General features: G+C 43.8%; 50 protein-coding genes, 3 pseudogenes and 1 riboswitch (1 of these 54 running past the window's edge). Of the genes and pseudogenes, 35 read left to right on the forward strand and 18 right to left on the reverse strand.

Annotated features, from left to right (window positions below; translation table 11 throughout):
• The 4 genes and pseudogenes from A0128_RS21000 to A0128_RS21015 all read right to left on the reverse strand — a co-directional run.
• Positions 1-87: pseudogene (locus A0128_RS21000) on the reverse strand (hypothetical protein); it reaches 1,294 nt to the left of the window's first position.
• Between the two features lie 15 nt (positions 88-102).
• Positions 103-699, reverse strand: a complete 597-nt coding sequence (locus tag A0128_RS21005; protein ID WP_069609713.1) for an LIC20162 family protein — start codon at positions 697-699, stop codon at positions 103-105.
• Positions 686-1,846, reverse strand: coding sequence for a glycosyltransferase family 4 protein (locus A0128_RS21010; protein WP_069609714.1), 1,161 nt, complete (start codon positions 1,844-1,846; stop codon positions 686-688). The genes A0128_RS21005 and A0128_RS21010 overlap by 14 nt, the downstream gene beginning before the upstream one ends.
• Before the next feature lie 17 nt (positions 1,847-1,863).
• Complete coding sequence (locus A0128_RS21015; protein WP_083244260.1) at positions 1,864-3,228, reverse strand: glycosyltransferase family 87 protein; 1,365 nt, start codon at positions 3,226-3,228, stop codon at positions 1,864-1,866.
• Positions 3,229-3,368: 140 nt separating this feature from the next.
• On the opposite strand from A0128_RS21015, the gene queA reads away from it, so the two are divergent.
• The 4 genes from queA (at position 3,369) to A0128_RS21040 (ending at position 8,189) form a co-directional block, all read left to right on the forward strand.
• Positions 3,369-4,406: a tRNA preQ1(34) S-adenosylmethionine ribosyltransferase-isomerase QueA gene (queA, locus tag A0128_RS21020; protein ID WP_069609716.1), complete on the forward strand. Its 1,038-nt coding sequence runs from the start codon at positions 3,369-3,371 to the stop codon at positions 4,404-4,406.
• A 43-nt stretch (positions 4,407-4,449) separates the two neighbouring features.
• Complete coding sequence (locus tag A0128_RS21025; RefSeq protein WP_069609717.1) at positions 4,450-6,072, forward strand: AAA family ATPase; 1,623 nt, start codon at positions 4,450-4,452, stop codon at positions 6,070-6,072.
• Between the two features lie 295 nt (positions 6,073-6,367).
• Entirely contained in the window at positions 6,368-7,756 is a 1,389-nt protein-coding gene (locus A0128_RS21035; protein ID WP_069609719.1) for a hypothetical protein, read from the forward strand.
• 124 nt (positions 7,757-7,880) lie between these two features.
• Positions 7,881-8,189 carry a YbaB/EbfC family nucleoid-associated protein gene (locus A0128_RS21040; protein ID WP_069609720.1) on the forward strand — a complete coding sequence of 103 codons (309 nt, stop codon included), beginning with the start codon at positions 7,881-7,883 and terminating at the stop codon, positions 8,187-8,189.
• Between the two features lie 220 nt (positions 8,190-8,409).
• Here A0128_RS21040 and A0128_RS21045 read toward each other — a convergent pair whose 3' ends face one another.
• Positions 8,410-9,954, reverse strand: coding sequence for a peptidase M30 (locus A0128_RS21045; protein ID WP_156781954.1), 1,545 nt, complete (start codon positions 9,952-9,954; stop codon positions 8,410-8,412).
• Between the two features lie 227 nt (positions 9,955-10,181).
• Here A0128_RS21045 and A0128_RS21050 point away from each other — a divergent pair, with 227 nt between their 5' ends.
• Positions 10,182-10,916, forward strand: coding sequence for a hypothetical protein (locus tag A0128_RS21050; protein WP_069609722.1), 735 nt, complete (start codon positions 10,182-10,184; stop codon positions 10,914-10,916).
• Positions 10,917-10,928: 12 nt separating this feature from the next.
• On the opposite strand, the gene A0128_RS21055 is transcribed toward A0128_RS21050, so the two are convergent.
• Complete coding sequence (locus A0128_RS21055; protein WP_083244261.1) at positions 10,929-11,666, reverse strand: leucine-rich repeat domain-containing protein; 738 nt, start codon at positions 11,664-11,666, stop codon at positions 10,929-10,931.
• A gap of 193 nt (positions 11,667-11,859) precedes the next feature.
• On the opposite strand from A0128_RS21055, the gene A0128_RS21060 reads away from it, so the two are divergent.
• From A0128_RS21060 to A0128_RS21070, 3 genes and pseudogenes are all read left to right on the forward strand, one after another.
• Positions 11,860-12,444, forward strand: a complete 585-nt coding sequence (locus A0128_RS21060) for an LIC20153 family lipoprotein (protein ID WP_069609723.1) — start codon at positions 11,860-11,862, stop codon at positions 12,442-12,444.
• A gap of 19 nt (positions 12,445-12,463) precedes the next feature.
• On the forward strand, positions 12,464-13,165 hold the full coding sequence (locus A0128_RS21065; protein WP_069609724.1) for an HmuY family protein: 702 nt from the start codon (positions 12,464-12,466) through the stop codon (positions 13,163-13,165).
• Positions 13,144-15,263 (forward strand): annotated as a pseudogene (locus A0128_RS21070) (TonB-dependent receptor plug domain-containing protein). The gene A0128_RS21065 and the pseudogene A0128_RS21070 overlap by 22 nt, the downstream one beginning before the upstream one ends.
• Positions 15,264-15,437: 174 nt before the next feature.
• On the opposite strand, the gene A0128_RS21075 reads toward A0128_RS21070, so the two are convergent.
• The gene (locus tag A0128_RS21075) at positions 15,438-16,664 is read right to left on the reverse strand and encodes an MFS transporter (protein WP_069609725.1); all 1,227 of its coding nucleotides are present in this window, start codon (positions 16,662-16,664) and stop codon (positions 15,438-15,440) included.
• Entirely contained in the window at positions 16,639-17,316 is a 678-nt protein-coding gene (locus tag A0128_RS21080) for a biliverdin-producing heme oxygenase (protein WP_069609726.1), read from the reverse strand. Before A0128_RS21080 ends, A0128_RS21075 begins: the two co-directional genes overlap by 26 nt.
• 229 nt (positions 17,317-17,545) lie before the next feature.
• Here A0128_RS21080 and A0128_RS21085 point away from each other — a divergent pair, with 229 nt between their 5' ends.
• The 3 genes from A0128_RS21085 to A0128_RS21095 are packed head-to-tail and all read left to right on the forward strand — an operon-like array spanning position 17,546 to position 20,735.
• Positions 17,546-17,947, forward strand: coding sequence for a Fur family transcriptional regulator (locus tag A0128_RS21085; protein WP_069609727.1), 402 nt, complete (start codon positions 17,546-17,548; stop codon positions 17,945-17,947).
• Positions 17,944-19,491: a hypothetical protein gene (locus A0128_RS21090; RefSeq protein ID WP_069609728.1), complete on the forward strand. Its 1,548-nt coding sequence runs from the start codon at positions 17,944-17,946 to the stop codon at positions 19,489-19,491. Before A0128_RS21085 ends, A0128_RS21090 begins: the two co-directional genes overlap by 4 nt.
• 20 nt (positions 19,492-19,511) lie before the next feature.
• A complete protein-coding gene (locus tag A0128_RS21095) occupies positions 19,512-20,735 on the forward strand; it encodes an AZOBR_p60025 family cell surface glycopolymer formation protein (protein ID WP_427854359.1) in 1,224 nt (407 codons plus the stop codon).
• 239 nt (positions 20,736-20,974) lie between these two features.
• Here A0128_RS21095 and A0128_RS21100 read toward each other — a convergent pair.
• From A0128_RS21100 to A0128_RS22505, 8 genes and pseudogenes are all read right to left on the reverse strand, one after another.
• A pseudogene (locus A0128_RS21100) lies at positions 20,975-22,375 on the reverse strand (PDZ domain-containing protein); the annotation flags it as partial.
• A 175-nt stretch (positions 22,376-22,550) separates the two neighbouring features.
• Positions 22,551-23,999, reverse strand: a complete 1,449-nt coding sequence (locus A0128_RS21105; protein ID WP_427854360.1) for a S1C family serine protease — start codon at positions 23,997-23,999, stop codon at positions 22,551-22,553.
• A gap of 107 nt (positions 24,000-24,106) precedes the next feature.
• Positions 24,107-24,640, reverse strand: a complete 534-nt coding sequence (locus A0128_RS21110; protein ID WP_069609732.1) for an adenine phosphoribosyltransferase — start codon at positions 24,638-24,640, stop codon at positions 24,107-24,109.
• 139 nt (positions 24,641-24,779) lie between these two features.
• Positions 24,780-25,670: a protease HtpX gene (gene htpX / locus A0128_RS21115; protein ID WP_069609733.1), complete on the reverse strand. Its 891-nt coding sequence runs from the start codon at positions 25,668-25,670 to the stop codon at positions 24,780-24,782.
• Between the two features lie 401 nt (positions 25,671-26,071).
• Complete coding sequence (locus tag A0128_RS21120; protein ID WP_069609734.1) at positions 26,072-27,682, reverse strand: permease; 1,611 nt, start codon at positions 27,680-27,682, stop codon at positions 26,072-26,074.
• Positions 27,679-28,155, reverse strand: a complete 477-nt coding sequence (locus A0128_RS21125) for a ClpXP protease specificity-enhancing factor SspB (protein ID WP_069609735.1) — start codon at positions 28,153-28,155, stop codon at positions 27,679-27,681. Before A0128_RS21125 ends, A0128_RS21120 begins: the two co-directional genes overlap by 4 nt.
• Positions 28,148-30,046, reverse strand: coding sequence for a polysaccharide biosynthesis protein (locus A0128_RS21130; protein WP_083244251.1), 1,899 nt, complete (start codon positions 30,044-30,046; stop codon positions 28,148-28,150). Before A0128_RS21130 ends, A0128_RS21125 begins: the two co-directional genes overlap by 8 nt.
• Positions 29,971-30,162 carry a hypothetical protein gene (locus tag A0128_RS22505; protein ID WP_083244263.1) on the reverse strand — a complete coding sequence of 64 codons (192 nt, stop codon included), beginning with the start codon at positions 30,160-30,162 and terminating at the stop codon, positions 29,971-29,973. The genes A0128_RS21130 and A0128_RS22505 overlap by 76 nt, the downstream gene beginning before the upstream one ends.
• Before the next feature lie 32 nt (positions 30,163-30,194).
• Between A0128_RS22505 and A0128_RS21135 the strand changes: the two genes are divergently transcribed.
• Positions 30,195-30,665 (forward strand): STAS domain-containing protein, encoded by a 471-nt coding sequence (locus tag A0128_RS21135; protein WP_069609737.1) that lies wholly within the window; start codon positions 30,195-30,197, stop codon positions 30,663-30,665.
• 5 nt (positions 30,666-30,670) lie between these two features.
• Here the strand turns inward: A0128_RS21135 and A0128_RS21140 are convergent, their stop codons facing one another.
• Positions 30,671-32,800: a hypothetical protein gene (locus A0128_RS21140; RefSeq protein ID WP_069609738.1), complete on the reverse strand. Its 2,130-nt coding sequence runs from the start codon at positions 32,798-32,800 to the stop codon at positions 30,671-30,673.
• A gap of 295 nt (positions 32,801-33,095) precedes the next feature.
• A riboswitch (cobalamin riboswitch) is annotated at positions 33,096-33,276 on the forward strand.
• Between the two features lie 138 nt (positions 33,277-33,414).
• Here A0128_RS21140 and A0128_RS21145 point away from each other — a divergent pair.
• The 22 genes from A0128_RS21145 (at position 33,415) to A0128_RS21250 (ending at position 55,140) form a co-directional block, all read left to right on the forward strand.
• Positions 33,415-33,597 carry a CbtB domain-containing protein gene (locus A0128_RS21145; RefSeq protein WP_069609739.1) on the forward strand — a complete coding sequence of 61 codons (183 nt, stop codon included), beginning with the start codon at positions 33,415-33,417 and terminating at the stop codon, positions 33,595-33,597.
• 1 nt (position 33,598) lies between these two features.
• Positions 33,599-34,387, forward strand: coding sequence for a CbtA family protein (locus A0128_RS21150; protein WP_069609740.1), 789 nt, complete (start codon positions 33,599-33,601; stop codon positions 34,385-34,387).
• Positions 34,388-35,575, forward strand: coding sequence for a CbiX/SirB N-terminal domain-containing protein (locus tag A0128_RS21155; RefSeq protein ID WP_069609741.1), 1,188 nt, complete (start codon positions 34,388-34,390; stop codon positions 35,573-35,575).
• 14 nt (positions 35,576-35,589) lie between these two features.
• Positions 35,590-35,964 (forward strand): DUF3209 family protein, encoded by a 375-nt coding sequence (locus A0128_RS21160; RefSeq protein ID WP_069609742.1) that lies wholly within the window; start codon positions 35,590-35,592, stop codon positions 35,962-35,964.
• 9 nt (positions 35,965-35,973) lie between these two features.
• Positions 35,974-36,723 (forward strand): FAD-dependent oxidoreductase, encoded by a 750-nt coding sequence (locus A0128_RS21165; RefSeq protein WP_069609743.1) that lies wholly within the window; start codon positions 35,974-35,976, stop codon positions 36,721-36,723.
• A 16-nt stretch (positions 36,724-36,739) separates the two neighbouring features.
• Complete coding sequence (locus A0128_RS21170; RefSeq protein WP_069609744.1) at positions 36,740-37,861, forward strand: cobalt-precorrin-5B (C(1))-methyltransferase; 1,122 nt, start codon at positions 36,740-36,742, stop codon at positions 37,859-37,861.
• Positions 37,854-38,525, forward strand: coding sequence for a precorrin-8X methylmutase (locus A0128_RS21175; RefSeq protein WP_069609745.1), 672 nt, complete (start codon positions 37,854-37,856; stop codon positions 38,523-38,525). The genes A0128_RS21170 and A0128_RS21175 overlap by 8 nt, the downstream gene beginning before the upstream one ends.
• Entirely contained in the window at positions 38,522-39,763 is a 1,242-nt protein-coding gene (locus tag A0128_RS21180; protein WP_069609746.1) for a bifunctional cobalt-precorrin-7 (C(5))-methyltransferase/cobalt-precorrin-6B (C(15))-methyltransferase, read from the forward strand. The genes A0128_RS21175 and A0128_RS21180 overlap by 4 nt, the downstream gene beginning before the upstream one ends.
• Positions 39,760-40,524 carry a precorrin-2 C(20)-methyltransferase gene (gene cobI, locus A0128_RS21185; RefSeq protein ID WP_069609747.1) on the forward strand — a complete coding sequence of 255 codons (765 nt, stop codon included), beginning with the start codon at positions 39,760-39,762 and terminating at the stop codon, positions 40,522-40,524. The genes A0128_RS21180 and cobI overlap by 4 nt, the downstream gene beginning before the upstream one ends.
• Positions 40,511-41,668 carry a cobalt-precorrin 5A hydrolase gene (locus tag A0128_RS21190; protein ID WP_069609748.1) on the forward strand — a complete coding sequence of 386 codons (1,158 nt, stop codon included), beginning with the start codon at positions 40,511-40,513 and terminating at the stop codon, positions 41,666-41,668. Before cobI ends, A0128_RS21190 begins: the two co-directional genes overlap by 14 nt.
• Positions 41,665-43,149 (forward strand): precorrin-3B C(17)-methyltransferase, encoded by a 1,485-nt coding sequence (gene cobJ / locus A0128_RS21195; protein WP_069609749.1) that lies wholly within the window; start codon positions 41,665-41,667, stop codon positions 43,147-43,149. Before A0128_RS21190 ends, cobJ begins: the two co-directional genes overlap by 4 nt.
• Before the next feature lie 13 nt (positions 43,150-43,162).
• Positions 43,163-43,927: a precorrin-4 C(11)-methyltransferase gene (cobM, locus tag A0128_RS21200; protein ID WP_069609750.1), complete on the forward strand. Its 765-nt coding sequence runs from the start codon at positions 43,163-43,165 to the stop codon at positions 43,925-43,927.
• The gene (locus A0128_RS21205; RefSeq protein ID WP_069609751.1) at positions 43,924-44,730 is read left to right on the forward strand and encodes a uroporphyrinogen-III synthase; all 807 of its coding nucleotides are present in this window, start codon (positions 43,924-43,926) and stop codon (positions 44,728-44,730) included. The genes cobM and A0128_RS21205 overlap by 4 nt, the downstream gene beginning before the upstream one ends.
• Positions 44,727-45,260, forward strand: a complete 534-nt coding sequence (gene cobO, locus A0128_RS21210; protein ID WP_069609752.1) for a cob(I)yrinic acid a,c-diamide adenosyltransferase — start codon at positions 44,727-44,729, stop codon at positions 45,258-45,260. Before A0128_RS21205 ends, cobO begins: the two co-directional genes overlap by 4 nt.
• Positions 45,260-46,648 carry a cobyrinic acid a,c-diamide synthase CobB gene (locus tag A0128_RS21215; protein ID WP_069609753.1) on the forward strand — a complete coding sequence of 463 codons (1,389 nt, stop codon included), beginning with the start codon at positions 45,260-45,262 and terminating at the stop codon, positions 46,646-46,648. Before cobO ends, A0128_RS21215 begins: the two co-directional genes overlap by 1 nt.
• The gene (locus A0128_RS21220) at positions 46,645-47,331 is read left to right on the forward strand and encodes an adenosylcobinamide amidohydrolase (protein WP_069609754.1); all 687 of its coding nucleotides are present in this window, start codon (positions 46,645-46,647) and stop codon (positions 47,329-47,331) included. Before A0128_RS21215 ends, A0128_RS21220 begins: the two co-directional genes overlap by 4 nt.
• The gene (locus A0128_RS21225; protein WP_069609755.1) at positions 47,328-47,963 is read left to right on the forward strand and encodes a histidine phosphatase family protein; all 636 of its coding nucleotides are present in this window, start codon (positions 47,328-47,330) and stop codon (positions 47,961-47,963) included. Before A0128_RS21220 ends, A0128_RS21225 begins: the two co-directional genes overlap by 4 nt.
• Positions 47,951-48,523 carry a bifunctional adenosylcobinamide kinase/adenosylcobinamide-phosphate guanylyltransferase gene (gene cobU / locus A0128_RS21230; protein WP_069609756.1) on the forward strand — a complete coding sequence of 191 codons (573 nt, stop codon included), beginning with the start codon at positions 47,951-47,953 and terminating at the stop codon, positions 48,521-48,523. Before A0128_RS21225 ends, cobU begins: the two co-directional genes overlap by 13 nt.
• A complete protein-coding gene (locus A0128_RS21235) occupies positions 48,523-51,114 on the forward strand; it encodes a cobyric acid synthase (RefSeq protein ID WP_069609757.1) in 2,592 nt (863 codons plus the stop codon). Before cobU ends, A0128_RS21235 begins: the two co-directional genes overlap by 1 nt.
• A 5-nt stretch (positions 51,115-51,119) precedes the next feature.
• Positions 51,120-52,076: an adenosylcobinamide-phosphate synthase CbiB gene (gene cbiB, locus A0128_RS21240; RefSeq protein WP_069609758.1), complete on the forward strand. Its 957-nt coding sequence runs from the start codon at positions 51,120-51,122 to the stop codon at positions 52,074-52,076.
• 8 nt (positions 52,077-52,084) lie between these two features.
• A complete protein-coding gene (locus A0128_RS21245; protein ID WP_069609759.1) occupies positions 52,085-52,693 on the forward strand; it encodes a histidine phosphatase family protein in 609 nt (202 codons plus the stop codon).
• Between the two features lie 347 nt (positions 52,694-53,040).
• A complete protein-coding gene (locus tag A0128_RS21250) occupies positions 53,041-55,140 on the forward strand; it encodes a TonB-dependent receptor (RefSeq protein ID WP_083244252.1) in 2,100 nt (699 codons plus the stop codon).
• Positions 55,141-55,146: 6 nt separating this feature from the next.
• On the opposite strand, the gene A0128_RS21255 is transcribed toward A0128_RS21250, so the two are convergent.
• A complete protein-coding gene (locus A0128_RS21255) occupies positions 55,147-55,986 on the reverse strand; it encodes an SDR family oxidoreductase (protein ID WP_069609760.1) in 840 nt (279 codons plus the stop codon).
• A 306-nt stretch (positions 55,987-56,292) separates the two neighbouring features.
• On the opposite strand from A0128_RS21255, the gene A0128_RS21260 reads away from it, so the two are divergent.
• Positions 56,293-57,231: a glutathione S-transferase family protein gene (locus A0128_RS21260; RefSeq protein WP_069609761.1), complete on the forward strand. Its 939-nt coding sequence runs from the start codon at positions 56,293-56,295 to the stop codon at positions 57,229-57,231.
• Positions 57,232-57,671: the final 440 nt, after the last annotated feature.

A 57,671-nucleotide genomic window follows, 5' to 3' on the forward strand; every position in this document is an offset into this window, starting at 1 on the left:
CAAAAACACGGAAAAGATAAAAAGAATCAGGAAGGAAAAAAAGATTCGATTCTGAAGAGCGTTTTTAGTTCCGGAGAAAAAATACATTCTACAATTCTAATATTAAAATAAAGAAGAAATAAAATTACGATTTTGACCGCGGAAAAAATACGGAGAAAGAATTCCTGACTGCGACGCGACACTTTCCGATCTCAAATCGGGGGTTACGATCCAGATTCTTTCCAAACCCAGAAGTTTTCGCAAAACACCCGTTTTGTGAACGATCTGAACTCCGCTCTGTTTGCGATTCCACTGAAACACGTCCTTTCCAAAAAAACTTCTTGTTTCCACGGACAAAAGATCACCTTTGAGCCCAACGCGCGTAAAACAAGTCCGATTGATAAAACGAATCCAATCCAGAACAAAGGCGAGACCGATATATCCGAACGTAAGATATCCTACACTTTGATACAACAGAGGGTTTTGTAGGATCGGAAGATTCAAAACCTTCGGGATCAACAAAAAATCCGTGAACTTCTGAAGATACAAGGCGGACAAACCGCCAAGCAGATAACAACCGTAGAGAATGGCACCGACGAGCAGAGTTATCAAGGTGGGGGGAATCGGATTGATTCTTAAATAGACCGGAACTCCGAAGGACGTGTCGTTTGCGTTCAAAGAATCCCATCCGGAATAAATTCGTTTCTCATTTTGTTTCATATTTTTGATGATGCAAATCCTTTCTGTGTTTCCAAAGATCGATCAAACCGTCTTCGATTTTTTTTGCGGTCTGATCCCAAGTCCATTCGGAAGCGTTCCAAACTTCCGGTCTTTCCAACTTTCTCTTTTTGAGTTCGGATAAAGCAAGAACCCAAGAATTTACGCTGAGAGGTTCCGCAAACAAGTCCACCTTTCGATCTAAAATTTCATGAAAGACGGGAATATCGGATGCCACGCAGAGTTTGCCTTCTCGAAGCGCTTCCAAAAGCGGAAGACCAAATCCTTCGTGAATCGAAGGGAACAAAAAGGAAACGCAGTTTCGATACAACCAAGCGAGCACTTCATCAGCCGGATTTTCTACGAAATAAATTCCTTCCGATTCCAAGGTTCCTTCTTTTAATAACTCGGTTAGACCTTCGGACTTCCATCCTAAACGACCCGCGATCACGAGCGGATAAGGAAACGAAGGATCTTCTTTTTTAAGAGCACGATACGCGGAGACAAGAGTCCCCAGATTCTTACGAGGTTCGAGGGTTCCAATAGTAAATAAAAAATTTCCAGGAAGTTTTCGCAGAGGTTCTCGAAGAACCGGAAAGGAATCCACTCCCGGATAAACCACCTTCAACTTTGGATCCAATGCTGGTTTGAATTTGAGAATATCGTTGCGCGTATTTTCAGAAAGACAAAACACAAGATCCGCTTTTTTTAAAGTTCTGGGAGAAAGAATCCGGTGTTGCCAGTAGTTCGCGGTCGTCATCGTCTCCGGAGCGGAACGAAAATTCAAATCGTGATAGTTGACCGCGGTCAACGCACCTCCGCAGGAGAGAGGCAACAATTGAAGAGTTCCCCAAAAAAGATCGAGACGATCTTTTTTGATTCTTCTTGGAATCGTCCAATTCAACCAAGCGATACCCGGAAGTTTTCCCGTTAGAAAAAATCTCGAGTTTTGGTTTGAAAGAATATCATAAAATACTGTATGAATCGGTTTGTTAGAATAGAGATAGTATTCCAAGGGAGATTCGTTCGTGATCAACCTTCTCAAAACCTCAGCGAGATATCTTGAATTTCCGGTGATCCCGTAGGCGAGGGGACGCACGTCCACACCCACCCTAGGTTTGTATTTGAGTTCGTTCGTTCGGATCGTCATCTTTGTAAGAATTCTTTTTATTTTTCCGTTTGTGATTCTTTGTCTTGAGTAAACAAAAGAAGAACATACTGAAAGATCGCAAAGTAAAGAAGATAAGAAGCCATCATCAATTTTTCTTCAGTTCCTCCGCCGATCACGGACCGATTGCACAGAAGAATTCCGATCGATCCGATCAAAAAGACAAAACTCACTTTATCATTCGTATACAAGATTTTGATCGAGACTAAACATTTCTTCCAGAAAGAATCCGATACGGTTTTCCAAACGGGCAACACTTTCACTTCTACAAAAGACCAAAGTCGGTTGAGAAGAATCGCGGAAGGATATAAAAGAAAAACAAACGCGTGCACCCAAGAAATTCCGCTAAAGATGATCGAAAAGACGAACAAACAACCGAGAGTCAATTCCTCCTTTCGTTTCGCAAAAATTTTCCAGAAAAAAGGAATCACAAGACCCAAGGAAAGAATATAATAAATTCCTTTTACAGCTTTTTCGGGAAGTTCCGCAAGAGGATATCCGAGTTGGGATTGATTGAGAACATCCGCGTAGTTGAGAAAATATTTTGCGAGAGTCGCGTTCAAACTCTGATTATTCTTCCAAGCGCGAAAGAGAGGAGACTTGAGATAATTGTCTAAGATCAACTGTTTCCAAGTCAAGGTCATCTCGATCGTAAAACTCGGAGCATAAATACAAGGAAGAAGAATCCAGAAAACCGAAAATACAAACGTATAAAAAACGGCCCAGTAACGTCTTTGCATCAAAAAGAAAAGCACAAAGGCTCCCGGAGTCAACTTGATCACGATCGCAAGTCCGAGCAATAAACCGGACAACCAATCCTTCTTTGTATGTATGGAAGCCAAAATCAAAAACATCAAAAGAAAACCGACTTGATTGTTGTTCTGATGATTTTCTAAAAAGCGAAGATTGAGAAGACAAAGAACGACGATAAAAATCAAATTTCCTTTGATGGGAAGACGGATCGAAAGGATGTATAAAAAACCCAGAAGCGCCAAAAAGTTCAGGCTCAAAAAAATCGCCGAGGCGACTTGGTAAGGAAGAAAAGAAATCGGAATCAACAAAAACGCAAACGTAGGCGGATAGATATAAGAACCCAAACCTTCCATCATGTCTTTGAGTTGCATAAAAACTTTAGGAGTAAACGCTTCTTCGACTTTGATTTCTCCCGTTTGAAGTTTTCCGAGGATCTCATCGATCTGTTCTAGATTGTATAAGTTATTTCCTTCGGTAAAACGGACGGAAGCGTTGTAGTAGTCTCTGAAATCGGAACGGTTTCCGGATTTGGAAATCCCATTGATGAAGAGGAGGGAGAAAAACAAAATCGTTCCCAAAAGGATCCAGGTTTTTCGGTCTCTCAATTGCATTCTGAAACACTTTTTGATCGCACTCGAAAAGCCAACCAATAAAATTCTCCTACATTCCCGCGACGATTCTCAAAAGGAATCGTTCTCTTGTTAGAAAAAAGATTCACCCGGAAACAATCTCCAAATCCACTGCAATTAGAATGTTGTTTTCCGATCTTGAAGAATTTGAATTTGAACTCCCCGAGGATAGAATCGCTCGTTATCCGGCAAAGAATCGAGACGAGAGTCGACTCATGGTGGTCAAGGTTGGGTCCGGAGAAATCCACACCGAAAACACATTCAAAAATATCATCGCTTATCTGAGAGAAGGCGACGTGTTGATCGGGAATCATACGAAAGTAAGTAAGCGCCGCGTTTATCTCAAAAACCAACTTCGAACCCACGAAGCGATGTTCTTGGAAACCAAGGACGGACTTTGGAGATGTAAGATTCGAAATTCTCGAAAACTAAAAACGGGAGATCGGCTTCAAGACGTTAAGACAGGACTTCGGCTTTTTCAAGTGGAAGGAAAAGAAGACGAATTTGTTTTTTTAAAATCGGAGAAAGAACTAAAAGAAGAAGACTTTCAAGAGATCGGTGAAATTCCGATTCCTCCGTATTTAAAAAGAGACGCGGATGCGGAAGATGAAATTCGTTATCAGACTCTTTTTGCAAAAACTCCCGGATCTGTTGCAGCTCCTACAGCGGGTCTTCATTTTTCGGAATCTCTTTTTGAAATTCTAAAAGAAAAAAAAATTCGGATCTGCACCTTAGAACTCACCGTAGGTTACGGAACCTTTCAACCTCTCACGGAAGAAAATTTTCAAAATAAAAAATTACATCGTGAAGAATTCTTTCTGGAAGAATCGAGCGCTTCCATTCTTAACCTCGCGAAAAAAGAAGGAAGAAGAATTCTTTCCATCGGAACCACGACGCTTCGAGCCTTGGAATCCACATACGATCCTCTTACAAAAACGTTTCGCTCCGGCCACGGCGCGACCGAACTTTTTTTACAACCGGAAGATAAACTTCAGAGTTGCGAAGGTCTGATCACAAATTTTCATCTTCCGGGTTCGAGTCTTCTTTTGCTCGTGTCCGCGTTCGCAGGGAAAGAACTGATCTTACGCTCGTATCAAAAAGCGATCCAAGAAGAATTTAGATTCTATTCTTACGGAGACGCGATGCTGATCCTCTCTTAGATTATGATTGATAGCCGAAGGGAAGTAGGGAACAATCGTCTCAGTGATAAAAAGAATAACCGCCGCTCAGGCAGAAATCAAACTTCACGCGGGAAAACAAAGACCCAAAAACGGGCTCCCCGATTTTTTGGCGTTTCACAGAGAAGAACTGAATTCCTTACCGAAGGCTCTGGAAAATCCGGGCATCCTCTCCAACATTCTTATAACCGGTCCGGCATTAGAATCGAATCTTACCTTACTCCAAGAATATATCTCCAATCTTAAAAAAGGAATCAAAGTGGTCTGCGATCCCCATCCGGGATTCTTAACACTCGCGGGTTTTCCCGGAAACTCGGAATACCGCGCGGGCAAAATGGTGGAGGCCGACGGCGGTTATTTACTTTTACCGATGAGAGCCCTCACGGAAGATCCGAACTTATACTTTCTCGTAAAAGGAGTTCTGCAGACCGGAAGTATCGACTTCTTAACTCTTCCGGAAATGACCGGCTCCAAAGAGATGAATCGTTTTCATCCTTCGATCAACACTCGTTTTCGTCTGATTCTCGCGGGGGAAGAAGGGGAAGTGGATTTTATCTCCGGAGTTGATCCGGACTTCTATGAAAGTTTTTCTTTTAAGATTCATCTTCCCTACGAAGCGGTGATGAAGAGTAAGAAGAATCTTCAGCTCTTCGGTGGACTCATACATTCCTGGGAAAAACCCGGTTATCCTAGTTTCGATTCTTCCGCGGTCGACGCGTTACTCGAAATCGGACTTCGTTGGAACGACAGCAGGGCGAGGCTTTCTCTTTCGTTCGCGGAACTTCGAACCTTCGTAGGAGAACTCCTGGTTCTTTTCAAAAAGGAAAAAAAGACGATCACTCGCGCCCAAGTGGAATCCGCCATTCCTACGATCGAAAAAAGAATCGCGGTTCACAAAAGAAGATATCAAGAAAGCGTTCGAGAAGGTCTGACTTCGATCCAACTCAAAGGCAAAAAGACGGGAAGAATCAACGGCTTATCAGTCATCTTACTCCATTCTTCTTTATCCGATTTTGGTCAGGTCAACCAAGTTTCGGCTCGTGTCGCTTTAGGTTCCGGGAATTTTATCAACATCGAAAGAGAAGTCAATCTTTCCGGCGACTTACACGATAAGGGAGTTTTTATATTACAATCTTATATTAAAGGAATGTTCTCTCATATCCAATCCTTTGGTCTCGACGCTTCCATTTTGTTTGAACAAAACTATTCTCCGATCGACGGAGATTCCGCGAGTTGTGCGGAGTTACTCGCGATTCTTTCGGCGCTTTCCGGTTTAGAAATCCCTTGTAACATCGCGGTCACGGGAGCTCTCTCTCAGTACGGAGAAATTCTTCCGGTCGGTTCGGTGAATACGAAGATCGCAGCTTGGTATGACATGATCCAACTCGTCGGAAATTCTAAGGACAAATACAGGGTTTACATTCCTACGTTTAACGTTCGAGACTTGAATCTTCCCGTTCATATCCGAAAAGCGATCGATAAGGGAAAATTTCAAATTTATACCTGCTCTCACGTAGAAGAACTGATTCCCGAAGTTTTTGGAATTCCCGCGGGAAAATTTGGCAAAAACGGAAAATATCCTCCGGGAAGTCTGTTCCACATGATAGAGGAAAGAATCGATCGGAAAAAAGAAGAAGAACACGAATAGAAATATGCCTTGAGTGTTGATGGGACAGAATTCGGTAAAAAATTTCTTTCCTGCAACCCCCTCGGTTTTGAAACTGGATGGAAGGAATCAAACTCGTTTTTTTTGAATTATTTTTGCTCTGTCTTCTCCACTAAAGACACTTTCAAACTTTGGAAAACTCAAATGGGAACCAAACATTCTGGAAAAAAAGAATCCGCCTTTCATCGGATTCTTTAGAAACAATTCGTCTTATACCAGACTTGCATTTGTAGGTGATCCTTCGATTCTGATTACCGATATAAATAAAGATACGAAAATGAGACTCATCGGGGCGATCAATATTCAATCCTCCTTGCTGGTCAGCGGTTTGTCCGCTCTGGGACTTGGAGTTCTCATATCCATTGCTCAGGTAAAAGCGCCCGATAACCTCCCAAAAATCGATTCCTTGCCGATGGAGGAAAACGAAACTCCTTCCAAATCGGAACCGACTCTCAAAGATAAAGAAGAAAAACCGAAGGACATCCAGGTTTTCCGTATCTTGGGTTCTCGAAAAATCGGAGTTCTCGAAGAAATGGAAAGATCCTACGAAATCCAAGAAGACCGAGGATCTAATTTTGCAAAACTCGGAAACGGCTGGAGTCCATTTCCTTCCAAGGATACTCTCGCTTGGAATCAACCGGATTCTTTATTCAGCGATCAAAATACAAACTGGACCGGAGCTCGCTTTTTCGGCGGAAAACAGGGAAAGGTTCAGCTGAATTCGTCGATTCGCCCTTCGTCTCCTTTTTCGGAATTGGCTCCTTCTCTTCGCGGAAGAAAGTCGGATCCGTTTGGAAACGGAGATAAAACCGGGGTCAATCAATCCACGTTAGACAACTTTGAACTGAGTTACTCCGTCGCCCCCGGAGTGGACGCGATTCTCAAAACCGGAAATTCTCTGCCTTATACCGCGGATCAAAAAGATCAAGGTTATTCGATGGCCGGTTTTTCGTTTAAACCGAACGACTACATCAATACCAAGATCGTATCCGGAAGTTCCTTCGGAAACTCAAGCATGGCTTCCAGTCGTTTTCTTTATTCTTCTCCCGGATCCAATTCTCAAGCGCTCAACTCCGATCCGAATATGGGAAACAATCCGGTTCTTAGAAATCAGGCTCTGGGAAACACCAGCGGTCGCGTAATCGAATGGCAAGCAAACATCCAACCGATTCGACGTCTTTCATTTCAGACTTCGGTTTTGAATAAGGAAAAAGACAAAGGTCTTTACAATCCGGAAGCCGCGCGCTTTTCGATGTTCATCGATTTTACAAAGATCATTCTCAACATCCGTTATAGTTATTCCGCCGATCCTACGACCAAGAACAACGGTCTTTATATGACTCCGGAATCGGACGCCACGACCTTGGGCTTTACGATGCTCTTGGATCCGGCGGGAAGATATTCTCTCTTTCTCGGAAACAACTACTACAATCTCGTCTCGCAGAGAAACGCGGGAATCAACACGCAGACAGACGAACCTCTTCGTTCCTTCTCTGCGGGTTTTCGAGGAAAGACCAGCTTTCAAAACGCGATCTTCTTTATGAACTTTCGAAACAATCTCTCTAAGGGTGTGATCTACACCGACGTCGGGCCGTTCCGTCTTCCGGCTTACTCGCAGTATTATTCCGAGTATTTCACTTCTTTGGGAATGGAGCTATCCTTCTAATTTTCTTTTCTGGTTGCTCGTTTTTCAGCGTTCGGAAATTTGATTGGAGAGGGCTCCTACACGAAAAAAATCCGTGTGATCGAATTCTTCTTAAAAATAAAATAGGTTCAAAGGGAATCAAAGAATGTTTGGAAACAAGTTAGAATCCATGAAGCAGATGAATCAGATGCGCGTGAGAATGAAAAAAGTGGAAAAGGATCTCATGGCTCTCTCCTTCGAAGCAAAGTCAAAAAACGATCTTGTAACTTGTATCTCCGACGGAAAGTTGAACATCAAAGACATTCTCATCGAAGACGAACTCCTTTCTAAAAACGATAAAAAACTTTTACAAAAAAGTATCAAACAAGCCGTCACTCGTTCTCTGGAACTCGCGCAAAAAGCCGCGGAAGAAAGAATGGCTGAATTTCGCGGTATGATTCCTGGAATGGAATGATTCTTTTCTTTTGAAAAGAGATCTTTTCCGAAAATTTTATCTCATACGGACTTCAAGTCCGATTGCAAGAATTTTTTAGAGAAATACTTTGTCGGAACAAAGGTTTCAAATGAAATGAATTTTTAAATTGTAAGAGCTCCTACAAAAATCGTATATTTCGTTCTTCTAAACTTTTTGAAAGATGGTTCAGTCGATTGAAAACGAAGGAGTTCCCACAGTTTTAATTTGTTCGATTTCTTTCGGAAGAATGAAAGTATTCGAGAGGGCAGATGATTTCCGGGCCGTCGGTTTCCGGGAGAAGAAAAGGTTCTCCTTCGTCATTCGTTCTCGTCACGGATTGAGAGACCTGACCTAAACGATACGGATCCGCGTTTACTTGCAGAATTTTTAAACTAGGAACCGTCTTTTTTAAAAGGACTACCGCCGGTTGTGTTCCCGTGTTGCTCCGATTCTGATCGATAAAATGAAACTGCCCCGGCTTGAGATTGGAAAGAGGAAGAATAAAAGGAAGAGGTTGTGTGTCATACAACTTTCTCAGTTCTCCTCCGTCTTGATTCGCGAGCGGAAAGGGAAGGGCGGATAGAACGGATTCCATTCCGGTTTTAAAACCCGCGGCTCCCGCAGAATCCACTCCCAACTGCGCTTCCGAAAGAGTCGTCTCACCCGTCGACAACCAGAGAAAAGCCGCAAACAAACGTATAAAAGAAGTTTCACCGGAAACACCGAGATCATTTTTCTGAGACGCGGAAAGCGAAGCCACAGCGGAAGAAGTCAAAAAGATCTCAGCCAAACTCTGAGCGTCCTTCGCTCGCAAAGAAGGGCCTGCGACGGTCTTTTTAAAAAAAGAATTTCTTTCCTGAACGCTTGCTCCGGAAACCGTGTAAAGATATTTCATAAAAGCATACGCAAAAGAATAGTCCACGATCGACGAAAAGTTTGCCGATCCGAAGATGGTGGAACCGTTCACTCCTCTTGCGCAGACTCCCGCGACGTTCCCTCGATAACACTGGATCCGATTCAACTGAGGAGAATAACCCGCTATATCGCTCGCGACCTCGCTTGTACCTTCGTTCAGCCAGGTTTCATCGCGCACCTTTTGGGAAAGATAGTCGGGAAGTTCGAATTGAAATCGAATGAGGTGCTGAAACTCATGGGCGATCGTGGAAAGCATTGTGTCCGATTTTCCCGCCGCGAGATCCTTTTCGGCCAATTCTTTCAACTGCACCGAATCAATATAAAGAATCTCTTTTGCGTTGGAGCGTACGCTCGATCGGGGATCGTCCGAAAGAAAATCAAAAGGATCAAAAAAACCCGCTACAAAAGAACCGCCCGGTTTACTTCCGTCTCGAATATCCAAAAAGAGAATGTGGACCTTTCCGCTCTGGTCCATATCGGAAGGAGGTCCGAAGGCAGCGCTGAGTTTCGGAAAAATTTTCTGATCGAATTCCCGAACGATACTTTTGTAATCCAGATTCTTCTCTTGCCCGTATTCCGCGTAGATGGAAACGGTATCTCCTTCTCCTACGAGACTTGCCTGTAGACAATAAGATGCATTTTTTGTAATGTCCCTTACCCAGAATTTTCCAGGACCGCTACAACTGATCGCGGTAAGAATCAAGGCCTGAACATACTGAGCGCCTAACTTCTGTTTTTCGGTCGGGAAGAGAGAAGGGAAAACGCCTTCTAAGGAACAGGCGTTGAGAAAAAAAAGGCAAAGTAGAATCCCCGAAAAAAACCCATCATTGTCTCGAGAATTCCCTCTCATCAAGATTCTTAGACGAAAAAAGACATACAATCTAGAACGTTGACTCGGAGTGGAGCGTCCGCAGAATGTAAAAAAGGGTCCCGACATACTTTTTTATAGCGGAGGAAAGAGCGGAAACTTGATTGAGATTCTCTCTTGCCCCCGTAACTTGCCAGGATCGTGCCCCCTCAAATCAGGAGCAATCAACATTGGATAAAATATTTCCTATCTATTACTTTATAAAATGCATGAAACGCTCGATTCCTTTAGGAATTTGTATGCTCACGATTCTATTTTGTTCCTCAAGTGAGGAAAGAATGGAACCCGATCCAACCCCATTCTTGAAAATCGCCTCCGGGGAATACTATTCCAAGATTCAGAAATTAGAAGAGGGTTATTTTGTCAGACAGTTGTTTTTGGACGTAACCTCTGCCCGAAAGAATCCAAAATTTATTTTTACACAACTGAGCGTAACCCTCAGTAAAAATCGGGAAGAAACCAGAATCGAAGGAATTGCAAAACCGACAAGGAATGGATTTCAACTCGTTCCCGAATCCTGCCGAATTTTTACAAATAGGGAATCCGGAAATCGTTGGGCGCTCGTGCGCGCCTACGACTGCGATCATCTCGTTTTCGAATTGGAATCGAAAAAATCAAACTTCATCTTGATCCGACCCGATTTTATTCCCAACACTCCTCCCTCCGGAGAATATAGAAAAGCGATCTCTTCCGATATAAATCGAATTAGCGCTCTTGTTTTGGAAAGCGGTGGAAAAACCCTCGAGGTCTGGGGTCTTCGTTTGTCCCGAGTTCGTAAAAACGCTTCCATCGTTTTGGAAAAAGAAAACGGAAAACGTTATCCGGTAAGAGCCTTAGAAACGATCGAAACTTCGGGGCAGGTCACGGCGGAAGGTGTTCCCGTGGACAAAGGGGATATTCTTCTTTATACAAATCCGGGAGAATCAAGTCCCCTCTCTTATTAATTTTTAAGAATATTATAAATTACTGGAATAGATCGGAACCAATTTTAAATAAGGAAGTTGTATCCGGATCCAGTCCAATTCTTCTCTGGAAATATTCAAACCGGACCATTCTAGATATCGAAGGTCTTTCATCTCATAGATATATTTGATCTCGTTGATCTTTGTGTTTCCGATTCTCAGCTCGAGAAGATTTTTACAACCCGCGATCGGTTCCAAAGAAGCGACTTCCGTTCCTCGGATATCCAACTGTCTCAATTTGCATTCGGGACCGATAAAGGAAAGATCCTTGATCTTGGTTTTGTACAAACCCAGTTTTGTAAGAGATCCTACGTTCGGATAACGGGCGAGATCCTTTTCGTCTACGAAAGTCTGATTCAAATAGAGGCTGTGGAGAAGGGGAAGTTTAGAAAGGGGACTTAAATTTTTTACCTTGGTCCCGTTGACGTTCAAAAAACCGACCGTCTTGAGTGCGCTCAATTCTTCCAAGTTTTGAAAGTCCGGATGGAGAATTTCCAAAGAAACCAAATTCCTAAAATCGCTTAACCTCGCCGTGTCTGGAAATTCATTCTCGCCAAAACCGATCCAACGCACCTGATACGGATAGTATCTAAGAATCTTTCCTTCCTTGGAAAAAACGGGAATCGCTCCGGAAATCGGGTCTTTTTCTAAGATCGCGCAGGAAGAAAAACAAAAGAGAAGAATCGAAAACCAAATGATTGAATTGGGGAAAAGCGAATCTCTCAGAATCATTCTAAGAACGACTGAAAACCGAGTTCCAAGAAATAGAAACCAAATTCTAAAACTCTCCCGAAATGTAAAAGATCCTACCCGAATATTCTCAAAATTCTTCGCAATTGGCCCATTCGCTAACCCTACATCGATTTTGAGTTTGACTCTCATCTTCATAATTCCAAAGTGGTTTCAAAAGACGGAAGGAGAATTCATGAAAACGATTCAAAAGATTGCAAAAACAACCCTTATTTTCGGCCTCATCCTAGGCTCTCTCATTCACTGTAAAAAAGACGACAAGGAAGACGTAGATCCGGTCACTCTTCTTTTGTTGGGGCTTACCGCCAATAGCTACAATTGCTCCGCGACCGTAGGAGGAAGAGTGGCGGGTCTTCCGGCCATGACCGCGACCACTTCCGTACAAACCCTCGTCTACGGAAAGGTTCCCTTTGTAAACCACTCGATCGCGGCTGTAAAATTTTCCAACGTAAAGGCCGGAGATCAGATCACCTTCCGAGGAAGAAACGTAGCGGACTTTGACGAAGGGACCGCCGGAAATACAAATGCGCCCCTCGTTTACAATACCGCTTCTTGCCCGTTATTGGATTCCGCTTACGATTCCACGAGAGCTTCTTACACAACTCCGAGTGAAGGTCAATACGGCGCTGCGGCAACGGATGGTCCTTACGTTTACACTCTGAACGCTACAAAAGGCGGAGACTACTACTTCGTTTTTTACTTAGCAAGCAGAACCGCGGAACCTCCTACGACTACGTTTCAAATTACTCTAAAAAACTAAGTTCTCCTTGGTATTTGTAATGAAACAAATCTCGGGCTTCAAACTTCTTAGGAAACAAATTTGTTTGGGGTTCGGGATCTTACTATTTTTATCCTGCGCGAGACAACATCCATCCGTGGATGAGACTGAACTCGCTCTCAGACAATCCTTGCTCGCTCTTCAAAAACAATTGGAAGAGGCAGCGAGTTCTAAAATTCTTTCCACCGAATCCAACGGAGACGGTTCCTACACTACAAAAGTAAGAGCGATTTCGTACGACGTTTGGGTTAAATTCAATTTTTCTAATTTAGTACAAGCCGTTGTTCCGGACACAGCCGGGGGTTGGGACGTAGGATTTCAGAGATTTAAGCTTCAGACAAACAGCGGGATTACAAATCCTTCCGGAAGCGGAGGAGCTTGTATGACGAACCCCGTGGTTACGGATTTTAACGCGGCTTCGGGAAGTTCTTCGACTGCATTGGGTTGTACCAACTCCAATTTTTTCGCGGACACAAACGTTTCCGAACTCGCGAGCGGAGGAGTTCAGACCAATTACGTAGGAAGCGACGTCCTCAACAAATGGTTTAATTACAGTCTCGCCTTTTTGCAACCTAATTATAAGATTTTTGTAATACGATCGAATACCGGCAACGCATACTATCTTTTTCAAGTCACCGGTTATTATAGTTCCGAAGGAACCTCGGCTTATCCAACCGTTAGATGGAAACAAATCCCTTACTAACTTCATGTTCTTAATTCATAAACTCCTCAAACACAAAGGAATTTCGATTTTCTTTCTGATTCTTTTTCTCTCGCCCTTACAAGCGCAAGACGACAAAACAAAAAAAGATTTTTCTCCTCCCGAAAAGGAATCACCTAACACGACCACTGTGAAACAGGACGCGGGCGTCCCGGAAACTCAGAAAGAAAACTCACAAGACGATTCTCAGATCGTAGTAACGGGTTCTCGCGGAGAAAGAAGACTCAAAGATTCCACAGTCGCGACGGAAGTGATCTCAAGAAAGAAGATCGAGGCGAGCGGCGCAAGAAATGCCGCCGAAGTTTTGGAAACTCAACTTGGAATCGACGTTGTGCCTTTTTTCGGAGGATCTCGGGTTCGAATGTTGGGTATGGATTCTCAGTATGTCCTGATTCTTATCGACGGAGAAAGAATTTCGGGAAGACTGAACAACGCTGTAGACCTAAGCCGTTTTAAAGTTCAAAACTTGGAAAGAATCGAAATCGTAAAAGGGGCTTCTTCCGCGTTGTATGGAGCCGACGCGATCGGAGGCGTGATCAATTTGATCTCCCGAGACGCGGATAAAAAACTCAGCTATGAGATGAGAACCACATACGGAAACGGAAATCGAAAAAACTTCAACACCGAAGGCGAGTTCAATACGACTGCGAATCTGGGTTTTCGAAACGAACTCGTAAGCGGAAATGTTTCCGCGGGATACAATAAAAATCCTGGTTATCGTTTGGTTCCGGATTCTCAAGCGACGACCGGAAACGCATATCAGGATTTAAACACGGGGATGAATCTTACGTTCAATCCCGATGGAAAATTTAAAGCAAAGACAAGAATTCTCTATCAACACAGGGATCAAAACGGAGTCGACGTCACTCAGTCCAAGGCGGTCTTTGATCGAAACAATAAGACCCACGACTTTCTCGCAACGGGCGCGTTAGAATACGGATTTGGAAGAAAGAATCTGATCTCCTTTCGAGGAAACATTTCGAAATGGGAAAACAAATACACTAACGATCAAAGGGGTTCCAATGAGTTGGACGTTAAACAACTCAACGCGGAATTGACTTCGCAAGGAACCGTTCAACTCGACTGGGAAGCCGCAGAAAAACATTTTATAACCGCAGGAGTTGAATCCTTTGCAAACGAATTGGAATCCGATCGTTTACAAAATCGTTTTGTCTATCGCACGAGGAGGGCCGCATTTTTTCAAGACGAATGGACTCTCTCTCGTTCTCCCCGAATTCGGATCGTACCCGGAGTTCGATACGACGACGATTCTCAATTCGGAAATCAGACTACCCCGAAGTTAGCGGCACGTTATGACATTCTTCAAAACTTAGTCTGGAGAACGAGTTATGGAAGAGGGTTTCGTCCTCCGAGCTTTCAAGAACTATATCTTCGTTTTGAAAATCCAGCGGTCGGTTACGTTGTGGAAGGAAATCCGAATTTAAAACCTGAGAAGTCGATCACCGTCAATTCCGATCTCGAATACAGTCCTTTTAATTTTCTTACTCTTTCCTTGAGTTTGTATCGAAACGATATCATCAACTTGATCCAATACAAATTCGATTCCAATCAAGGAAGAGAGTTTTCTCAATTTCAATTGCAGAACATCGCAAGGGCTTACACGCGAGGAGGAGAACTCGGGGTTCAATATCGTTTTCTAAAACACTATACTTTGGAACTCGGCTACAATCAAACCGATACAAGAGATCTTACAACGGATCGCCCCTTGGAAGGAAGAGCGCTCCATCAAATCTCCGCTAATTTTATATACAATTCTCCGGGCGGATTTCAATTCAATCTTCGAGGAAAACACTTAGACAAAAGACCGTTTTACAGTTCGACAAACAGTCTTTCTGCGGCGGGACAAGATTACATTCCGACCGAAGTCAAGTTAAACGAAAATCCTCCGGTAACATACGGGAAACCGTTTACAATCATCAATATAAGAATGGAACAGAAGTTTTTTGAAAAACACTTCGCCTTGTTTGTCGGTGTGGATAACGTTCTCAATGAATACGAGCTGGCTTACAATCCGACGAGACCGAGATTCTTCTACGGCGGTTTTTCGGCTCAGTTCTAAGATTTGTTTACGAGATTCGATTCGAAATCACTAAAATTTTTTCTTTGTCAAAATTCTTTAATCGTTAGACGTTTTTGGGTTTTATTTTTAAATCGACTCTGTTAGAGTTCCAACAAAACTATAAATTCCTTTCCCGCAGCCAATTGCCTGGAATACGTAATATTTTAATATTTTCTAATATTCTTTTTTGTTCAAATATTTATAAAAGGGAATGCTTACAAGAACAAGAAGAATCTGCGCCAGCCCGAAAACGACCGCAGTAAGGGAAGAACTTCGAAACAAAGAAATCGAATCGGAAATTCGATCGAGTCCAACGGAAGAAATCGGGCCTAGGAAAAAACCGAGAGAACCGATTCCGGTCAAAGCGGACATTACAATTCCATTGTTCTCTCGATTACAAAGAGAAGAGGCCAAGCGCAAAGAAGTTGCGAACATAAGCCCCGCCCCCAATCCGCAGAAAAGAAGGGAAATCGTGATCCAACCGATGGAATGAAACGTCCCGGAAAGAGTCAACGCGACTCCATAGATCAAAGAACCGATTGCGACCGGAAAATACTTTCCCGTTTTTTTTGTAAGACGAATCGCGGGATAAGATAAAAGAGCCATCGGAAGAAAGACTAGAGAAAGTAGACGGCCCGTCTCCGAAGGATTGAGTAAAAATTCTTCCCGAAGACGAAGATTGAGAGAACTCATAAAATAACCGGACGTAAATCGATCTAAGAATTGAAATGCCATCGGAAACAAAAGAAGTGGGTGAGAAAGAAATAGGATCCCGGATTCTTTCCAAGAAGAATGTTTTTTAGAAGTTAGGTTTTCCACTTCCGGAACAAAACGATATACGATGAATGCGAGAAACAAAAGAATCGCCGAACCAGCGTAAAAAGGAAGATAAGGGTTCTCTTTTCCTAAAAATCCGAGTGAAATTCCAACGGCGCCGCCCAAAGAAAGGAGCATTCCGGAAAAACCCATCAAGGCTCCTCCTTTGAGTTGTAATTGAGATTCTCCGTGTTCAAAGTCGGCGACCGAAGCCAAAAGCAAACCGATCACAAAAACGTGAGCTCCTCCTTCTAAAAAGCGAAGGCTCAAAAGTACGGGAAGACTTTCCGCATAAGGAAGAAGACTTAAGACGAGTGCGTCCAAGAAACAAAAAAGAATGATGATTTTTTTTCTAGTTCCAAAACGATCCGAAAGAAAACCGGCGATCGGAGAAAAGAAAAAAGATCCGAGCATCGCGACGCTCAAAAACCAGGCAACCTCGCTGTTGCCCGATTGAAATCTGTCCTTTACGATTTCCTTAAATACGGGAACGATCATCGTCACCGGAAGCATCGCTAAAAAGATCGCTCCCGGTAAAAAATAGACCGAACCTTTTCTTTTATCCTTTGGAGAGGACTGAGTCATAAGTTTCCTTACCGATGGCCGCGATGAGATCTTTTTCCAATTCGGAAAAGATTCCTTGGTTCAAAAGAAAGACTTGTTTTGATTCGGAAAGAATATTCTGTTTTTCGGAATCTTCAATCGCAAGAGCGTCTAACGCAGCTCTGTAATTTTGTTTGAAAGCGTTGATGTCCGTAACCTGCGGAAACTCGTAAAAAGAAATTCCTTCTCCTTCCGGAAGGGCGAGCGCTCGAGCCGCTACTTTTTTTAGAATCTGACCTCCGGAAAGATCACCCAAATAACGCACGTAAGAATGCGCGACGAGAAGAGTCGGTTGGGTTTCGGAAATTTTTCGGATTCTTTCTACGTAAACCTGAGTTGCCGGCGTCGGTTTGTGTTCCTCCGCTTTCCAAGATCCGAAGAAAAACTGAAGATCCTCTAGGATTGCGTCTCTGCGATTGAGTTCGGGAAAATAGATCGATCCGAGGACCGGATTTTTGGAATGGCGCTCCAATTCTTTTTCTAAAGCTTCGTAAACAAAGTAAAAGGCTTCCAGATGTCTCGAATAAGTTCCTTTTTCCAAAATGCCTTTCATAAAACAGCGTATGAAGGCGGAACTTTCGGCGGATCTGTGTTCCTCCGAGGTTCCTTCTCGAAGTAATGTGGCTAAGTTCATTGCGTATCTCCTGACAATACTGTGACAATTCTTTTTATTTGATACTGAGAATCAAACTTATTTTCAAAAAAATTGGATTCTTCTGAAAATTGAAATTGTAGGATCTCACACAAAATCTCCGATCCAGTGTAGGATTCCCTTAGGACGGGCTTTTTAAATGAGGTTGACAGACCAGAGGATGAGATCTGAGAATTAGAAGAGGAACGCACCGGTCCTCGGACCTTTTTGGATGAAAGCAGAATTAGGAAAAGCCGCCCTTAGAAACACAAAACAGAAAGGGGAGATCTTAAAGGTTCTCGAAGCCGCAAAAGGACCTCTCTCGATCAAAGAGATTTTCGAACTCTCTCGAAAGAATCTCGACAATCTCGGAATCGCCACCGTCTACAGAGCCGTAAATCATCTGATGGAAACCGGAGCGATCAATGAGATTCATCTTCCGGGAGAATCTTCCCGCTTTGAAGCGAGCCATCTCCATCATCACCACCACTTTCATTGCAAACAATGCGATCGGGTCTTTGACATTGAAATCTGCCCGTTTCCTCTCGACAAAAGCCCCAAAGGTTTTACCGTGGACACCCATGAGATCATTCTCTATGGAACCTGTTCCGACTGTAATTCCAAGGTAAAATGAATTCTGAATCACAAATAAAGTTTAAAACTTTTTGGATCTCCCTCCTTCTCCTTTTTGGATTCGTATTTTTAGATCGAGTGATCTTTCCGATCGCACTTTTCGAATTTCCAAACGAACTCGAGTGGGACACTTCTCCTTGGTACAACTTTCTTCACAAAAGAAGAGACATCCATTTTGAAAAAGACGAAAAGGGAATTCTGATCGCAGGAAGCAGCGTAGCCCTCTATTCTTCTTATCCAAATCAGATCGCGGAAAAACTCAATTCTTCATCTGCAAAAAACGCTTCGACCTTTCACGCCGAATTCTATTCTCATCCCGCGATGTCTCCTACGGATCTTTATTACTACTCGGACGATATTCTCTCCAAAAATCCGGAAGTTGTTGTCTACGTTTTTAATCCGGCTGATTTACAATTAGATTATATTCAAAAAAATGAATCTGGTTTTGTAAGCTTTGACGAAGCCGCGAGGATCAAGGATTATAAAGTCCGACATCAGAATCGTTTCATCTTTCCCGGAGAATTTTTGGCGGATCATTGGAGAGAATATTCTAAGGGAGATTTTTTCGCACAACTCGCCAAAACCGGGATTCTTCTCAATCGTTATAGAAGCTTTTTATACGATCCCTGGATGGAATACATAGAACACCATACAAGGACGATGCGTTCGTATCACTATTATACCGGCGTAATGCCGAAGGAAGGAATTTTCCTTCGCGGTTGGACCCCGCCTCAGTTTACGATCGAATGCGAACTCAAAGACGGAAAACTTTCGGAAGACATCTTCACGCAAAAGCCGGGCGTACACGTTCAAATCCAAAGACAAAAAGATAAGAATTCCTTTCCTCTCTTAGATCAAACCTATCCGAAATCGGGCTGGAAGCCGCTTCTTCTTTCCTTTGAAGATAAACCGCAATCGGTAACATTACAATTTTCTGTATCACCGACTACCAGTTCGAACGAAGTCGACGCGAGAATTTTTGGAATCCCCGCGACCTATGGAATCCGACTTCCGCAAAACTTTTGCAGAAGAGAAATCAGAACCGGAATTTCCTATGAAAGAATTCACGGTCTGGACGACGATCGAGTCGAGAATATGTCCGACGAAGAGTATTTTAAAGACTACGAAAAACGTCTCTACTACAATCCCGAAAACGAAGGCGCGTTGAATCGTCTAAAAAAAGTTCAGAAGAACAAAGAGATCCTTGGAGCTTCCGAATTTTTTATCTGGTCCGAGTTTAGATTTTTGGAAAAGACGATCGCAAAGTTCAAAGCAAAAGGTAAAAAACTCGTAGTAATCAATTCTCCCGAAAATCCGATCGAAAGTAAATATTATAAAAATGGAAACTGGTATCGAGGTTATCTGAATTTTTTTGAATCTCAAAAAGATTCCAACTTCGGCTTTTATGATCTCAAAGATTCCATGCCGGATAAAAAATCCTTTTTGGATCCTCATCATTTGACGTTCAACGCCGCGAGAAAGAGTTCGGAGTTGTATGGCGATGCGATCTTAGAATTCGTTCAATCCTCCGAACGGAAAAAGTAGTGGCTTCCGATCGGAATTTAATTCTCCTACGAATTCGATCCTGGTTTGAAAATCCTTCTTTTGTTCTTCCTCTATTTCTAATCGTCTATCTTCTTTCTTCTCTTTTTATTTGGAAAAAATACGACTGGAATCCGAGTTCTCAGATCAACTTCGGAATGCAGTTCGTAGTTCAAAACCCGGAACAGACGCCGAAAGGCGCCGTAGTCTTTCAAAGCCAACCGGGCGATCTCGGCGCAGGTTACGACGGACAGATTTTTTATTTTTACTCCAGAATGTTAAGCGAATTCAGTCTCGAATGGCCGAAAGGTTTCGAGGCCAACATTCGCGCTCCAAGAATCGGTTATCCTCTTTTGATTTCTCCCTTCGGCTGGTTTGGTCCCTGGGGAACCGTAACGGGAATGTTTTTCGTAAATTTGATCCTGATTTTGTTCTCTTGGTTTTTGCTCCGAGATCTCTGCGGAGAGAAACATCGGATCCATTCGAGTTTGTATTTGTTTTCTCCCTTTCTTTTGGGAAGTTATGCGCTCTTGGTAAGCGACGCTGCCTTGACGAGTCTATTGGTGACGGTTTATTGGCTTTATAAAAAAGAAAAATGGGTTTTGTTCTCTTTGATAGGCGCGTTTGCGATCCTTACAAAAGAACAGGCTTTATTCTTACTTTTTCCCTTGGGCATCCAATCCTTGTTGGAGAGAAAATGGAAAACTTCCTTTTGGATCGCTTCCACACTCGCGTTCCCGATCCTCTGGGCCGTCTTTTTAAGAATTCAAATTCCGGAATGGACTCCCGCACGTTTTACCGATTTTTTTTCACCGTTAGACGGCTTTATAGGTTATTGGAAAGAAATCAACGATCCTTCTCTTTTTTCCTTTTTACAAGCGCCCGACTTTGAAACCAAACTGACTTTGTTTGCCAAAAAGTTTTCGAGAGTCCCTCTATTTCTTTTGTTTCTCTCGGGACTTTTCGTTCTTTTCGGCGGCGATTGGAAGAAGGCTTTGGGAAATCGGCTTTCTTTTTTCTTGGTGATGTTTTCTATTTTTTCGGCGGGTTATATTCTCTATTGGTCTTCTTACGAAAACGTTTCGAGGATGTTTACGGTTTCGATCGCCTTTTTAATTTTTTGGAAACTCGAAGACGAGACGATCTCCGATCGGATTTACTGGCTCGTAACCGGAAGTATTCTGTTTTTGTTTCTCTTCAAATTGGTTTTTATTTCGAGAACTCTCAATTACGAAATCTGGAAATGAATCCGCAAACTCCGAAGAAATGTTTCTTCGAAAATTTCTGAGCGGCGAGAAAGACAAAACCTTCTTAGAAAAAAGAGTTGTTCCACAAAGAAATACCTTTGCGAAAAAGACTTGAAAACGGACTTAAGTCCGCATCAAAGATAATTACGGAAAAATCTATATTCTCCGCAGCGTAGTTTTACAAAGAAGAATTTATTTTGTAGGATCTCACACAACAAAACTTTACGGTAATTGAAACTTCAATTCTCCGAAATTCGAATCTTATAACTTTTATAGATTCTATCGTTGATTTCTTTGAGTTTACTTCTTTCCAGGGCGATCTCGGTTCCGTCGTCCAGAGAAATCAGGGCAAAACTTCCTTTTCCTTCTCTTAGATTTTGTTTTAACTCGCTCACGGACTTCACGTCTTTACCGTCCAATTTCTCCACGATCTTAAAACTCAGATCATGAAAACCGTTGTTGGATTCGTCGGGGAGAACCTGAGAAAGAAGTACGATCTTTCCAACGTCTCCTTCCTTCTCGTGAAACTTGGAGTAGTCGAAGAGATACAGAAGTTTTCGGTCCACCCTCGATCTCCAATCCTTTCCCCATTCTTCCAAGAGGGCCTCGGAGAGTTCAAGAAAAACGAATCCGCCTTCCACGGCAAAGTCGTTTGTCATCGGAGTATTCTTAAATGGGATTCTTACTGCCTCGTGCGGGAAAGGTTTCAACTTCATGTTCAGAGAGATCTTTTTCTTATCTCTCAAGATAAGAATCGGGATTTCCTTTCCTAAAGAATAACCGAACGAATCACCCGCGTGCGCCAGAAAGGAAAGAACTTGTTTCCCGTATAACGGGTGTTCGATGTAACCCTTGGAATCCACTTTTTTTCCGCCGAATTCCAGGATGATATCCTCGAGTTTTAAAACCCCGCTCGCCGAAGAACCGGGAATTACGTCGGCGACCAAAATCCCGGAATCGGATTCTTCCATTCCGTAGTATTTCTTAACCGTGGTATCGGTGATCGGACGAAATCGAAAACCTTTGTGCGCGAAAAGATTGGTTCCGGGAGTATTTAAGAATTTTTGAATGATAAAAGAAGGAATGATTCTTCCTGAATTTTTGCCGGTCGTAAAATCATAAAGAAGCCCGACAACCCTTCCGGATTCGATCACGATTTCACCAAAACCGTTTAGGCCTTCGCTTGAACTGATATCGACAACGGGAAGTTCAATTTGTCCGAGCGGCATCTGATCCATATCCATGCTCAAAAGAGTTGCGGCTGTGGATTGAATCGAGCCGGAATTGTCCAATTGATAGATGTTTGCTTGTTTCGGGAAAACCACGATCGGAGAAAGTGGAAGAGGGGATAGATCGTCGAAGAAGTTTTTCTTCTCCACTCTCAAAAGCGCAAGATTGGATTCCGGATCTTTTCGAAATACGACGGCCTTGATTTCGGAATAAGAAGAATACTTTTTGACTTCGATCAGAGTTGCGTCCGGAAGCAACGTATAAGGAATCAGAATCCGATTTCCTTCCGTCACCAAACCCACGCCTCTTCTGACTCTCGGGCTTTTTTTCTTCCAAGGCTGATGATATTCCGGTTCCTGAAAGGTTACTTTGATTTGTATTATACTTTTCTGATATTCTTCCGAGGTTCCTTTGGAAATAGGAGGAGGAATCATCGGATTCGAAGTTTCTTTTTTGGAAACGTTCTTGGTTGTAGAACGATTCTTTTTTACGGAAAAAAAATCACCATTCTTACCGGAAGAAGTTTCGGCTAAAATCCCGAACGAAAGAAAAAGAATTACAGAGGAGACCGCGAATTTGAACATTCTATTTTCCATTTTCTGATTCCAGTCCGTAGGTCTTACGGATCTTTTCGTCGGCCTTCTCCGCTTCTTCTCGATTGAGAATCAACGGCACTTGAACGTCTAAAAATTTCAGACGAAGGTATTTGTCTTTCGAATCGTTTAAGATTTTTTTGAGATCATCCAACTGAGTCACGGGAACTCCGTTTACGGATTCCAAAACCAAATTTACAAAGTAATCGGAAGAAGAATTGACCGGGTGCGATAACTTTCGATAGAGAACTACGTCCGTCTTTTTGGTTCTGTTGAGTCCGTCTTCGATAAAATAAAAAAATCGGTATAAGAGTTGGCTTCCTCCGGAAGTGTTTCCGCCTCGGCTCCAACTCGTGATCAGATCTCGTGACATCTCTTGAAAGAGAAGTCCTCCGATCATCGCGAAATCATACGGTTTATCGTATTGGTTCCGCATAAAGTCGAAGTCCGGCATTCGAATCGCCGGAAAGGACACAGACATTTCTTTTCCGTTTCTATAGAGTTTAAAAGTGATCTTGTCTCCAGCGTGTTTGTTATCCACGATCTCGACGAAGTCCACTCGCGCGTCCCGGTCCTGCATCACGGTTCCGTTTTTACCGATCGGATTTCCGTCGATCTCCACGAGAAAGTCTCCTTCTTTCAGATACTTTTCAGCGGATCCGTTTTTCAAAACCTTGGAAACAAAAACACCTTCTAAAGAATCCGGAATTCCTTTTGCCTTTCGCAAAGAAACGTTAAACGAATTGAGAGTTCGAACTCCGAGTTCCACATAACCGTCGTATTTTCCGTCTTCGATATCGGTGAGGAAATGGCGTATAACGTTGGTGGGAATGAGATAACCGATATTTTCACCCTTGGTCGCGACTTGAAACGCGATCCCAACAACTTTGTCGTCTTGGATTGCAGGTCCTCCGGAGTTTCCCGGATTGATCGCCGCGTCCACTTGCAGGACCAAATGGCTATCCACTGCGGAATGAGAATAAACGGATTGATCCTTTCTTGAAACGATTCCTCTCGTTACGGAAACCTTGTTTCCACCGATCGGATAACCGACCACGATCAAAGGAGAATTGAGTTCGGGGATTTCTCCGAGTTGAAGATCTCTCGAGTCTTTGTAGAATTCGGGGCTTTCGGCTTCGAGAACGGCCAGGTCACAGTCGTGAGCGATATGGAGAATTTTGACTCCATACCATTCGGTTTGATTGTATCTCTGAACCTGAACGAACTTCGCGTTCGAAATGACGTGGGCGTTTGTGATGATTCTTTTATTCCCGATCAAAAAACCGGTTCCGGAACTCGCACGAACTGGGTCCGTCGTCCAAGGTGAAAACGGATTCACAGCTTGGGAATAAACTCGAATTTGAACGACTCCTTTTCGAAGTTCGTCAAAAGGAAGAGGACCCTCCACCGCATTGGTTTTTGTTTGGAAAAACAAAATCACCGAAACAAGAAGAAGTTGGCGACTTCTCTTGACCCCAATTCTTAAAAAACCGGATAGATTAGCCGTCAATGGGCCCTCCAAAGAGAATATTCAATTTTTAGAATTTTCTAATGTCCTTCGAACTCGCAGATCGCAAATACGGGAACTTGCAATTCTTCTTTGAGTTTTTTGCCCCCGCCCAGATCCGGAAGATCGATGATCACTCCGGCTTCGTAGACTTCGGCTCCCAGTTTTCGCAGAAGTTTTACCGCCGCGATCATGGTTCCACCGGTTGCGATCAAATCGTCCATCACGAGAATTCTATCTCCCGGTTGAACCGCGTCTCTATGAATTTCGATAACGTCCTTTCCGTATTCCAAATCGTATTCTTCCGAAACGGTTTCCGAAGGAAGTTTTCCTTTTTTACGAATGGGAATAAAACCAACTCCAAGTTGAAAAGCAACGGGAGCTCCGGTGAGAAAACCTCTGGCTTCGATACCGGCGACTTTTGTGATTCCCTTACCTTGGTATCTGTTTACAAAGGTTCCGATCGTTAAGGCAAGTCCTTCCGGATCGAGAAGGAGTGAAGTAATATCGCGAAACAAGATTCCCGGTTTTGGATAGTCAGGTATGGTTCTGATTTTGGATTTAACAATAGACATCTAGGTTTTACATCCCAGGATTTTTAATTTACGGGTTCTATTCAAAAAACCGGAGACATTTCAAACAATTCTTTTTTATTTCCAAGAAAGAAAAGCCCGGCAAAACCGGGCTGGACTTTGGACTTCAAAAAAATTCCGATCAATATCCGGAATTCTTAAGAGCTGCGATTCTCGCTTCTAACGGAGGGTGAGTGGAAAAAAGAGCAAACCACTTACTGTGTCCCGAAATCTTCATCGTCGCAAGGGCTTCTCCGCCTCTTGGATCTTCCGGAGCTTCGAAAGTACGTTTTAACTTTTCAAGAGCCGCAACCATATTCTGACGTCCTGCGATTTTTGCTCCGCCCGCGTCCGCACGGTATTCTCTCGTTCTGGAAAAATACGCGACCACGATCGATCCGAGAATACTAAAAAGAATACTGAGTACGATATTTCCAACCCAACGTACGGTATATTGTGCGTCTTCGTCTTTTACGAGAGTGCTCAACGCGTAACTTACGATTCTTGAGAAGAATATTACAAAAGCGTTAATTACGCCTTGTATAAGAGTCATGGTGACCATGTCTCCGTTCGCCACGTGCGCGAGTTCGTGTGCGAGAACTCCTTCGACTTCTCCGTTGTCCATCACGTGTAAAAGTCCGCTGGAAACGGCTACGAGAGAACTGGACTTGGAAGGTCCGGTTGCAAACGCGTTGACTTCGGGAGAATTATAAATCCCAACTTCCGGCATAGGAATGTTCGCGGTTCTCGCGAGCCTTTCCACCTTGGAATACAATTCTCTCTCCACTCCGGACGCCGATTTTGGATCGATGATCTTTACGCCCATCATCATCTTCGCCATAAACTTGGAGAGAAGGAGGGAAATAAAAGATCCGCCCATACCCCAAAGGAGGGCAAATACCATCAAGGATCCGTAATTAAGTCCGTTTGCGTTGAGATACGGCCCGATTCCAAGCACGCTCGTTACGATCGAAATCGTAACTACGACCAAGATATTGGTCAGCAAAAACAACCCAATTCGTTTAAACCACATTTTGGTTTCTCCTATTCATCATCTTTTTATATACTACCAGTAAGACTAAGATCTACTTCTATTTTTTCGAGTTTCGAAAGACGCGTTTTTAAGATTGGATATTTCAGTCCAATTGTCTTTTTTAAGATTCGAAATCTTTCGACCCTCATTTGTTACAAAATCGCGGACTTGATCAAATACAAATCCACGATTCTTTATTTAGACCTTTCCAACGCGACTTTCGATCCCTGGAAGAAGGCTTTGACAAAGCCGCGTTTCGTTTTTTAAGAAAAAAACCGCAAATCACAAACACCTTTTTTCCGAGCTTCGCAATTTGTTTTTAGCAAATCGCAAAATTCTTCTTTCCCTTGCGATTCTTCCGAGCGAACAATCGTTAGACACAAAGCTCGGAGAATTTTTGCTTAAACTTTTCTCGGTTCCTTTCTAAAAAACGAAGCGAGTAAGAATAAAAATCCAAGAAGAATATAAGCGGTAACGAAAGAATTAAATCCCGGTTCGAACTGAGCGAGAATATCATTTCCTCTCAATGAGAATCCGTGGATAAATCCGGTCGCGGCCAGAACCGACGCGATCAGACACGTGATCAATGCCTTCTTAAAATCACGATCGATCACAAAGACGGCGATGGAAGCCCAGATCATCGAGGAAATTAGAAACCCCTGAGAAAGACTCAAAAGTCCTCCGAGTGGATACGGAAGAAAGGGCAGCCCTAAAGGAACATCCGACATCCAGAGATGTGCGGTTTCTTTTATACCAGCGTTTTCTAATATTCCCGCGATCGATCTGTCGGCGTAGTTGAACGTGGATTGAACTAAAAGTACTCCCCAACCTGCTAGCGCCGGAAGAATTCCGATCACAACCGCAGGCGCGTGTCTGCTCGGAGTCGCTTCGAAGGCTTGCGAACCGATCACGATTCCGATCCAAAGAACGATCGCCATTCCCGCTTCTACGGGAATCAGAGCTTGGATAAATGCAAGAAGTCCAAAGAGCGCGACGACCGTCATAAAAATTCCGTTGAGAGTGGAGTAACCGGCTCTCGCACCGAGCGCCTTCCAACCGGGATGCCCGATATAGATCGTAGTAGGAAACGGGGAACCAAAGAAAGAACCGATTACGGTTCCGACTCCGTTCGCCAGAAGAGAATCCCTCGTATTAAAAGAATCTCCGGAGGCTTCCGCGGATTCTATGTTTTGCAAAGATCCGATCACGTTAAAAATTCCCATCGGAATGATAACCGCTAGATATTCTCGGATATCCGCGAGTTGAAACGCGGAAAACAAATCGCCGATCGATAAAACCGGTAAGTAGAATCCGATCTGATTCGTGGACGCCTTCAGAAGTGCGCCGTCCATGATCGGATTTCCCCAGGCACCTTGCGACCAAGCAAGCGCGGTTCCTAAAATTACGGAGACGAGTCCTCCCGGAAGACGGAACGGAAATACGACCCTTGCAAAGTATTGCAGAAGAATGATTCCAAAAGGAAGAAACGCTATCAGTGGATTCTGAAACGTACGAACCAAAAAGTCCATTGAAATAAAGGTGATCGCAATTCCGGCAAGAGAAGAAAGAAGTGCGGCCCTCGGAGTCACCTTTCGGATTCTTTCCGCAATAAAGGATCCGAACATTTCGATAAGACCGGAAAGAAGACTTGCTACGAGCCCGACCTGCCACGCGATCTTGTAATCGCCGGTTTTCTTATATACGGGAAGTATAATAAAGAAAACGAATGCAAAGAGCGATACGGTATTGATCCCGTATGGAAGAGCGGTTACGTCGTTTCTATTTTCTTTCTGGGCGAGACGATGCGCCTGCCAAGAATAGAAAAGATTTCCGAGCAAAAGAGAAATTGCCGTTCCCGGAAGAATGACCTTATATACAAAGTCCCCCGGCACGCCGCAAAGCGTAGTCAGCAAAAAAGAAAGAACAAGAATCTGAATCAGATTGTCGATCATCAGACCGAAAAATCCGTCCAAGTCCCCAAGTACAAACCATTTGAATTTATTCTGGCTCATTGTTTCGATTTACTCCCAAAGTCCACTTGAATTACGTTGGACTTGTCGTCCTTCGTATCACCCTCTTTTTTCTCTGTTAAAACCGTCTTCTCGGTCAGGGAAGATTGTTTGAGATCTTCAGTTTCCGTCGTAAAGACTTTCATATTTGTAAGCGTTGCCTGAGTTTTATCAAAATAGCGGAGGACACAATCCCAGGGAATAAACACTTCTTCCCAGTTGTATCCGAATTGAAGTTCGGCGTAGATCCATTCTTCTCCGGCGTCGAGATTACGTACTCCGCCTTTGGGACTAAAAACGAGAACGATCCCGGATTCTTTTTCGTCTCCGACTAATCCTCGTTTGCCGATGACGAGTTTGGGATGAGGAAGCGCGTGCAGAAAGAAAGTGCCGAACCCGTCCCAGTAAAGATCAAAGAGTTGTCGCTTGAACTTTCTAAGACTCAGAATTTCTTCTTTCAGATTTCCCTTATCCATTCTTAAAGTTGCGGTCCGGACCTTCCACGTTCGATTCGCTGAGATAATCGCCATGAATTTTGTATTCCGGAACCAGAGCCTTAAAGGCGAGGAAAATTTCCTTGTCCTTATTGGTTCTTCCAGCGGTGAGAAGTTCGTTGAATCTGGCTAAGAAGGTAGTAGGTTCTTGATTCTCCAGAGGAGATGCGATCTTGATTTTAGGATGATGTGTTTTTTTAATCCCTTCGAGATCCAAGAGAAGCTCTTCAAATAATTTTTCTCCCGGTCTGAGTCCGGTGAATTGAATCGGAATATCTACGTGAGGTCTGAGTCCGCAGAGACGAATCATCTCTTCCGCGAGGTTGAGAATTTTTACGGGCTCGCCCATTTCTAAGATAAAGATCTCTCCGCATTCTCCCATACTTCCGGCTTGGAGTACAAGTTGGGTCGCTTCCGGAATCGTCATAAAATAACGGATCACATCGGGGTGGGTTACGGTCACTGGTCCGCCGTTTGCGATCTGTTCTCTGAATCTTGGAATCACGGAACCGTTGGATCCGAGCACGTTTCCAAATCGAACCGTGATAAACTTGGTTCTTGTCTCGCGAGAAACGTGTTGAAGATAGAGTTCGGCCGCGCGTTTGGAAGCTCCCATGATGTTCACTGGATTGACCGCCTTGTCCGTCGAGATCAAAACAAAACGTTCCACACCGGAAAGGCGAGAAATATCCGCGATGTTTTTTGTACCGAGGATATTGTTCATCACGGCTTCGGTCGGATTGACTTCCATCATCGGAACGTGTTTGTAAGCCGCCGAGTGAAAAACAACTTGGGGAGAATGTCTTTCAAAGATGGAACTCACACGAGAAAGATTTTTGATATCAGCTACGATCGGAACGAGTTCGATGTTCTGACTTTGCAATTTTTTCTTGAGTTCGTATTCGATTTCGTATAACGGAGTTTCTGCGGAATCCAAAAGAAGAATTCGAGAAGGTTCGAACACCGCGACTTGTCTGCAGAGTTCGCTTCCGATCGATCCGCCGGCTCCGGTGATAAGAATGGATTTGCCTCTTAGATAAGAACGAATGGATTCGATTTCGAGATCGACAACCGGACGACCCAAAAGGTCTTCCACCTGAACTTCCCGGAGTTGATTCAACTTAGGAGAATCAAAAAACAAAGAACCCAAAGAAGGAAGAATTTTGAATTTCACGTCCGAATTCTCAAAAGAACGAATCAGACGGCTGATCAACTTCCCATCCGGATTGGAAATGGCAATGATGACTTGTTTGACTCCGAATTGGCTGATCATCTGTTCGGCTTGTTCTATCTTCGCAAGAATCGGAACCCCTTGAATATGAGCCCCGATCTTTTGGACGTTATCATCCAAAAAGCCGACCGGATTGAGTTTGAGTTCGTTGTGTCTTCTGATCTCGGAAAGGAGAGTAGCTCCTACTTTTCCGGCTCCCAGGATCAGAGTAGGAACTCCTTCTTCCTTGGATTTTTTAAGAATGTACTGATCTCGAAACACTCTCCAAGAAAAACTCCGAATACACAAAAAACTGAGTAAGAGTAACGTGTCCAGAACGGGAACCATTCTCGAAAGTTGTTCGAAACGATTGTAAAAAAGAAGCGCGGTCGTCGAGATCAAGGAAGAGAGAAGTGTAACCTTGATGATCTCCACCAGATCGTGAATCGAAGCGTAAGCCCAGATCGATCTGTAGATATCCGAAAGAATAAAAACCCCGGCGCGAACCAGAATCACGATGATAAGAGAAGTTAAAAATCTTTCCGGAGGGATCAAAAAAACAAAGGATTCAAATCGGATCCAATGCGCTAAAAAGAAAGAAATTCCCATGAAAAAAAGATCCAAAGGGAAAATCCACATCCTCCGATTCCATTGACCGAGCATGTAGGAAATAAAATCCTCTTGTTCTTAAAAGTCCAATCTTTTTGAAATAACGGACGCCGAATTTTGGCCGATTGGAAAAATGTGTTGCAGAAATTCTTTTCTTGCCCGACTCCAATAGGAGAATAAATCGGTTTTAGATCGGGACACTTTGAAAGAAATTATCATCAACCTGCAAGGCGATTTGGACTTTAAGCTGGGAGAAGCTCTATTCTCCAAATTGGAAGAACTTTCCGAGGCTCCGCGACGAATTCTCTTGGACGCTTCCGGTTTGAATTCCGCGACGCTCGAAGGCGCGTCGATTTTAAACCGACTTCCCGAACGTTTTCCGGAATCCAAGTTCGCACTCTGTACGGTGCAGGAAGGAATCGATCTTTCTTCGGAAGGTAACACTTCCATTCCTGTTTTCCAAGACAGGGAATCGGCCAAATCCCATTTAACCGCGTCCGACGGCCCAGCGGACAAAAGTTTTTCGGAAGGATCCCCGATATTAGTCAATTGTCCGATTTGTTTTCATCTTTTGAAAGTGCAAAGTTCGGGGAATTACGGATGTCCGGCCTGTGGCTCTAAATTCTTCGTAAACAAGGATTTTAGAACCTCAGCCTTTGAAAGATTATTATAATATTCTTACATTTCTTCGAATAATCGAATCGTTTCCTGAACTTCCGCGGGAACGTTGCCCGCCTGAAAGTAGGGGTTGTATCTTTTTTTGATTCCGGAAACAAGTCTCCGCTTTCTCGCTTCGAAAGAATCCATGGATTCCTTAAGAATCGGATCCTTTCGAAGAGCGGTTCTGATTTCAGGGGCAAAGGGCACATAACGGTTCAGAATGTCTCTGCAAACCCGGTTGAGTCTCAATTTTCCGGTGGATTCAAATAAAATCCAATAAGAATAATCCGAGCCGAAGATATCCTTCAGATTCTTTTTGTATTTCATCAATTGTTGATCGATTCCCTTCTTTGCGTCGGGAGTCAGAGCCGGGGACTTACGATAATTCTCCAGATAAAGATAATACTCGGATGTCAAAGACGGAGGAGAAGAATCCTTCCACTTTCTTCCGCGAACGGTTCTTTCAATTTCCCACCGAAATTCTCCCAAGGTTCTTGTGATCGCCAAAGTCATGTTCTCATTGAGAATCTGAGGAAACACAAGTCTTCCTCTCGAACTCACTCCGGAAGTAACTTCCTGCCAGAGAACGCCTCTGTTTCCAAAGACGGGAAGAATGATACAATCCGGAAAAATTTCCTTCATAGCAAGCTCGGGTTTTCCCGGAGTCTGCTCGGGTTCGAAAGTGATCTGTCTATGAAAGAGATGTTTGTCTATCTTATGAACGTGATCGACTACTGCTTTTAGTTTTTCGGAGGTCATAAGAAACGCATCCGTCTCTCCATACATCTGATCTTCGGAAAGAATCGGATAAGCGAGATTCGGATTGGAAGAAACTCCGATGAGTCCGTTGTATAAAAGATTACTCAATTCCCAATCGAGGAGATGTAGGAGGTCCTCGACCCCGCTCTGATTTGCGGAGTCGTCCTTTCCCGTTTTACGAACGAGAGAGGCTTTTACTTGTTCGTAGGATTGTGCGAGATGATTTCGAGAAGGAGTTTTTTTTCCGGAAAGAATCAAACCCAGCCATTCCGGCAAAAGATAGATCGCAATACTGTGGTTAGACGGATAGGGTTCTTCCGAACGACTTCTCAATTTTTCCAACGTGGAAAAGAGTTGAACGATCCTTGAGGGAGAAAGCAGATTCTCATCCAAAAAGAAAAAATGAAGAAACAACAACACCGGTTTTGGAATCGGAGAAATATCCGAACGATACTTCGCATAACAAGAAGCGTAGAGTTGAAGGAAAATCTGAATGTCTTCTGGCTTGTGGTCCTTTCGAACCAGACCCGGATGTTCCTTAAACGCGTTCACCCTTTTTTGAATGTCAGCCGTCGCCGATGCGCCTATTCCCGAGTATCTTAGAATCTGATGAAGGCTATCTCTGAATTCGTCGGGAAGAGGTTGATCGTCTTGACCGATTGCACCGGCCATGTGAACCCCGCCCCAGGTTCTCGATTTCTCCGCGTCTTTCTCCGGAAGCGTCTGGATTTGGATTCCGATATCGTTTCCTTTGAAATTTAAGATCGTCGCGTCAAATCGTGTCCACTCTCGATCTTCACTTGAAAAGAGAACGTGAATTTTTTCTCCCGCTCCGATTGGAAACGAATGATATAGTTTTTTTGCAAAGACCTTTGCGTGAAAAGATTTTTGAACCGACTCGGGTCCGATCGGACCGGAAAATAACAATCCCGGAAAAGCTTCTTCACCATCGGTTAAGAATACTACCGGAATGATTTTTTTTGGATGAGGGCCCAGATCGTGAACGAGATGTTGGAGCCTCTTGAAGATCAAAACGTCTCTCCAAGCCGGAAGTTCTCCCAAATGTGCAAGATATGTCGCGAGCTCGGGAAGCAGAACTTCCTGAAACCAAGAAGGGGACTCTACAATTCTTCTGAGAACCCCCACACTCGCCTGATCCAAAAAGGTATGGATGTGTATAACGTCTCTTCCGTTGAGATAGGTAAGAGGAAGTTTTTTGAGAATTTTCGCTCGATAGAGAGAGCGGAGTTCGGTCGAACGACGAAATCTTTTTTCGAGCCAATATCCTGCAAGTATCAGCAAAGCAACAAAGATAGTTCCGTTGATGACCGGGACCCAAGAGAATTCAGGCCAGACTAAAACGGGACGGGCTTGTGCGAGAAGAAACATGCGGAATGTATAAACTTCTTATAGTCAGGGTCAAGCAGGATTCTTAATAACGACGGGCATCTTAGAATCCCGAACAAACGAATTCCAAATCTTCAAACCATTCTTACCCGATGTCGCTTAAACAATTTTTTATCTTTTCGAACCGCGACTTCATCGTAAGCTTTCGGTTTTTTCAAACCAACTTGTATCTTAGAATACAAATCGTTTGGTTTCAACTCTAAAAAATGACTTACGCTTTTTAGAATTCGAATAAAAAATATTCTTTTCAAAAGAATCCATCGGATCCCTGGTGGACTTACAGTCCATTTTCATTGGAACGCAGGTGTCACACATCTGTGGGAAGACGGTTAGAATCCGTCACGGTATCCGCCGCTGTAAGAGGGACGAAAGGCATATTAAGTCACTGGGGTAACCTGGGAAGGCATGCTGAGTAGGATGATCTCAAGTCAGAATACGTTCAATGAAGATCCTGAAGATACGTTTTGCCTCGGAGTAAAGGTAACTCGTAGCTTAAATAGAAAATTACCATAGAACACGTGTTAGGTCCTATCCGTAGGAATCTCATGTGTTCCATAATCGTTTTGTCTACGTTCACTCTTTAGGAGGAGTAACCTATGCATACCGTCTCTACGTCCACGCGGAAGAGCCATACCGTCCTTTCTTTGGATCCGGTTTTGACTCTATCACTGATTCTGATTTCTTTTTTTGTGATCTATATCGTTGGTTTGGAACCAATGCCGACCTTACACGCATCCTTTCACGATATACGACACGCGACCGGATTTCCTTGTCATTAAAATGAAAGAAATTTTTCTCAAACGATTGGTCTTAGGATGTAAGGCGGGTTTGATCGCCGGGTTGGGTTACGGGATTTTACTCCAAGTTTTAGTAACTCCTCTGATCCTAAAGGCCGAAAGTTTTGAAACAAAGTCGAGTGAGAATTCGGGCCATGTCCATTCTCACGAACATGGAACCAAAGAACATCCTCGCTCCGCAAATCCATCAGAAGAATCGAATACGTTTTCTCCGAAACGTTTTGTCTGGACCTGGGTAGGCGCGATTCTTCTGGGACTTGCTTTCGGATCCTTAGCGACGATCGGTTTTAGTTTATTAGAATTTTCTCAATTACTTTCTCCGGAGTTTTTGAGAACGCGCTGGAAATCCTCGTTTACCATTTCTATTCTGGGGTTTTTGATTTTTTTTGGAATTCCGTCCTTAGGGCTTCCGCCTCAGTTGCCGGGGATTGTAGGATCGGAAGAAGATTTCGGGTTAAGGCAAAACTGGTGGTTTGGGGCAGTGCTCGGATCCACGACAACTCTGATTGGAATATTCACTTTTTTTAAATTACTTAATAAAAGTCCGATCGCAGCAAATGTCCTTTCTTTGCTTCTGCTCATCCTTTTTCTTTTTTATCTTTTTGTAATACCAGGAATTCCGGAACACTCTACGAAGAGCCTCGCACCCGAGTCGCTTCGTTTGCAATTCATCCTTACGAGCCTGGCAACGAACATTCTGCTTTGGTTGGGCATCGGTTTTTTGGTTTCCCATTTCATCCTAAATCAAAAGACCGAACCGGAAACGATATAGATGAACTCCTTCGGAATTCTCATCGTAGGACACGGAAGCAGAGAGAATGCTTCCAACTTGGAATTTGAAGAATTTGTCGAAGGTTATCGAAACTTACATCCGGCTACTACGATCCGAACCGCATACATCGAACTCACAACTCCCGATTTCAAAACGACTCTTCGAGAATTTGCGTTTACTCACAAAAAGATCGTCATTCTTCCTTTATTCTTATTCGCATCGGGTCACGTAAAAAATGATATTCCTTTGATCCTTTCCGATCTCAAGGAAGAATTTCCGGAACACAGGTTTCTCCCCGCGATGCCGCTGGGAATCCATTCCAATATCATAAAACTCTTATCCATTCGAGCGAATCAGAACAAAGAAATTTCGGAAGAATCTAATCGAAAGACCGGGGTTATCGTCGTGAGTCGGGGCGCGAGCGACGCGGACGCAAACAGCGACTTTTACAAGGCCGTTCGCATTTTTGAAGAAGCAAACTCCTTTCTTTTCGTAAAACCTTGTTTTATCGGAATCACCAAACCTTTGTTAAATGAAGCCTTGGAAATGGCGGTGAAACTTCGTCCGGATAAAATCCTGGTAGTTCCGTATTTTCTGTTCGGCGGAAAGCTCATTCAAAAGATTTCCAATCTGGTAGAAGAACATTCCCAAAAATATCCTTGGATAGGAATACAAGCGCTTCCGCATTTCGGACCGGATCCAATCTTATTTACGATTCTCGACGAAAGAATTTCGCAGGCCATTAACGGAAAAGGAATTCTTCCTTGTGATAATTGCGAATACCGAGTTCAAATACCGGGACTCAAAAATAAAGTCGGGGGGCTCAACTCTCTCCTCTGGAGTTTGAGACATCTCGAAACACATACACAAGCGGCTCCTCACGAATTTCCTCATCGTAATCTTAAAAAACATATCCTTGTCTGCGAGAACGTGGACTGCGCGAGCAAAGGAAGCATTTCGCTTATCAATCGAATGCGCTTAACAATTAAAAAACACGGAAGACAAAACGACTTTCGAGTAACTAAAAGTTCCTGTCTGGGAAGATGTGGAGAAGGCCCAGCGGTCGTCGTTTATCCCGATGGAATCTGGTATCAAAAAGTAAACGATTACGACGCCGAGGAATTGGTCACCGAACATCTGTTTAACGACCGACTGGTTTCCAGGCTCGTAGACAATATCATGCAGTAAATTAGGAGAATTCAATGGCTTGTCACGAAGTAGCGGCTTTAAGATTGGGAATGATGAACGTAATCGGAATCAAGGACGAGGCGACGGTTCAGCACGAACGCGCCGAAATCGGAGAAGAAGCGCTCAAAGCTCCGGGCCCGATCCGATCGCTTGCGGAAGCAAAAGATTTCGAATCCTTGATTCAGTTTTACGAGGCGTCTCTTACGGATCTCGAACAGATGATTTCAAAAACAAAAAAGGACGATCCAAAGATGGCATACTATCGTTCTCTTTTGATCCTTACAAAAAAAGTAGAATTAGAACTGAAAAACTCCATTCAATCCTTTCAAAACCTCTATCGAGATCTCGAAGAAATACACGACTTCGTTCACGAAATTTATCCGGCTTGAGAGAACGACATGGCCAATCCTCCGAAAAAAATAAAGATCAAAAACATTCTTCATACTTCGAACGTATGTACGATCACATTCAATTCTTTGAATGGACCTCTTAATTTTATCGGGGGTCAGTATATCATTCTAAACTCCGGCTTAAAATCGGCGGAAGGAAAAGAATTCAAACGAGCGTATTCCGTCATTTCTTCGGACGTAAACCAGGAAGAATTCGATATCACCTTTCAAGTATTATACGAAGGAATGGTTTCCAAACATCTCTCTCGTCTTAACGTCGGAGACGAACTCGAGTTCTCAGGCCCTTGGGGAAAGTTTTTAGGAAATCCGGAATGGCCGCATCCCGGAAAAACCCTTTTGGTCGCGACGGATACCGGGATCACCGCGATTCAAAGTATTCTTCATTCTTCCGGATGGAAAAAAAGACTTTCGGACACGAGGGTTCTCTGGCTTTTTTCCGAAGCCGACAAATTCATTCCGATTTCAAAAATTTTAGAAAGTATACCCAATGAGTGCGGAGTTTTTCAAACCAGAATCATTCCTGCTATCAACGACTTCGAGCGGATGGAAAAGTTTGAACAAATTCTTATCAATACTTTAGATTTTTATTATATTCCAGAAAATGCATTTTTAGCAGGAGACGGCAGATTATTACAAATCACAAAAGAGTTCCTTTTAAACAGAGGGGTTCTCGAAGATAGAATCGGAGTGGAAGCATTCTTTCACTCAGTTAAAGAAACGAAACCGGTAGTTTCCTAGGAAGTTTCGAATTCTTATGACCGCAAAAGAACTGAGAGAAGGATTTACTACGGGGGCTTGTTCGGCCGCAGCGGCAAAGGCGGCGGCGCGTTTACTCCTCAAAGGACTCCCGGTTTTGGAAATCGAAACGACTCTTCCAAACAAAAGACAGGTTCTTTTTTCGGTCAAACGTTGCGAGCTGGACGGAGAAACCGCGATCTGCAGCGTAATCAAAGACGCGGGAGACGATCCGGACTGTACACACGGAGCCGAACTCACCGCGCGAGTTCGCTTAACAAAAGAAAGTTCCATCATTCTTAAGGGAGGCGACGGAGTCGCAACCGTCACCAAAGCGGGGCTCGGACTTGAAGTCGGAGGGCCCGCGATCAATCCCGTACCTAGGAAGAATATCAGTGAAATGATACTCGAAGAATTGGAAGGTAGTCCGTTTAACGGCGCTGAGGTGGAGATCAGCGTCCCCGGAGGTCAAGAGATGGCCAAAAAAACGATGAACGAACGCCTAGGACTTATCGGAGGAATCTCCATCCTAGGAACGACCGGAATCGTAAAACCGTATTCGACTGCGGCGTTTAAAGCGAGCGTTATCCAAGCCATCCAGATGGCGAAAGAATACGGAAGCGACACCGTTGTTTTAACCACTGGCGGGAAATCCGAAAAGTTCGCCATGGATCTTCTTCCCAACTTAAACGAACTTTCTTTTATCCAAGTCGGAGACTTTATCGGAACCGGAATCAAAACGAGCGTAAAGGAAACGATGAGTCACGTAATCATCGTCGGTATGATCGGTAAGTTATCCAAGATGGCCGACGGCGTTATGATGACACATCGAGGCGGCTCCTCGGTAAACACAAAATTGTTATCCGACATCGCAAGAAGCATCGGAGTTCCTGAAGACGTCGCGTTTGAAATCCAAAACGCAAACACCGCTCGTCATGTATTAGAAGTTTGTAAAGTTCACGGGTACGTAGATATCACCACCCGAATCTGCGAAATCGTCGCGAAAAATTGCTCCAAACACGCTGGAACGAATATGAGAATTTCCTGTTATATGGTGGATTTTGACGGAGCCCTCTTAGGAAAATGCGAAAACTTTTCGCAGAATATCGCACTTGAAAAGGAAATCACTGACAATGAATGACATGAGACAAATGACGTCGTTTGGAAGAGCGATCGAAGACCAATCCTTCGCCGTAATCGACGAAGAGGCGGGTTCCCATTCCTTTTCCAAAGAAGAATGGGAAGTGGTGCGAAGAATTATCCACGCAACCGCGGACTTTGAATATAAGGATCTAACAAAAATTCATCCGAACGCTATCGATTCCGGAATCGCGGCTTTGACAAACGGATGCCCGATCGTTTGCGACGTGCAGATGATTCTCGCGGGTCTCAATCAAGAAAGACTCGGCGCATACGGTTGCAAAGCATACAGCTTTATTTCCGATCCCGATGTAATCGACATTGCCAAAGAAAAAAATTCAACGCGAGCAATCGAATCCTTTCAAAAAGCCAAAAGATTCGATCTCTTAAACGGCGCGGTGATCGCAGTCGGAAATGCGCCCACCGCGTTACTCGAAATCGCGAGACTGATTCAGGAAGAAGGAATTCGCCCCGCGTTGATCATAGGAGTTCCAGTGGGTTTCGTATCGGCTGTCGAATCAAAGGAAGTGATTCTAACATTAGATTCTTCTCATAAACATTCGGCTCCTTATATTCTTACGCGAGGAAGAAAGGGGGGAAGTACGATCGCGGTCGCGATCATTCACGCGCTTCTACTTCTCTCATCCAAAAGGACGACGTCATGAAAGCTGTTACCGTTATAGGAATGGGCGACGAAGGTTGTCCCGGTTTATCCAGCATCGCAGTCAACGCCGTCGCAAAGGCTCAAGTTTTGGCGGGAGGGGAAAGACATCTCGATTTTTTTCCTCAGTTCTCCGGTGAAAAAATCGTATTCAAAGGAAATATCTTGAAGGCGACCGAAAGAATCGCTGAACTCGCAGCAGAACACACGGTATGCGTTCTTGCTTCCGGCGATCCTCTTTTTTTCGGTATCGGAAATCTCATAGGAAACAAGGTCGGTATGGAACACGTGGATTTTATTCCGGCTCCGAGCTCCATACAACAAGCGTTTGCAAGAATCGGAATCAAATGGGACGACGCGGAAATTCTTTCCTTACACGGAAGACCCATCGAGGGATTGATTACAAAGCTTCAATCTTTACGTAAAGTCGCGCTTCTCACGGACGAAGTCAATCATCCTCAAGCCATCGCTTCTTATCTCAAATCCTTTGGAGAATCCGATTGGACCGCATACGTGTGCGAAAACCTGGGAGGAAAAGAGGAAAGGATTCGTAGATACGATATCGATTTGTTAAGCGAAGAAGAATCGATCAGTCCATTGAACGTCTTGATTCTTATCCGAAAACAAATTGATTGGAAACCTCCTTCAATTGTGCCTAACGTCTCGGAGGAAAGTTATGCAAAAAGAATCCCCAAAAAGGGATTGATCACAAAAAAAGAAGTTCGAATTCTTTCCATCGTTTTCCTCGACCTTCGCAACGATTCCGTTGTATGGGATATCGGTGCCGGATCGGGTTCCATAGCGATCGAAGCGGCTCAAATCGCTAAGAACGGAAAATCCTACGCGATCGAAGTGGACCCCGAAGGAATCGAAATCTGCAGACAAAACATTCTCTCGCAAAGAACGGATAACGTGGAAGTCATCGCTGGATTGGCGCCTGACATTCTGGAGAATCTACCAAATCCGGATTCGGTTTTTGTGGGAGGGTCCAAAGGAAATCTCTACGAAATCATTCGTGTTTCTTTGAATCGTCTTACAAACGGAGGAAGCCTCGTGATCAACGCGGTGACTCTCGACAACGTAGCGGAAGCGTATCAAAGTTTTAAAAAACTTGGTATGATGCCTGAAGTTACGTTACTCAACATTTCAAGAGGGCAACCGCTCGCAGATTATCTTAGATACGAAGCTCTGAATCCGATTCATATCTTTAAAGTCGTCAAGCCGGAGGGTTTTTCCGCATGAACCAAAAAAAATATGGAAAACTCTACGGAGTCGGAGTGGGCCCCGGTGCGACGGATCTGATTACTCTCAGAGCGGTGCACGTTCTCAACACCGTCGAGGTATTGGCGATACCGAAAAGCAGCGAGCTCTTGGAACCCTTTGCTTGGAGAGTTTGTTCTCCGATCGTAAGAGAGAACGAAGCGCAGGAAAAATTATTTCTTCACTTCCCGATGACAAAGGATCCGGAAATTCTCATTCCCGCTTGGGACAAGGCATTTTTAGAAATCGGGAAAAGGTTAGAAGAAGGGCATAACGTAGCTTTTATCACACAAGGCGATCCTTCCGTTTATAGTTCTTGGAGTTATCTCTTAGAAGAAGCGGAAGATCGTTGGCCCGGAATTGAAATCGAGATCGTACCTGCGGTTTCTTCGATCACCGCGATTCCCGCTGCGATTCAAACTCCCCTCGTGGACGGAAGAGAAAGATTCTGCGTAGTTCCAGGAACCTACGGAATCGAAGACCTTCCTCAACTTACAAAGGACTTTGATACGATCGTTCTCACAAAGGTGGGGCAGGTGGTTCCCCAACTAGTAACGATCTTAAAAGAATTAGATCTTCTTTCCAACGCGACTTACGTTTCCTATGGGACGACGGATCGACAGAGAATCGTAAAAGATCTTGAATCGATTCAAAACGAGAATTGCGATTACTTCTCCATGGTAATTCTCTCGATTCGAAAACGAAAGGGTGTACTTCGAGGGCAAAACTGTGAAACGGAATAGAAAACCATATTCCGTTTTTGTAATTACAAAACACGGATTGGAAATCGCAAAAAGAATCCATTCGTCTTGGGAAGGAGTGGACCTCTTTGTATCTCCCAAATTCATCGATCAGGCCCCGAAGGGTGCAAAACTTCTTTCTCTTCCCATGGATAAAACGTTAGTCGAAACCTTCCAAGAATACGACTGTCATATCTTTATCATCAGCGTAGGCGCCGTCGTTCGGATGATCGCCCCTTTACTCGAAAATAAAAAAGTGGATCCCGCCGTTCTCTGCGTAGATGATCGAGCCAACTTTTCAATCTGCGTTTTGTCAGGTCACGTAGGTCGAGGAAATTTTTTTACGGAACGACTTTCTCAGACGTTACAAAACGTCCCGGTGATTACGACCGCTTCCGACGTTTCGGGAACTCTCACCGTAGATATTTTAGGAAGAGAACTCGGATGGGTTTTGGAGAATCCGGATCGAAACGTGACGAAAGGTTGCGCCGCCGTAGTCAACGAGACGAGGGTTTTGTTTGTGCAGGAATCCGGAGAACCGAATTGGTGGCCGATTGAAAAAAATCTTCCCAAAGGAGTGGAATACACGACGTCCTTGAACGACGTTCCCTCGGATGAATATGAAATTCTTTTGATCGCGACGGATCGAAACAATCTGGCAAAAACACATCCGCAACATTACGAAAATTCTATATTATATCATCCTAAAACTCTGATATTGGGTCTCGGCTGTGATCGAGGGATTCCCTTTGAAACTGTAGAAAGAGGAATTTTTCTCGCTTTAGAAACTGCCGAACTTTCTTTTCGGAGTGTTCGTGCGATTGCTACCGCGGAATTAAAAAAGGACGAATCCGCATTCTTACAACTCTGCGAAAAATACGGTTGGGATTTGATCTCCTTTTCTTCGGAAGAATTGGATCGTGTTTCAAACATAGAAACTCCTTCCGATGTAGTGAAGCGGTTCGTGGGAACAAAATCCGTGAGCGAGGCCGCGAGCCTTCTCGCTTCGGGAGCAAAATCCCTTCTTCTTCCAAAACAAAAATACAAAGAAGAAGTAGACGGTAAAAATCTTACCGTCGCGATCTCCAGGATTTCGTTTCCGAGTAGAGAAACATCGATCACAAACTTGGAAACAATATCGAAATGAAAAAGGGAAGACTCAATATCGTCGGGATCGGACCGGGCAACGACTCACACATTACACCCGCAGTTTTGAAAGCGATCCAAGAAGCGGATCTTGTGATCGGTTACGCGACTTATATAGGACTCGTCAAACATCACTTAGTTGGAAAACAAGTCACTCGAACCGGAATGACCGAAGAAGTTGGTCGAGCTCAAGCGGCGGTCGATTCCGCAAAAGAAGGAAACATCGTTACTCTGATCTCCTCGGGAGACGCGGGAGTTTATGGAATGGCCGGTCTCGTCTTCGAAGTGTTACGCAAAATCGGATGGAAGAAGGATGATTCTCCCGAAATACGAATGATCCCCGGCGTGACTGCGGACAGTTCCTGTGCTTCCTTGGTAGGAGCTCCTCTCGTTCACGATATGGCGAGAATTTCTTTATCGGATCTTCTCACTCCTTGGTCCGTGATCGAAACTCGTCTCGAATGCGCCGCCAAAGGAGACTTCGTAATCACGCTTTATAATCCGGCATCCGGAAGAAGGCAAAGACAAATCGTAGAAGCGTCTAAAATTATTAAGCGACATCGTCCCGGAACCACTCCGGTCGCACTCGTAAAAAGCGCCTATCGAAGACAACAATCGGTTCAACTCTCGGATCTAGATAATTTCTTAGATTATGAAATTGGAATGAACACTACCGTGATCGTAGGATCGACAAATACGTTCGTCTACGAAGGATTTATGGTCACGCCTCGAGGATATACAAATAAATATTCTCTGGAAGACGGAAGCGTCAAAGAAGGTCAAAGACGCGCGTTTTCGCTTCGTTCGGAAGGGGATTTGCAAAGCAGATCTGAAACCCCGGAAGATGCTTCGATTCAATTGAATATCACAAAGATCAAAGGCGCCTTTCTCAAAACATCAACTGGCGTTATGGAAGCTGAAGAAGAGAATAAAGAATTTCTCGCGCCTTCTGTAGTTCCTATGCACGCCGATTCTTCCGCATCCAGAGCGATCGCGGCCTTGGACCTATTATCTCAAGTAAAAAAGAGTCCTTCTTCACATTCTCCCGCTAAGTTTAATGCGACAAAGAATACGTTAGCCTACATCGGGAGACTGGGGGGAGGGATTCTTTATAGGATCGGATCCAGGAACTATATCGTAGGAAAACTAAAAACCCCCACTCGATTTGAAGACTTCGGTTTTTCCGATCCGGGAGATTACGGAGGAAGATACTGCGAACTAAAAGTATTGGATCCTCAAAAAATAAAATCCATTTCTTATGAATTCTTGCTCGAGGTTTCCGAAGAGATCCCTCCTCGAGAAATATATGAGAAATTCGTTATCTACCGAAATTCTTCCGTGAGTGAAAGACTCTTATCCTATGCAAAAGATGAAAGCAAACGTGTTTCCTTGGATGAAAAAGAATACGTGGATCTGTCTTGGCTGGGAGCGATGCCCCTCGATGTCTGGTCTGTGGTCCGAGGGGTAATTCTTAAATGTTAGAAAGAAGTATATTATGAAAGTATTTATCATCGGAGCCGGACCCGGAGATCCGGAATTGATCACGGTAAAAGGAGCAAGGCTCGTATCCAACTGTCCCGTTGTTCTTTATACGGGCTCTTTAGTTCCATTAGCGGTCATTGAACGAGCTCATCCGGACGCACTCGTGTTGGATTCCTCCAATATGACGTTAGACGAAATTATTAACGTTATCGTTCAGGCAAAAGAGAAGAATCAAGACGTCGCCCGTGTTCATACCGGAGATCCTTCCATCTTCGGATCGACCGCGGAACAGATGAGACGACTGGATGAACTCGGAGTGGAATACGAAATTGTTCCTGGCGTCAGCTCGTTTACCGCCGCAGCAGCTGCCTTAGGAAAGGAACTCACTCTTCCCGAGGTTTCGCAGACCGTAATCATCACAAGAGCGGAAGGAAGAACTCCGATGCCGGAAAAAGAAAAATTGGAAGTTTTAGCGCAATCCGGAGCGACCTTGACTCTTTTTTTGAGCGTTCTTCATATACGAAAGATCGTAGAACAACTCCTTCCATTCTATGGAGAATCCTGTCCCGTCGCGGTTGTTCAAAGAGCGACCTGGCCGGAACAAAAAATCGTGACAGGAATGTTAAGCGACATTGCCGAAAAAGTAAAATCCGAAAAGATATCTTCGACCGCGATCATCTTTGTCGGCCCCGTTCTCGACTGTCACGATTTTGCGGATTCTAAATTGTATTCTCCCGATTTTTCACACGGATTCAGAAAGGCCAAAAGAATTAAATGAACAATCTTGGAGAACTAAAACATTCTCGAGAGACGAGCTCTGACGGAAGAGACGTGACCGTTTCAGAATCCTTGCAAGGTATTTCCGTGTTGATCGTTCGTTCCCGATCCGGTCCGTCAAGGTTGAGTAAAATTTTGAAAGAACAGGGCGCAATCGTCCTGGAAGCGCCTTCCATAGAAGTGGAGGCGATCGAAGAGAATATTTTCGATTATTATCTACAGAGTATATCATATTCTTATAACATAATATTTTCATGCAAAGAAGGGATCGGATTCTTTTTGAAAGCTCTTGCCGAAAATAGAAAAACGCCCGAGCGTCTAAGGACTCATACACTGATCGCATTCGGAGAGGACGTAAGCAAAACTTTAAACGATTTTGGCCTTACGCCGGACCACATTCTTTCCGGACACTGCAAGGAAGCGATCGAACAAAAATTAGAAATTTTTTCCTCAGGGAAAAACCTTGTGATCACTTCGGAACGAGGAAGGCCCAATCTCAAAACATTCTTCCAAGAATTAAAAATAGAATCTGAATTTTTACCTTGTTATCGATACGTTCCACGTTTTCAGGAAACCATACCGCCTAACGTTCATTATGTCATCGTCCCTAGTTCCAGTTCGGTTTCTCTTCTAAAAAACTGCCCTTGGGGAGAATCTATGAAAGATGTTCCCTGGATTACGCTCGGCCCGATCACTCGAAAAAGCGCGGAAGACTTCCAAGTCAAAACGATATTCACAACAGCCTCCGATCGATTGGAAGAAGTTTTGCCGCTTCTACTTCAGCTCAAGGATGTTTCTCGATGACTGAAAAAAAGGATCCAAGAGGTCTTGTGTTGATTCACACAGGGAACGGCAAAGGTAAAACGACCGCCGCACTCGGAATCATCTTTCGCGCCTTGGGAAGAGGAATGAAATGCGGAGTCATCCAATTCTTAAAAGGAAAATGGGAAACGGGAGAAAGGAAATTTGCAAAGACAATTCCCGAGTTGGATTTTCACGTCATGGGTTTAGGATTTACTTGGAATAGCGACGATCTCGACAAAGACAAAGCAGCCGCGAAGGCCGCTTGGGAAACTTCTTCTCAAATGATCTTAGAAGGAAATCACGAGATAATCGTCTTAGATGAAATCACATACGCATTTCATTATGATTGGTTGCAAGTTGAGGAAGTTCTCGCGGTTCTCAAACGACGCCCCTCGCACGTTCACGTAATTCTCACCGGACGACGTTGCCCGGAATCGCTCTTAGATTACGCCGACCTCGTAAGCCTTATCGAAGCCGTGAAACATCCATATCAAAGCGGATTTCCCGCACAAAAAGGAATCGATTTCTGATGAACGATGTCGCTTTAGCAAACATTACGATCCCAAGAATCGTAATCGCAGGAACCGGAAGCGGAGTCGGAAAAACGACGATCGTATTGGCTCTGACTCTCGCATTTCAAAAACGCGGTTTAAACGTTGCGACCTTTAAGTGTGGACCTGACTATCTCGATCCGACTTATCACGCTCGTGTTTCGGAAAAAACGTGTCATAACCTGGATGGATGGTTGATGGGAAAGGAATCCGTCTTACGCACGTTCTACGAAGCAACAAAGAATGCAGACATCGCAATCATAGAAGGAGTGATGGGGCTCTTTGACGGACACTCGCCGAACACGGAAGTCGGATCGACCGCTGAAATCGCAAAGTGGTTACAAGCTCCCGTGATCGCTGTCGTCGACGCGAGCGGAATGGCGAGAACGATCGCCGCCATTTTAAAAGGGCTTAAAGAATTTGATCCCGATCTTAACGTAGCGGGCACCATCTCCAATTTTATCGGAAGCGAATCTCATCTCAAAATTCTAAAAGAAGCGTCCACCGAAGTCTCGGTCTTAGGAGGTTTTCCAAAACACAAGGAACAAGCGTTTCCGGAAAGACATCTCGGCTTGTATTCAGCCTCCAAAGAAAATCTTTCGGAAGATCGATTTACTTTTTGGGGGACTCTCGCCGAATCTTGCTTGCAATTGGATCGTATTCTTACCATCGCAAACTCCGCAGAGAAAGTGATGATTCGAGAAACAAAAACCGAATCACAACCCAATCGTTGCAAGATTGGAATCGCTCTAGATGCTGCATTCCATTTTTATTATGAAGAAAACCTGAGACAATTGAGAGACTGGGGTGCGGAGTTAGCTTTCTTTTCTCCTATCAAAGACACGCGGATTCCCGAAGTGGACGGACTCTATTTCGGCGGAGGCTACCCCGAACTGTATGCGCGCGATCTATCTGAAAATGAATCCATGTTAGAATCCATTCGAGAATTTGCATATTCTGAAAAACCGATTTACGCCGAATGCGGCGGCCTGATGTATTTATCCGATCAAATCACGCTCGTTTCGAACGAAACTTTCCCGATGTTGGGGTTAATATCGGCTAACGTTAAAATGGGTGAAAAACTCAAGGCACTCGGATACGTCGAAGTGGCAATCGAAGAAAAAACGGTCTTTGGCGAAGCGGGCCTTCGATTTCGAGGTCATCAATTTCGTTATTCCGACTTGGAATTGCATTTCCCGTCTGAAACAAAAACGGTTTATAAAATTCGAAAACGAAGAGGAAACGAAGTAACGGAAGAAGGTTACTGCCGCGGATCTATTTTGGCTTCCTATGTTCACGCACACTGGGCATCCAATCCTCTTTTACCGAAAGGTTTTGTAGATTCCTGCGCAAAGGATCGTAGATGATTTCCGCATTTTCTTTTCAAACCGTCTGTGAGCCGGAATGGCTGGAAGTCTGCTTTGAAAGGTCACATAACGTTCTTAGCTGGGCCGTGGTCGGAGGGGGTTGGGAAAAGACAAATCACGTGATCTGGCACCGAGTTCGAAACGAAGATCTCACTCTTGAAATTGATCCGGAAGAATACTTTCTAAATAAATGGAACGCGAGAAAACAAACCGGAAACGTTGTAGGGTTGCTTACGAGTGCCTCCCTTGAAAATTATTCTGAAACGATCTTACAAGAAAATGAATGTTCGATAAGAACGTTAGTCACCGTCGGCCTTGGAAACGCGGTTTGTATCGGAGATCGGCCATATCGTTCTCCGACTTACGGAACCATCAATATTCTCGTACAGTCTTCGATCCCGATGAACTTGAAAGCTTCCATCGAAGCGGTTTCGCTTATCGCAGAGGCAAGAAGCCTCGCGGTTTTAGAAGCAAAGATCCCGAGCAACACGAGTAAAAAGTTCTCCACCGGAACCGGGACTGATTGTATCGCCTTCGCATCCCCGGATTTTTCACCTATAGCTAGTTATACGGGGAAACATACGCTCAGCGGACATTTGATCGGGAAAAGCGTTTACGATTCGGTCTCGCAAGGAATCGAGAATTGGAAAAATGCAAAAAGAAAAATGGGAGACTTCCTATGAAAAAAACTCTTTATCTTGTTCGAAACGCAGACATTGGATTCGATTATCGTTTTAAATATGTAGGTCGTTTGGATCCGCCCCTTTCCGAACAAGGATTCTTAGACGCACAAGCTCTCGGAGAATATTGTAAGAATACGTTTTATACATCTAAAGAAAGAGTATATCTCAGTCCGTCCAAACGTTCCCTTCAAACTTGGAAAGAAATGAAACTGGATACAAGCGAGGAAGTCGCGCACTTACCAGCTCTACAGGAAATTCATTTTGGAAACTGGGAAGGAAAAAGTTTTTTCGATATCGAAAAAACAAATCCTTTAGCGCTCGTGAGCTGGGCTCAAACCCCCTCCCAGTTTTCATTTCCGGGAGGAGAATCCTTTAAAGAATTCTTAGATCGTATCGATTTTCTTTCTTCTTTCCTCAAAGAATCTTCGGCTAAAAAAATACTACTAGTCACACATGGAGGGGTCATCTCCACCCTCATCTGTCTTTTACTAAAAGTAAACCCTTCCTCTCATTTGAGTTTTCAAGTTCAAAGCGCATCCGCTTCCTCCTTAGAAATTTTTTCGGATGGAAGCGCACTCTTAACCGGCCTCAATCAATTTTCGGCGAAGAGGAGGGCGGAATGGCCGGGATAACCTTGATTACCGGCGGATGTAGAAGCGGCAAAAGTCGTTTCGCGCTTACGCACGCCGCCTCGTTTACCGGAAACAAATATTTTCTAGCCACTTCACCAGTGTTAGACGAAGAGATGGAAGAAAGAATTCTCAAACACAAAAAGGAAAGAAACGAAAGTGAATGGGAAACTTTAGAAGAAGAAACCGATCTCTCCGGTTGTTTTCAAAACTCTGCTTTTCTTTCGAGTTCCGTCGTTGTGATCGATTGCCTGAGTCTTTGGGTCAACAATCTACTCTACCAAGCGGAAAAAGAAAAAAGAATGATAAGTGAATTGGAAATCGAAAACCGATGCAAACAACTCCTTCTTTCCATCCGAACTTCGTCCGTCGGTAAAGTGATTTTCGTCACGAACGAGGTCGGCCTCGGTTTGGTGCCGGAAACAAAACTGGGAAGAATCTATAGAGATTTATTAGGAATTTGTAATCAAACGATAGCCTCCGACTCGGAAACCGTATTCTTCTTAGTAAGCGGCATCCCACTCTTGATCCGAGAAAAATCGACTAACAAAGGAATTTGCTAATGCGACATTCGAAACACGGGGGCAATCTAAGGGAACTCGGAGAAAAAGTCGGATGTTTACCGGAGGAAATTTTGGATTTTTCGGCAAACATCAATCCTATGGGCTTCCCGGAATGGTTACGACCTACGATACTTTCTAAGATTAGCGAGATCGTATCCTATCCGGATCCGAACTACGCTTCTCTCAAAAATAAGATACATTCCGTTTATGGAATCTATCCGGAGCAAATCGCTCTCGGAAACGGAGCTTCCGAATTGATTCGTCAAATTCCATTTGTCGCAGAATTCGACTTCGCGGTTATACAGATCCCGTCCTACGGAGAATACAGTGAGGCCGTTGGAATCGCCGGACTTCCAGTCCATGAGATTTTATTAAACGAAGAAGAGTTCTTTCGTCTCGATACAAATTCTATTCGAACAATTTTAAACAAGAATCCGCAAAAAAAAGGCCTAGTTTTCTTAGGGCACCCCAACAATCCGACCGGTGTAAGTTTGATTCCGGAAGAAATTGTATCCTTAACGGCGGAATTTCCAAATTCGATCTTTGTAATCGACGAATCGTTTATAGACTTCTGTAAAGAAGGAACCTCTTTTCGCAATCAGCGCCCAAAGAACGTGATCCTCATTTGGTCTTTGACAAAGATTCTGGCGATCCCCGGACTTCGGATGGGGGTTTGTTTTGCTTCTTCGGAAATCATCGCTCCACTTTCTCGAAGATTACCGATGTGGAATGTAAATACAATAGCGGCATCCGTATTTGAAAAAGCGATCGATGACAAAGAATATTTTCAAAATGCCAGAGACAACGTGACAGTTTGGAGAGAAGATTTCTCATTATGGCTTTCTAATTTAGGATTTCTTCAAGTCTTTCCGAGCGACGCAAACTTTCTGCTTCTAAAAATAATAAACGATAAAAATGCCGATTTTCTTTCCGAATTCTTACTAACAAAACACAAAATTGCGGTTCGAAACTGCGGGAACTTCAGAGGTCTTTCCGATCGATTCATTCGAGTCGCGGTCCGCACAAGGGAAGAAAACAAAAGGCTTATAGAAGCTTTAGAAGAGCTGAATCTTAAAAAGAAAAGAATTCCGAAAATCGTTCGTAAAACGCCGGCGCTGATGTTTCAAGGAACGGCGTCTAACGTAGGGAAGAGTATTCTCACGAGCGCCCTTTGTAGAATTTTAGTTCAAGACGGATTCAAGGTTGCTCCCTTTAAATCTCAAAATATGGCCCTAAATTCTTTCGTAACTCCCGAAGGTGGAGAAATCGGGCGGGCGCAGGCTCTGCAAGCTCAGGCCGCAAAAATTCTTCCCGACATACGGATGAATCCGATTCTACTCAAACCGTCGAGCGAAAAAGATTCGCAAGTCGTCATCAATGGAAAGCCGATCGCAGCGATGGACTTTCGAGACTATTCCAAATACAAAACGACCGCGTTTGCGGAAGTAAAAAAAGCCTACGATTCTCTTTCTTCGGAATATGATGTAATCCTAATAGAGGGCGCAGGAAGCGCTTCGGAAGTAAATTTAAAAAAGAACGATATCGTAAATATGAGAATGGCCCAGTATGCGGCTGCCAACGTGCTCTTAGTCGGAAACATCGATCACGGAGGTTTGTTCGGTTCCATTTTAGGAACGATGGAAACTCTCGCCGAATGGGAAAGAAAGCTTGTTTCCGGATTTATAATCAATCGTTTTCGAGGAATCAAGGAACTCCTAAAAACGGGAACTACCTATCTGGAAGAATACGCCGGAAAACCGGTACTCGGAATCGTATCTCATCTTCAAAACATAGACCTCCCGGAAGAAGATTCCCTCGAATTCAAATCGGGCGCGTTAGACGATCATTCCCCGCTTGGAGATAGGATAGACATCGCATTGATCGACACTCCCCGCATCTCCAATCATACGGACATCGACGCACTCCGACTGGAGCCGGATGTTCGTGTCAGAATCGTACGATCCTTGACCGACTTAGGAGATCCCGACGTAATCCTTCTTCCGGGAAGCAAGAACGTGATCACGGATTTGGAACATCTTCACAATGTCGGATTAGCAAAAAAAATTCAAGAGTTAGCCAAACAAGAAAAAACTGAAATCGTCGGGATCTGCGGAGGTTATCAGATATTGGGGAAAACGATCTCGGATCCTCATCAAATCGAGACGGATCGAGGCAGCGCGGAGGGACTCGGGCTTTTGCAGATCGTAACCGTATTAGAAAAATATAAATCTCTAAGACAAATTACCGCGATTCATCTTCCTACCGGAACGAAGGTCAGCGGTTATGAAATCCACCACGGAAAATCGACGGTTTTGGAACAAACTCCCGGACTATTTTCGAAAGAGACGACCGACTCCCTTGGTCACAGCCATAAAAACGAAAGAATCTGGGGAACTTACATTCACGGTATCTTTGACGAAGATGAATTTCGTAGAAAATTTATAGATAAGATTCGAATACGCAAAGGAAAAAACGCGTTAGTCGAAATTCAAACCAATTACAACTTAGAAAAGTCCTTGGACAAACTTGCGGATCACGTTCGTAATTCTTTAGACTTGCAAAGAATCTACAAAATCCTTGGAATCGCTTAACTCCTATGCCTTGGATCGTAAGCATTTCACTTTTAGTCGACTGGATCCTCGGAGATCCGAGAAATTTTCCCCACCCGGTGCGCGCCATTGGAAAGTTAGCGAGATTTTTGGAAGAAAGAATTCGATCCAATGTTCGATCGGAAATATTTTCCGGGATACTTACCTCCATTGCAGTTTATACGATTTCATTTTTCTTGCCTTATTTTTTGATTCGGAGCGCGGAAGCACTCCATTGGATAGCGGGAACAATTCTTTCAGTTTTTATCATCTACACTACGATCGCGTTACGGGATCTATTGGACCATACTGAAGAAGTTTATAAAGCCCTTCTCAAACAAGATCTTGTCAAAGCAAGGGAAAGGGTATCGAGAATCGTAGCCAGAGACACGGAAGACTTGGAGGAACCGGAGATCATCCGAGCTTGTATCGAAAGCACCGCCGAAAGTCTCGTTGATGGAGTGACTTCTCCCTTATTCTTCGCGGTTTTCGGAGGAGCTCCTTGGGCGATGTTTTACCGATCGATCAACACGTTAGACTCTCTTTTCGGTTATAAGAATGATAAATACAGAGACTTTGGCTGGTTTCCTGCGAGAGTCGACGACATAGCCAATTACATTCCCGCGAGGATTACTTCTCACTTGATCGTCGTTTCCTCTTTCCTTTTAGGGCAAGACGCTAAAACCGCATTCAAGATTCTTTATAGAGATGGCCGTAAACACCCGAGTCCCAATTCCGGCCTTGCGGAAGCGACCGTAGCGGGGGCGTTAAAGATCCAACTCGGAGGAACCAATTACTACCATGGGATCAAAAACGTTAAGCCGATATTAGGCGATGTTAAAGAAGAGTTGAAGATAAATCATATCGTAGACGCCAATCGACTTATCGTCTTGAGTTCTCTGCTTACAATGCTAACCTATTTCGCAATCTACTACTTTTTGAATCTATTATCAGATCCTATTTAAGATTAGTTATGATGAAAAATCAAAAACTCATTATTTTCAGACACGGGGAAACTTCATGGAATGCGGAAGGGCGACTACAGGGGCATCTCGAAATCCCGTTGAACGCTAAAGGCAAAAAACAGGCGGAGGAACTAGCTCTTCAACTAAAAGAGAAGAATATAAAAAGAATTCTTAGCAGTGATTTGGAAAGAGCCAAGGAAACCGGAATCATCGTGTCAACGACATTAAATGTGCCGATCGAGTTCGAAATCGGTTTGAGAGAAATTCATTTGGGAGAAGCGCAAGGAATTTTGATAAGCGAAGTGAATCAGAAATACGGAGATCAATTCTGGGAACGATGGCAATCTCAAAATCCAATGTATGATCACCTATTTTTTCCCGGAGGAGAAAGTAAGAAAGACGTGGACAGAAGAATCCAGTCCGCACTCGTTCAAAAAATCGATTTCTTCCGGGAAAAAACCGCCGCATTGTGTACGCATGGCTACGTTATGACACGAATTGCCAGAATGTATCGAGCCGATTTAATTAAAAATGATATTTTGCATATTCAAAATGGAGAATATATTGAAATCGAGCTCGAAAGGATCATCAACTTCGATTCAAATTCGAAAATATAAAGATAAACTTAACGTTTTATTAAATTTTTCTTGTAACAATCAATCAATGAAAATTCATTGGACTCAGCTTTCAGGGATGAAGATGGGTGAAAATCCCGCGCTGACCCGCAACTGTGTGCCTAATGTATGTTAGGCGAGCCAGATCTCCCGCAATAGATTACCTCGAGGTTAGGTTATTTGCATTCTCGCGCTGTACGTCCGTACAAAGCGAAGGGCCCCGAAAGACTACTTGGGGCTTCTCAAAGAAGAATCATCCATTCCATTTTTATGATATGGCCGCGCCTATATGATAAGAGGATACGATCGTTCTTTTTCGAAATTCTCCCTAAAACTCATCAGGTGGGCAAATGGAGAAGGACGTATCACGGAGAATCCAAAGGATTCTTATTTTATTATTTTGTTTAGGAGTTCCGGCTCAAAGAGGAGCGCAAGAGCCGGTAAACAAATCGGAAGAAAACAAAAATTCCGGAATCATTGTCAATGGTAAGTCCGACTATGGGATCGGGATCGCAGGATCCGCGAGCGAAGGTACGATTCGTTCCGAACAAATTCGATCTCGACCGATCTCAAGAGCGGGAGAAATCGCCGAGTTCATTCCGGGAATGATCGTAACTCAACATAGCGGGTCCGGAAAAGCAAATCAATACTATCTCAGAGGTTTCAATCTCGATCATGGAACTGACTTCGCAGCGAGTGTAAACGGAATACCCGTCAACAATCCTTCTCACGGACACGGACAGGGTTATTCCGATATCAGCTTTGTCATACCGGAACTCATCGAAGAGATCAAATTCAAAAAGGGAGTTTACTACGCAGAAGAAGGAAACTTTTCTTCCGCAGGTGCGATGAACGTGTCTTACTTTCGATCCTTAAAAAAAGGAATCGCAAGCGTAGAAGGAGGCACCTTTGGATATGGAAGAACTATCATCGCAAAGTCCCATCAGATCGGACCGGGGGTTCTTCTCTATGCGATCGAAGCTTCTCATTCCGACGGACCCTGGACCGTAAAAGAAAATTATAAAAAAGCGAACGGAATCTTAAGCTACAGCGTAGGCGACGAACGAAGCGGCTTTCGTCTTTTAGGAATGGGATATCGAGGGAACTGGCACACGACTCATCAGATTCCTAAGAGGGCGATCGAAAGAGGCAAGTCCTGGCTTTTGCCGGAAAACGACGGCATCGGACGTTTTGACGCAATCGATCCGACCGACGGAGGGCTTACAAATCGGGGAAGTCTTTCCTGGGAAGCTCATCATCGGGACAAGAATACGGATGCAAAATTACTAATATACGGCTTATACAGCGATCTTTCTCTTTTTTCCAATACGACTTATTTCTTAAACGACCACGAAAGAGGAGATCAAGTCGACCAGACGGACCGAAGAACCGTTTCCGGTTTCAAAGGAAGTTATAAAATTCTTTCTCAATGGAAGGAAATAAAATTTGAGAACCAAGTGGGAATTCAAATCCGAAGAGACTTTATACAAAATTCTTTATATCATACGGAAGCGAGGGCTCAACTAGACAATTTAAAAAAAGATTTGATCATCGAAACCAACCTTTCAGTATATTACGAAAGTAGAATTCAATGGATGTCTAAAATACGAACCGTCTTGGGAGCCAGAGCCGATCAGTTTCAATTTCACGTAGACGATAAGAATCCGGAACTCAGCGATCGCAAACGTGCCTCCGTGGGAAGTCCGAAAGCGGGAATCGTATTCGGACCATGGTCCAAGACGGAAGTTTATCTCAACGGGGGACACGGTTTTCACACAAACGACGCGAGAGGATTGACCGACAAAGCACATCCGTTTATTCCGATCGTAATGTCGAGAGGAGGGGAAGCCGGAATTCGAAGTATTCTTTTGGATTTTTGGAAAACCACCGTAAGCGTTTGGCGATTGGACTTGGATTCGGAGTTGATCTTTGTAGGCGACGCTGCGACGACCGAACCGAGCAGATCGAGTTCAAGAAGAGGAGTAGAATGCTCGAACTCGATCGACATTCTAAAAAACCTAACCTTCGACGCGGACGTTTCCATTTCCCGTTCCAGATTTCGAAGCAGCGAGGACGAAGCCGGAAACTTTATTCCCGGTTCGATCGAAAACGTTTATACCGGAGGAATCACTCTCAAAGAGACAAATCAATTTTTCGGATCGGTCCGCGGAAGATACTTCGGTCCGCGTTCTTTGATCGAAGATAACAGCTTCCGCTCCCCTCCGACTACGTTATTCAATCTTCAGGCGGGGAAAAGGTTCGACGAAAATTGGAGCCTCGTATTCGAGATGTTTAATATACAAAACGCAAAGGTAAGCGATATCGACTACTACTACGCGTCGCGTCTAAAACACGAAGCGGAAGGTCCGAACGAAGGAGGATACAACGACGTTCATACAAGACCGTCGGCGCCCCGTTCCATCCGACTTTCGCTTCGAGGAACATTTTAGGAGAATCTAATACGATTTAGAAAGAATCCGGCTCGTCTCTTCAAGCAATTTCGATTTTAGGGAAAAGTTCAAAGCGGGACCGGTGAGCTTCTGTTGTTTTTTGCTGTCAAAGTATTGACCGCTGACCTGCGCAACCTCCGGAGAATCCGCGAGATAGATCGAAGTCTCGGCGCCTTTTTCGGGAGAAAGAAAAAATAACTTTTGAATCCCGGAGTAGATAAAACCGATCGGTCCCTTGACTTCTCTCGCGAGTTCAGTGCTAACAACGCCAGGATGAAGCGCGTTAGCCGTCACTTTGGTTCCTTTCAATTTTTCAGCAAGATCCTGAACAAAAAAAATATTGAACAACTTAGAATCCGAATAAGCCGTCATCCAAGAATAGGATTTTTCTTTTTGAAAATCGTCAACGTTCGGATTTGCGCTTTTATAAAGTCTAGAACTGACCGCAATGATTCTTCCCTGATCCGCAGAAATCAGGTTATCAAGAAGAGTGTTTGTAAGTAAAACGTGGGCGAGGTGATTGACCGCAAAGTTCGATTCGTAACCGTCGATGGAAGTTTTTCTGACCGGAGAAATCAAACCGGCGTTGTTGATCAATGCGTCGATCTTCGGAAGTTTTTTCGCCAATTCTTTACCAACCTTTGCGACCTGTGAAAGAGAAGAAAGATCGCAGAGAACAAAGTCGATGTTCTTGTTTCCAGTTTTGGATTGAATCTCTTCGATTACATTTCTTGCCTTGTCCGGATTTCTTACTACCATCGTGATCGCCCAACCTTTGCTCGCAAGTCCGGCAACCGTCGCCTTTCCGATTCCTTCAGTTCCGCCTGTGATTACAGCTTGTTTCATTTTGATACCTATTCGTTTTAAAAAAAGAGTGATACAATATGGACTGATAAAGAAAAGGAGATGGAAGAAATTTTCAAAATTCTTCCGGAACAAAAGGAAAAAACGAGATCGAAATTTGACTTAAGAAGAAACAAAATCAAAGATATAAGGGAACTCCTAAAAGATAAGATAGGTCCTGAATCAAATCAGAAAATTCTTATAAACAAAGAAAGTTAAGAATTCTTCATTTTACTTTTTCAACGTTAAATCACTTGAGAATAAGAATTTGATTTGTCCAAAAGCAAGTATTGTTTGATCTTTTGATGAATGACCACAGAAAAAGAAATCATTCTTCATCACTATCCGGCGTCTCCTTATTCGGAACGGGTAAGACTTTTTTTAGGATATAAGAAAGCGACTTGGTTGTCCACAGTGACTCCGGTGACCTTGCCGAAACCCGATCAGACCATTCTCACGGGAGGATATAGAAGGGCCCCCGTATTACAACTCGGATCCGATATCTACTGCGATTCCCGTTTGATCATCGAAGAGCTCAACCGAATTCTTCCGCAACCTCCGATCTCGATCGAAAACCCGGATGCGGCCTCCGCCAATCTTTTAGCGGAATTGGTCGACGCCGACATCTTCTTAAAAGTCGCCAAGTTCGTGATGGGTTCTTACGCTCAAAAACTTCCGCAGGAACTCGTGGACGATCGGGCTGCGATGCAACCCCAGGAAAAATTGACAAGGGAGAATATGGAGAAATTGGTTCCGTATCTCCAACTCAGTCTTTCCAAAATGCTTCCTGAGTTTGCAAAGGTCTTAGACAAGAAACAGTTTTTCGGGGGCGAGATTCCGGCGCGAGGCGACTTTGCGATCTACCAAATTTTTTGGTTCTTGAATACGATTCGAAAATTCAAACCGATCGTTCCCGGGCACGAAAATTTACACGAATGGTTTGCAAGAATGAAAACCTTCGGCGCTGGAGAATCCACTTTGTTAACCGCCGAAGACGCCCTAAAAACGGCAGCCGCGACTTCTCCCAGACCGATTGTTTCGGCGAGCGTCTCGCCCGGACCTTACGACTTCAAATCCGGTCAAGACGTGATCGTTCATCCTGAACATTACGATCACGAGAGAATTTTCGGAAAGTTGCTCCATCTGGATGACGAAACGATTATCCTTGGAAACGAGTCTCCAAAAACCGGCTTGGTTCACGTTCACTTTCCAAGACTTCGATATATCGTTTTTCCGAAGATTTCCTGATCGTATCCAATTTCGGAAGAATCTCCGATTTCGATTTTTGAAAACGCCCGGAATTTCAGAAATGACTTCGGATGTTTTCCGGTTTGCATCGCCTAAGAATTTTGAATCGAGGGGAGATAAACGGGTAAAGTAGACATAATGTATTACTTCCGATAATGTACATTATGTCACATTGAAATCGGACGAAAGAGGCCTCTTCGAATTTCAGATTTGTAAGACATCCTACAACGATTCTTCTCAAAAAGACTTTTCTAAAAACCAAAAGAATCCGCGATCACAAGATTCTTAGATTAGAAAAAAAGATTCTATCTCAAAGTAAAAATTCGACTACGATCCGAATTCTACTCGAATGACCAAAAACCGGCGGACAAATTCTTTTTCCAAAAACGAGGAAAGAAACGTTTCGAAAAGTGCTTCCCCGAAAGGCAATCCCGGGAATT

Source organism: Leptospira tipperaryensis, from assembly GCF_001729245.1.
Taxonomy (GTDB): Bacteria; Spirochaetota; Leptospiria; order Leptospirales; family Leptospiraceae; genus Leptospira; species Leptospira tipperaryensis.

Excerpts from the sequence above, each read along its gene's own strand:
- A0128_RS21005 (WP_069609713.1), bottom strand. The coding sequence starts at position 699 with ATGAAACAAAATGAGAAACGAATTTATTCCGGATGGGATTCTTTGAAC.
- A0128_RS21010 (WP_069609714.1), bottom strand. The coding sequence starts at position 1,846 with ATGACGATCCGAACGAACGAACTCAAATACAAACCTAGGGTGGGTGTG.
- A0128_RS21015 (WP_083244260.1), bottom strand. The coding sequence starts at position 3,228 with ATGCAATTGAGAGACCGAAAAACCTGGATCCTTTTGGGAACGATTTTG.
- queA (WP_069609716.1), top strand. The coding sequence starts at position 3,369 with ATGTTGTTTTCCGATCTTGAAGAATTTGAATTTGAACTCCCCGAGGAT.
- A0128_RS21035 (WP_069609719.1), top strand. The coding sequence starts at position 6,368 with ATGAGACTCATCGGGGCGATCAATATTCAATCCTCCTTGCTGGTCAGC.
- A0128_RS21040 (WP_069609720.1), top strand. The coding sequence starts at position 7,881 with ATGTTTGGAAACAAGTTAGAATCCATGAAGCAGATGAATCAGATGCGC.
- A0128_RS21045 (WP_156781954.1), bottom strand. The coding sequence starts at position 9,954 with ATGAGAGGGAATTCTCGAGACAATGATGGGTTTTTTTCGGGGATTCTA.
- A0128_RS21050 (WP_069609722.1), top strand. The coding sequence starts at position 10,182 with ATGAAACGCTCGATTCCTTTAGGAATTTGTATGCTCACGATTCTATTT.
- A0128_RS21055 (WP_083244261.1), bottom strand. The coding sequence starts at position 11,666 with ATGATTCTGAGAGATTCGCTTTTCCCCAATTCAATCATTTGGTTTTCG.
- A0128_RS21060 (WP_069609723.1), top strand. The coding sequence starts at position 11,860 with ATGAAAACGATTCAAAAGATTGCAAAAACAACCCTTATTTTCGGCCTC.
- A0128_RS21065 (WP_069609724.1), top strand. The coding sequence starts at position 12,464 with ATGAAACAAATCTCGGGCTTCAAACTTCTTAGGAAACAAATTTGTTTG.
- A0128_RS21075 (WP_069609725.1), bottom strand. The coding sequence starts at position 16,664 with ATGACTCAGTCCTCTCCAAAGGATAAAAGAAAAGGTTCGGTCTATTTT.
- A0128_RS21080 (WP_069609726.1), bottom strand. The coding sequence starts at position 17,316 with ATGAACTTAGCCACATTACTTCGAGAAGGAACCTCGGAGGAACACAGA.
- A0128_RS21085 (WP_069609727.1), top strand. The coding sequence starts at position 17,546 with ATGAAAGCAGAATTAGGAAAAGCCGCCCTTAGAAACACAAAACAGAAA.
- A0128_RS21090 (WP_069609728.1), top strand. The coding sequence starts at position 17,944 with ATGAATTCTGAATCACAAATAAAGTTTAAAACTTTTTGGATCTCCCTC.
- A0128_RS21110 (WP_069609732.1), bottom strand. The coding sequence starts at position 24,640 with ATGTCTATTGTTAAATCCAAAATCAGAACCATACCTGACTATCCAAAA.
- htpX (WP_069609733.1), bottom strand. The coding sequence starts at position 25,670 with ATGTGGTTTAAACGAATTGGGTTGTTTTTGCTGACCAATATCTTGGTC.
- A0128_RS21120 (WP_069609734.1), bottom strand. The coding sequence starts at position 27,682 with ATGAGCCAGAATAAATTCAAATGGTTTGTACTTGGGGACTTGGACGGA.
- A0128_RS21125 (WP_069609735.1), bottom strand. The coding sequence starts at position 28,155 with ATGGATAAGGGAAATCTGAAAGAAGAAATTCTGAGTCTTAGAAAGTTC.
- A0128_RS21130 (WP_083244251.1), bottom strand. The coding sequence starts at position 30,046 with ATGCTCGGTCAATGGAATCGGAGGATGTGGATTTTCCCTTTGGATCTT.
- A0128_RS21140 (WP_069609738.1), bottom strand. The coding sequence starts at position 32,800 with ATGTTTCTTCTCGCACAAGCCCGTCCCGTTTTAGTCTGGCCTGAATTC.
- A0128_RS21145 (WP_069609739.1), top strand. The coding sequence starts at position 33,415 with ATGCATACCGTCTCTACGTCCACGCGGAAGAGCCATACCGTCCTTTCT.
- A0128_RS21150 (WP_069609740.1), top strand. The coding sequence starts at position 33,599 with ATGAAAGAAATTTTTCTCAAACGATTGGTCTTAGGATGTAAGGCGGGT.
- A0128_RS21155 (WP_069609741.1), top strand. The coding sequence starts at position 34,388 with ATGAACTCCTTCGGAATTCTCATCGTAGGACACGGAAGCAGAGAGAAT.
- A0128_RS21160 (WP_069609742.1), top strand. The coding sequence starts at position 35,590 with ATGGCTTGTCACGAAGTAGCGGCTTTAAGATTGGGAATGATGAACGTA.
- A0128_RS21165 (WP_069609743.1), top strand. The coding sequence starts at position 35,974 with ATGGCCAATCCTCCGAAAAAAATAAAGATCAAAAACATTCTTCATACT.
- A0128_RS21170 (WP_069609744.1), top strand. The coding sequence starts at position 36,740 with ATGACCGCAAAAGAACTGAGAGAAGGATTTACTACGGGGGCTTGTTCG.
- A0128_RS21175 (WP_069609745.1), top strand. The coding sequence starts at position 37,854 with ATGAATGACATGAGACAAATGACGTCGTTTGGAAGAGCGATCGAAGAC.
- A0128_RS21180 (WP_069609746.1), top strand. The coding sequence starts at position 38,522 with ATGAAAGCTGTTACCGTTATAGGAATGGGCGACGAAGGTTGTCCCGGT.
- cobI (WP_069609747.1), top strand. The coding sequence starts at position 39,760 with ATGAACCAAAAAAAATATGGAAAACTCTACGGAGTCGGAGTGGGCCCC.
- cobJ (WP_069609749.1), top strand. The coding sequence starts at position 41,665 with ATGAAAAAGGGAAGACTCAATATCGTCGGGATCGGACCGGGCAACGAC.
- cobM (WP_069609750.1), top strand. The coding sequence starts at position 43,163 with ATGAAAGTATTTATCATCGGAGCCGGACCCGGAGATCCGGAATTGATC.
- A0128_RS21205 (WP_069609751.1), top strand. The coding sequence starts at position 43,924 with ATGAACAATCTTGGAGAACTAAAACATTCTCGAGAGACGAGCTCTGAC.
- cobO (WP_069609752.1), top strand. The coding sequence starts at position 44,727 with ATGACTGAAAAAAAGGATCCAAGAGGTCTTGTGTTGATTCACACAGGG.
- A0128_RS21215 (WP_069609753.1), top strand. The coding sequence starts at position 45,260 with ATGAACGATGTCGCTTTAGCAAACATTACGATCCCAAGAATCGTAATC.
- A0128_RS21220 (WP_069609754.1), top strand. The coding sequence starts at position 46,645 with ATGATTTCCGCATTTTCTTTTCAAACCGTCTGTGAGCCGGAATGGCTG.
- A0128_RS21225 (WP_069609755.1), top strand. The coding sequence starts at position 47,328 with ATGAAAAAAACTCTTTATCTTGTTCGAAACGCAGACATTGGATTCGAT.
- cobU (WP_069609756.1), top strand. The coding sequence starts at position 47,951 with ATGGCCGGGATAACCTTGATTACCGGCGGATGTAGAAGCGGCAAAAGT.
- A0128_RS21235 (WP_069609757.1), top strand. The coding sequence starts at position 48,523 with ATGCGACATTCGAAACACGGGGGCAATCTAAGGGAACTCGGAGAAAAA.
- cbiB (WP_069609758.1), top strand. The coding sequence starts at position 51,120 with ATGCCTTGGATCGTAAGCATTTCACTTTTAGTCGACTGGATCCTCGGA.
- A0128_RS21245 (WP_069609759.1), top strand. The coding sequence starts at position 52,085 with ATGATGAAAAATCAAAAACTCATTATTTTCAGACACGGGGAAACTTCA.
- A0128_RS21250 (WP_083244252.1), top strand. The coding sequence starts at position 53,041 with ATGGAGAAGGACGTATCACGGAGAATCCAAAGGATTCTTATTTTATTA.
- A0128_RS21255 (WP_069609760.1), bottom strand. The coding sequence starts at position 55,986 with ATGAAACAAGCTGTAATCACAGGCGGAACTGAAGGAATCGGAAAGGCG.
- A0128_RS21260 (WP_069609761.1), top strand. The coding sequence starts at position 56,293 with ATGACCACAGAAAAAGAAATCATTCTTCATCACTATCCGGCGTCTCCT.